The following is a 57671-nucleotide window of genomic DNA, read 5'->3' on the forward strand; positions in this document are numbered from 1 at the left end:
CCCCCATAAACGCATTACTCCCGTACAAAGCGGAACCCGGTCCCCGGATGATCTCAATACGCTCAGCTAGGTCCAGTGCAATATAGGGCATATACACTGAAGCCTTACCAAAAGAGATCTCATTGATGCGCTGCCCATCAATCATAAACAGCACATATCCATTATCCAGAAAGACGCCCCGGGCATGTTCTTTGGACACGGCACCAACCCAGTCTCCGCGAGTTACCTGAAAACCCGGAACATAGTTAAGCACATCGTAAAGGTTAGTAACCGCCAGGCGATCGAGCATCTGGCGGGTAAATACCGTAACGGTAGAGGGCGATACGTCAAGCGCTACAGCGGATTTAGAGGATAAGGTGACCTGCTGCTCAAGCAACTCATCAAAAGAGAGAGAAAAGGGGTTCACCACTTCCTTAGCAACACCCCCGGAAATACTGCCGACCCACAACCCCGTTAGAACACATAAACGACGTCGCCAGCTCCGAGATATGTTCATATCAATACTCAGCAATTTGGTGTCTGAAAGTCAGTGTCGAATATTTTTCGTGTAACTTCAACTTATGAAGAATTGGCTTCACTGTAGGGTCATAGCAAAGAGCATCGTCTCATCTCAATCTGTCACAACCCACTTAGTCGAATTTAACAAGACTGAGCTTCAGACTCACTCACTGTGCAGCGAGGTGCCTGAAGAACGTATCATCAGTGCCGCGTCCCCTGCACATAAAAAAATGCCAGTCAGTAAGAGTACTGCCTGGCATTGATGATTTACCTGATTAGAACGCGGTATGATTTACTTTTTCTTGGCCTTTGGATTTGGCATATCCGTGATGCTGCCTTCGTAAATCTCCGACGCCAGGCCAATTGACTCATTCAGTGTGGGGTGAGCATGAATGGTCAGTGCCACATCTTCAGCATCCGCGCCCATTTCAATGGCCAATCCAATTTCACCCAGCATTTCACCGGCATTGATCCCGATTATGGCGCCACCAACGACACGACCGGTGTCTTTCTCGAAGATCATTTTGGTCATACCTTCGGTACGGCTCGAGGCAATGGCTCTGCCAGAGGCTGCCCATGGGAAGGTGGCCGTTTCCACGCTCACACCTTTTTCTTTGGCTTCTTTTTCGGTCAGACCTACCCACGCAATTTCCGGATCGGTATAAGCAACAGAAGGAATGCCTCGGGGATCAAAATAATGCTTCTTACCAGCAATAACTTCTGCCGCCACGTGGCCTTCATGAACAGCCTTGTGAGCCAGCATCGGTTGTCCCACCAGATCGCCAATGGCATAAATATGCTCAACATTGGTTCTCATCTGCTTGTCGACGTTGATAAAGCCTTTGTCATCGACTTTAACACCGGCCTTGTCAGCATCCAGTAAGCTACCGTTGGGCTTACGGCCCACAGCAACCAATACTTTGTCGTATTTTACCGGCTCATCCGGGGCTTGCTTGCCTTCGAACGTCACATACAAACCATCTTTTTTGGCCTCGACATTGGTGACCTTGGTTTCCAGCATCACGTTAAACTTGTCTTTAACGTATTTCTGATAGATTTTAATCACATCTTTATCAGCAGCTGGCACTAACTGGTCCAGGAACTCAACAACATCAATTTGAGAGCCCAGTGCTTTATACACTGTACCCATTTCCAGACCAATGATACCGCCACCCAGCACCAGCATCTTTTCCGGAATATCTTTCATTTCCAGCGCGCCGGTAGAATCAATCACACGATCATCATCTTTAGGAATGAAGGGCAACGAAACAGGTTCTGAGCCAGCGGCAATAATGGCATTGTCGAACTTGATGGTGGTCTTGCCATCTTTCCCGTCCACTTCCAGGGTATTAGCGCCGGTAAACTTACCGTATCCCTGTACATGCTTGACTTTGCGCATCTTTGACATGCCGGACAGACCTTTGGTCAGTTGGCCAACGACACTGTCTTTCCAACTGCGAACCTTGTCCAGGTCAATCTTCGGTTCGCCAAAGCTGACACCGTGATCAGCCATTTCTCTGGCATCATCAATGACTTTGGCCACATGCAATAAGGCCTTGGAGGGAATGCAACCCACATTCAGACACACACCACCGAGGGTTTCACGGGCGTCTACGATGACAGTTTCAATGCCTAAATCTGCGGCACGGAATGCTGCAGAGTACCCACCTGGCCCGGCTCCCAGCACCACCAGTTGTGTTTTAATTTCGCTCATTTGTGACCTCTATCATTCAGGGGTAAAAATTCATTATTTTTGATTAGGATACAGACGGGCGAATTCTACCTAGCCCGTCTTGCAGAAGCAAAAAAACGGCCATTGCCTTTTTCTGCTCTACAGGTTGTGTACGCTTTTCCATGCCCCGATGACTGGCTTCTGGCTGACCTGTAGTAGCGTAACCGGCCAGAAGCAAGTGCAGCGCGGAGCAATACTACAGCAGCATTTCTCTGATATCCGCCATGACCCGACTCAGGTGCACCGCAAAACGCGCCGCTACCGCACCGTCAATAACACGGTGGTCGTAGGACAAGGATAAGGGCAACATTAGTCGAGGCTCGAAGTCTTTACCATTCCACTTTGGTTTCATCTCGCTCTTGGAGACTCCAAGTATGGCGACATCAGGGGCATTCACAATAGGCGTGAACGCCGTACCACCAATACCACCCAGACTGGAAATAGTGAAACAACTGCCCTGCATATCTGCGGCTTTCAGCTTGCCATCGCGGGCTTTCTGACTGATTTCCATCAGTTCTTCAGAGAGCTCATAAATGCCTTTCTTATCCACATCACGCACCACCGGCACCACCAGCCCTCCTGGCGTATCAACAGCAATCCCGATATGGAAATACTTCTTCTGAATCAGACTTTCACCGGATTCAGACAATGACGTATTGAATACCGGGTAAGCCTTAAGTGCATCGGCGGCGGCTTTCATAATAAACACCAGCGGCGTGATTTTGACACCGAGCTTTTTCTTCTCAGCCAGTTGATTCTGCTGCTTACGGAATGCTTCCAGTTCGGTAATATCAGCCTCTTCAAACTGGGTGACATGAGGAATAGTGACCCAGTTACGATGCAGGTTAGGCCCGGATATTTTCTGAATCCGGGTCAACGGCACTTCTTCTACTTCACCAAACTTGGCAAAATCCACTTTAGGTGGTGCCAGCACTTGTAAGCCGCCACTGCCGCTGCCAATGGATGAGCCCGGCGTCATCTTCGGACGAGAAAGCTCATATTTCACATAGGACTGCACGTCTTCTTTGAGGATGCGTCCTTTGCGCCCTGTTCCTTTGACCTGAGTCAGATCCACGCCAAACTCGCGTGCAACGCGCCTGACTGCAGGTGAGGCATGGATCTGACCACTCGGTGCTTTCTCACCGGCAGAAGGATGATGAGGAACCGGCGGCGGCTTCGGCGCACCCGATGCCTGACTTTGTGGTGCCGATTCTGTCTGCTCAGATTGCTGTGCCGCGCTATCTTCGGTAGTCGCTTCGTCAGAGGACGACGTGGTCTCAACGTCGTCACCGCCTTCCTGCGTTTCAATCAGTGCGATTAAGGTGCCCTGACTGACCTTATCGCCATTGGCCACTTTCAGCTCTTTTACCACTCCGGCAAAAGGCGCAGGCACGTCCATGGTCGCTTTGTCAGTTTCCAGCGTAATCAGGCCCGTCTCAGCCTCCACTTCATCACCGACGGCAACGAGTACGTCAATAACATCCACTTCGCCGTCATCACCGATATCAGGAACCTGCACTTCTTTGACGACTTTTTTGCCTCCACCGGATTGCGACTTGGCCTGTTCCTGCGACGCGTCGCTGGACGTTTCAGTTTTGCGGATGTCCTCGCTCTGCTGCTCAGCGTTATCATCCTCTGAAGCATTGGCCGATGCATCATCACTGGTGTCTTGTTCACCAGTGTCATCGCCATCACTGGCCTCAACTTTCATAATGAGCTTGTCCTGGGCCACTTTATCACCCACTTCCACCAGGATTTCAGTAACCTTACCAGCGAAAGGAGCGGGTATATCCATACTCGCCTTATCACTTTCCACAGTGATTAAGGATTGCTCTGCTTCAATCTGGTCGCCCACTTCGACGCACAGCTCAATGACTTCGACCTCTTCCCCGCCAACATCGGGGACCAGTACATCTTTAACATTTGACATTCTGATTCTCTCCTTGCCAATCAGGCGTATAGCGGGTTGAGCTTATCGACATCGATAGAAAACATTTCAATTGCCTCGACAACGCGCTTCTTATCAATAGCCCCGGATTTGGCGAGTTCGTAGAGGCTGGCCACGACGATATAAGCCGCATCCACCTCAAAATGGCGACGCAAATTGGCTCGGCTGTCTGAGCGGCCGAAACCGTCGGTACCCAGCACCCGGTAAGACCCAGGGACAAAACCTCTGATTTGATCTGCATAGGATTTAATGTAATCCGTTGCAGCAATGGTCGGCCCATCCACACCATCAGCCAGAACCTCGGAGACATAGGGCACTCGCTCCTGCTTGTCAGGATTGAGCATGTTGTGACGCTCACAATCCAGTCCGTCACGGGCCAGCTCGTTAAACGAGGTCACGCTGTATACTTCAGAGCTGATGCCAAATTTTTCTTTCAGCAATGTTGCCGCTTCCCGCACCTGCAACATGATGGTTCCCGAACCTAGCAGTTTTACACTTTGCTTGGTTTTGGTGGCCTTTACATGGTCCAGCTTGTAGATACCACGAATAATCCCTTCTTCAGAGCCTTTGGGCATCTGTGGCTGAACATAGTTTTCGTTCATTACCGTCAGGTAATAGAAAACGTTTTCCTGTTCTTCGAACATGCGGCGCATACCGTCCTGAACAATCACGGCTACTTCATACCCATAGGTCGGGTCATAACTGACACAATTGGGAATCAGGCCGGCCTGAGTATGGCTATGACCATCCTGATGCTGAAGGCCTTCGCCGTTAAGAGTGGTACGGCCAGCCGTTCCTCCTACCAGGAAACCACGGCACTGGCTGTCGCCTGCTGCCCAGGCCAGATCGCCAACCCGTTGGAAACCGAACATGGAGTAATAGATGTATACCGGTATCATCGGCAGGTCATTGGTCGAATAAGACGTGCCAGCGGCCAGCCATGAGGCCATGGCACCGAGCTCGTTAATGCCTTCCTGAAGAACCTGACCTTTCTTGTCTTCGCGGTAGTAAGCCACCTGGTCCGCATCCTGAGGTTCATATTTCTGCCCATAATGGGAATAAATCCCGACCTGGCGGAACAAGCCTTCCATACCGAATGTACGGGCTTCATCAGGAATGATCGGCACAACACGCTGACCCACCTGTTTATCTTTGAGCATCGCAGTCAGGACTCTGACAAAGGCCATGGTGGTTGAAATTTCACGCTCACCGGAGCCTTTGGTGACCGCTTCAAAGGCTTTCATCGCCGGGGCAGGAAGATTCTCCGTGGCAGTGGGCCGACGCACTGGCATATATCCTTTGAGCGCGTCACGACGCTCACGCAGATACTTCATCTCTGCACTGTCTTTGTCGAAGCGGAAATACGGCAAGTCTTCGAGCTTGTCGTCAGCAACCGGAATGTTAAACCTGTCGCGATATTGCTTGACCGCAGTCATGTCCATTTTCTTAACCTGGTGGGCAATGTTCTTGCCTTCACCAGCGGCACCCATTCCGTACCCTTTAACGGTTTTAGCCAGAATGACCTGAGGCCGCCCTTTAGTCTCTACGGCCCGTTTATAAGCGGCATAGACTTTTACCGGATCATGGCCACCACGATTCAGGCGCCAAATGTCTTCATCAGACATATTGGCCACCATCTCTTTCAGTTCGGGATATTTTCCAAAGAAGTTATCACGGGTGTATTTACCGCCTTTGGCTTTGTAGTTCTGGTACTCGCCGTCAACGGTTTCATTCATCAGATCGATCAGCTTGCCCTTGGTATCTCTGGCCAGCAGGGGATCCCAGTAACGCCCCCAGATGACCTTAAACACTTCCCAGCCAGCGCCACGGAAGGTGCCTTCCAGCTCCTGAATGATTTTTCCATTGCCCCGGACAGGACCGTCCAACCGCTGCAGGTTACAGTTAATCACGAAGGTCAGATTGTCCAGACCTTCACGGGCGGCCAGGCCAATGGCACCGAGGCTCTCTGGCTCATCACACTCACCATCACCGAGGAAACACCACACTCGTTGATCGGAACAATCTTTAATACCCCGGTCAGTCAGGTACTTCAAAAAGCGCGCCGTATAGATAGCCTGAATAGGCCCTAAACCCATGGATACGGTGGGGAATTGCCAGAACTCTGGCATCAGCTTGGGGTGAGGGTACGAAGACAAGCCTTTGCCATCCACTTCCTGACGGAAGCCATCCAACTGATTTTCGGACAAGCGCCCTTCGATGTAGGCACGAGAATAAATGCCCGGTGCGACGTGACCCTGAATAAACAGGAAGTCACCGCCATCTTTGTCGTTCGGCGCCTTAAAGAAATGATTAAAACCAACATCGTATAACATGGCAGATGAAGCGAAACTGGAGATATGGCCTCCCAGCTCCAGATTCTTTTTTGAAGCCCTTAGTACCATCATCAAAGCATTCCAGCGAATGGCGCTGCGGATCCGGGCTTCGATGCTCTGGTCGCCTGGCATAGTCGGCTCCTGACCAGCCGGGATCGTGTTCACGTATGCCGTTGTCGCGGTGTAAGGTAAGTGGGCACCGTTGCGACGAGCCTTTTCGATCAGGGATTCAAGCAGGAAATGAGCACGATCAGTACCTTCTGTTTCCAATACCGCCTCGAGAGACTCGAGCCATTCTTGTGTTTCCTGTGGATCCACGTCTGGCTTCATCTGTTCTGCCATAGCGCTTTCCTTTATCTGGTTAGTGAATTCTGTTTACGGACGCCGTTTTGGTCTTTGGCTCCGCAGCTGTTCTGTTTCATGGTTTTTCTGGCATTTCAATACGACGCAGCGAACGCTGCAAATTGCTGTTTTGCCGATTTATATTGAGCAAGGTTTCTTCAATAAACGCCAGGTGTTCATTGCTGGCCAGTCTGGCCTGCTCCGGGTCACTGGCGACAATTGCATCCAATATTCTTACCCGCTGCCTGTTCATCTGTTCACTGACATCCGGGTCAGCACATAAGACGTCGAGGTTTCGCCGAATGTTGTCTTCCAATAAAGGTAACAAACCTCGGAAAATATGCAGCATTACCATATTGTGGGAAGCCTGGATCATTTGCTGGTAAAAACTGCTCAGCGCTTTTGCCTGTCCAGCCAAATTGTCCGGCTCCTGCTGTTGCAAGGTTTGCACTGCCGTGTATGCGTGCTGGATGTCCTTTTTTTGCGCCTCGGTTCCCCGCAATGCGGCATAGTATGCCGCCATACCTTCAAGCGCGAGTCGGAATTCGAGCAAGTCAAACTGCGACTCCGGACGCGATGCAATCAGCTCCAGTAAGGGCGCGTTCTCAAGTAACGCCAGTTCCGACTGCACAAAGGTGCCGCCCCCTTGCTTGCGGTACACCAGTCCCTTGGCTTCGAGCTTTTGAATCGCCTCACGCAATGATGGACGCGAAACCGCAAATTTTTCGGCCAACTCCCGCTCCGCGGGTAGTCGTTGTCCGGCGGTCAAATTACCATCGAGGATCATGGACTCAATTTGTTCCATGATCACATCAGACAGTTTTTTCGCTCGAATTCGTTGCATGATTTGAGTCATTGCCAAAATGGTAATACCAATTAACCTATTAGCTTAGTGCAAAATAATTCAAAGGTAAAATAAAGATTCAGTATAGACGGGCGGGGGCTTTATTCGATATCGCAGCCAGACCAGACAATTCAGGCTTTTATTCAGCTGGTCAGACCAAATGCAGAAATAGTGGGTATTTATTCATTTGCGCCGCGACAAGGAGGTACGGCCTCCTTAGCAGGCTGCCCTCCACAGAACCGATGTGCCTATTAAGGACGCGTGCGCATAGAACTAATTAATAACTCCGCTAAGGGTCAGCAGTGCAACCAGCACCAACAGTGCCATCATGTTTCGTTTCACTAGTCGCACCATCGTACAGGGCTCTTGTGTACATTCGATGCCCTCAGGCTCTACATATTCTGCGGCCTTAGCCACTTCAGTGACCAGCTTGCGCGCCGTTACCTCGGTGCTGCCAAGATAATCCAGCCACACTGTCAATGCCCGGGAAAAGTGCCCCACCACCAGCAGTCCAAGTGTATGAACGCGCGCCGGTATCCAGTCAATCAGCGTTACCACTTTTTGCCAGCTATCCGACAACGGATGCTTTTGCTGGTGCAGGTAATGGCCCATCGATACCGTGAGTACGTAAAGCAAGGCCCCAGCGGCACCCAGCAAAACAAACCAGATGGCAACGGCAGCATAGTGACGATAGTTGATCCACACCAGGCATTGCCCGAAGCTATTTTGCGACTCGCACGGATAACCCAGTTGCTCGGCATACAATACCGCGGCTTCCGTATCTCCTCGCGACGCGGCTTGCAGATAGCCTCGATAACTTTCGCGCAACCGAGGACAGCCGACACATACCATCAGTACAGCAGTATTGACGAGAAAAGTCATAAACATGGCATCGAGTTGATACAGCACCAGCCAGATCAGTATGGCCGGCACCAGTACAACGGCCAGCAAGGTCTGTAGCGACACGCCCGCTGCAAGAATATCGCGGCGCTGTAACCATGCGAGGTAACGGTCAAAATAGAAGTCCGACCGCCAATAGGTGGTTTTACTGGTCGCTCTTTCGAGCGCCAGTACCAGCAGTAAACTGATCAGTGTCATAACATGTCCTTAGATACCTGATGAAGTCGATGGCCCACCGCTCGACGCCTGTGTAATCCTCGCCCGGTGCATCCCCTGTTAATGCTCGCCCGATAATTTACCGCATCCGACACAGCTGGCTTCTGAAACCAGACCAATCGAAAGCAGGACCGGGATCGGTTTTCCTGCCCGGAGCAATATCACAGTGACCGACAATGCGTCCCAGCGTGATACGCGGATAAGTGTGCATGATATCCCGGCTTAATGTCAGCAGAGATTTATACTGGTCTGCTGTGTAGGCCTGATGGTCGGTGCCTTCGAGCTCAATACCAATACTAAAATCATTGCAGGCCTGTCGCCCCTGAAAACAGGATTTTCCCGCATGCCACGCCCTTTGCGTTGTGGGTACGTACTGAATCATAGTGCCATCACGACGGATTAAAAAGTGACTGGACACCCTTAATCCCCTCAACCCCGCAAAATAAGGATGCTGACTTTCATCCAGGGTGCCGTTAAAAAGCTCATCGATGTAAGGGCCACCAAATTGTCCCGGGGGCAACGAGATGTTGTGAATGACCAACAGGCTGATGTCCTGATCGGAACGCGCATCACAATGGGGCGAAGGCTTTTTCGCAGCGGCAGCATGCCAGCCGGAGTCATCGAACATACAAAAAGTGAACTGTCAGTGTGATTTTAGATACTATATCAGCAGAGAATACTTTTTCAGACGGAAATTCATTGTCAGATCCGACTCAACAAAAATTAGGTCGCTGGATGTGGGTGTTAGCCTGGTTATTCGGTTTAGGTTTACTCACTCTTTTTTTCGACAAGCAGCTGGCACAGCAATTTAACCCGAATTCAGAGCCCCAGAGCTATCAGCAGGGTGCTAACGTTGAGGTGAAGCTAAAACGCAATCGCCAGGGTCATTATGTGGCCAGTGGCCTGATCAACCAACAACCGGTCGTATTCTTACTGGATACCGGGGCGACCCAGGTTTCTGTTCCCATTCATCTGGCGGAGCGACTCAATCTGCAACCCGGCGCCACACAGCGAGTTATGACCGCCAATGGCAGTATTAACGTGGCCAGGACGCATATTGACAGCCTGCAATTAGGTGATCTGACGCTTTATGATATCGACGCCCACCTCAATCCAGGCATGCAATCAGATGCCATATTGCTGGGCATGAGTGCACTGAAACAACTGGACTTCCGCCAGTCGGGCGAGTGGTTGTATCTGACCCCCAACAGTCGCTATCAAAATTAATCTGCATCCGTCCAGCTAACACAAGGACCTTATGACGCAGGCTTTGGGGTATAATCGGCACAATCACTCACTTAACTCTGTGAACTTCTGGATAATCGATGCTGCAACTGGAACAAGAAATCAAGCGGTCTGTGGCCGCAGCACTGGATGAAGACCTGGGCTATCAAACCGCTTTACAAGGGGATATTACCGCCAATCTAATTCCTGAGTCTCAACGTGTAACGGCAAAGGTAATTTGTCGACAGGATGCCGTCATAGCCGGTGCCGCCTGGGTCGATGAAGTGTTTAGGCAGTTAGGCGGACAGGTCACCGTACAGTGGCAAGTAAAGGATGGCGACCGTGTTCGAGCCGATACTGTGCTGTTTGAACTGACAGGCCCTGCTCGTACCCTGCTCACCGGGGAGCGAACAGCACTCAACTTTTTGCAGACGCTCAGCGCAACCGCAACAACCACAGCTTCTTATGCTGCCGTACTCAAAGGGACTCCAACCAAAATACTGGATACCCGCAAAACCTTACCTGGCATGCGCGCAGCACAAAAATATGCGGTGCGCTGTGGTGGTGGCGTTAATCATCGCATCGGCCTGTTTGACGCCTTTTTGATAAAAGAAAACCATATACTGGCTTGCGGCTCTATCACCAAAGCCGTTGCCACGGCCCGGCGGCAACATCCGGATACACCCGTAGAAGTCGAAGTGGAAAACCTCGACGAACTGGAACAAGGTCTTGCTGCGGGAGCCGATATACTGATGTTGGATAATTTCAGTCTCAGTGATATTCAACACGCTGTGCAGCGCAACAATGGCCAAGCCAAGCTGGAAGTCTCTGGCAATGTCACACTAGAGACCCTGCCTGCGCTGGCAAAAACCGGTGTCGATTATATTTCCTCCGGTGCCCTGACCAAAGACATTCGCGCGATAGATTTGTCATTACGTGTGACGGCTACGCAACAATAGAGGTCGGCGGGACCAAATTGGCAAACGCGAAGAATCAAGACTTAGGTATTAAAGCCAATACTTGTCCGAACGCAAAAGGAGCCTATACTGATTCTGGAGAAACAAATCAGGTCAGTACATTTTGTCATCTGGCTTGAATATGGTTCCTATCAGCAAACTTTACAGCATCAATAACGATGCACTGGAGATAAACGATGAAAACTCAGATGACTAACAACAAGGGTTTTACCCTGATTGAATTGATGATTGTAGTGGCCATTATCGGTATTTTGGCTGCCATCGCGTTGCCCGCGTACCAAACATACACCAAGAAAGCGAAATTTTCAGAAGTAATGCTGGCAACCAGCGCCTTCAAAACCGCATTCGAAGTATCAGCTCAGGGCGGACGTTTAGCTGCGTTGGCTGATGCAGATGCCGGTACTAATGGTATTCCTGCTGCTGTAGGTGCCTCTGGTGTGGTCAACTCTGTGACAATGGTAGATGGTGTCATTACCGCAACAGGTACAGCTGAAGTGGATAGTGTTACCTACACCTTGACTCCTGATGGCGTTACTGCGCCGATTCAATGGACTGAAGGTGGTACATGTATCGCCGCGGGACTCTGCTAAGCCGAGCTGAACCTTCCTCGAGCTTCTATAGCAAATCGTAAAGTGCAAGCCCGCAGTTAGCGGGCTTTATTTTTTAAGGCTGGAATATGGCTAAAGCAAAATCACTGGATATCTTTGTCTGGCAGGGTAAAAACCGAAAGGGGCAGCAGGTAAAAGGCGAAATCAGCGCCAAGTCGATAACCGAAGCGCGTAATTTGCTCAGACGCCAGGGAGTCTCCGCCACTAAGGTCAAAAAATTTGCCAAACCCTTGTTTGGTAAAGGTGCCTCCAAGGTTAATGCTCAAGATATTTGTCTTATTTCTCGCCAGATCGCCACCATGCTCGGCGCTGGCGTCACCCTGATTCAGACCATTGATATGATAGCCGAGGGCCATTCTAAGGCCAGTGTACGTAAGATGCTGACCGATATCGGCAATGAAGTAAAAGCCGGAAACCCGCTTTCTTCAGCATTGCGCAAGCATCCGGACCAATTTGAGGATCTGTACTGCGATCTGGTTGAGACCGGTGAACAGTCCGGTGCGCTGGAAACCATCTATGATCGTATTGCCACCTATAAAGAAAAAGCCGAAGCGCTAAAATCCAAGATAAAAAAGGCCATGTTCTACCCCATTGCCGTTGTTGTAGTGGCCTTTATCGTTACCACTATACTGCTGGTGTTTGTGGTGCCCCAGTTTGAAGAGATTTTCAGTAGTTTTGGAGCTGAGTTACCTGCTTTCACCCAATTGGTACTTGGCATATCGAGGTTCGTGCAGGATAACGGTCTTTACATAGCGGCAGCCATGTTTGTAGGCGCTATTCTCTTTGCTCGAGCCTACAAGAAATCCCGGGCTCTGCGAGATAAAATTGACAGAAAGATCCTCAAAGTTCCAGTTATTGGTGAAATACTCAAAAAAGCCTCCATCGCCCGTTTTACCAGAACCTTGTCTACCACCTTTGCCGCCGGTGTTCCTCTAATAGGAGCTCTGGAGTCGGCTGCCGGGGCTGCCGGCAATGCGGTATTCCGCGATGCTATCCTTTACGTTCGCAAGGAAGTCTCCGGAGGGATGCCGATGAATGTGGCCATGCGTGCTACCGCCGTGTTTCCGGATATGGTCACGCAAATGATCGCCATCGGAGAAGAATCCGGTGCAGTGGATGATATGCTCAGCAAAATTGCCACCATTTATGAGCGTGAGGTGGATGATATGGTAGATGGACTCACCAGCCTGCTCGAACCCATGATCATGGCGGTGCTGGGTGTCGTCATTGGTGGTCTGATTGTGGCCATGTACCTGCCTATCTTTCAGATGGGGCATGTGGTTTAATCCGGGGCACTTAAACCGGCTTGAGAATTCACGATGCGGGAAAATCTTTTTGTATTGCTTTTACTTGTCTTTGGCAGCCTGACAGTACAGGCCCAAATAGTGCGGCCAGCACCGCTGGTATCTATTGCCACCCATGATGCGTTTTTTGAAAAAATACAAGCTCACTGTGGCAACGCCTATGCGGGCAAAGTTGCTGTAGATTCGCCCCCCCAACCTGGATTTGAAGGTCCTCTGGTGATGCATATACGTCAATGCCAGCCACATCAATTGCACATTCCCTTTCATGTGGCCGATGATCATTCCCGGACATGGATCCTCACCAAAACCGGCTCTGGTATCAGCCTTAAACATGATCATCGCGATGAGGATGGCTCCTACGACTCTCTCACCATGTATGGTGGCCATACCACAGATGCCGGTTGGGATAATGTCCAATCCTTTCCTGCGGACCAGTATTCACGGGAACTCTTCGTTAAAGAGGGGCTGCCACAATCCAATACCAATGTCTGGAAAATATACATATACCCCGAACGTTTTACCTACCGACTTATCCGCGAAGGTCGCGAGTTTCGGGTTGACTTTGATCTGACCAAACCTGTCACGCCCCCGCTCCCTCCGTGGGGATATGAGTAGTAACAGGGCATAACGATGAACGATTTAAGCACTTTACTGCAAGACTCACCAATCCTTCTCATTGGCCTGTGCGTGACTTTAGGGCTTATGGTGGGAAGCTTTCTCAATGTGGTGATACACCGCCTGCCGATAATGATGGAGCGGAGCTGGAAACAGGAATATCAAAGCTACTTTCATGATGAACAGGTGAGTAAAGCGGAAACCTATAATCTGGTGAAGCCGGATTCAGCCTGTCCGGGTTGTGGTCATAAAATTCGCGCCTGGGAGAACATTCCTCTACTAAGTTGGCTGGTACTCAAAGGTAAATGCAGTCAATGCAATATCGCCATCTCGGCGCGTTACCCTATGGTTGAACTGCTGACGGGTATTCTCAGTGGCTGGGTGGCCTGGCATTTTGGCTATGGTCTGCCTCTGATAGCCGGACTGGTCCTCACGTGGCTACTGGTGGCCATGACGTTTATTGATCTGGACAAAATGTTACTTCCCGATCAATTGACACTGCCCTTACTCTGGCTCGGACTGTTGCTCAGTATCCAGCATACCTTTGTCTCGCCACAAGACGCCATTATCGGTGCCGCGGCCGGTTATCTCAGTTTGTGGTCTGTGTATTGGGGCTTTAAATTACTCACGGGTAAAGAAGGCATGGGCTATGGCGACTTCAAGCTACTTGCCGCTCTGGGTGCATGGGTAGGCTGGCAATACCTGCCTATGATTATTCTGCTGTCTTCCTTTGTCGGCGCTGTGCTTGGCCTCATTATGCTCTCTGTGCAGGGCAAGGACAAAGGCCAGGCTATCCCCTTTGGTCCTTACCTCGCCGTTGCTGGCTGGATAACCTTTATGTATGGCTCTCAGTTGAGTGACTTATACTGGTCCTGGATGCTGACATGAGCCAGTTGTTCGTGGGCCTGACAGGGGGCATTGGCAGCGGCAAAACTCAGGTATCAGACTTATTCACTGCCAAAGGCGTCAGCGTCATTGATGCCGACATTCTCGCCAGAGAGCTTGTCGCACCAGGTATGCCTGCACTGGCGTCTATTCGGGACAAGTTCGGCTCAGAAATCATCAATCAGGCGGGTCAACTGGACCGTCGCCGGCTAAGAGATAGGGTATTCTCCTGCCCCGAGGACAAAGACTGGCTGGACAACCTGCTCCATCCTCTCATTCGCAAAGAACTAATGCGTCAGGCGCAAGCGGCTAGCTCTGCGTATGCCGTTCTGGCTGTGCCATTATTGATTGAAAATGGACTGCATAGTCTGATGGACCGGGTTCTTGTCATTGATGTTGATCCTCACCTACAGCTTGCTCGGGTAGTGCAACGGGATCAGGTTAGTGAGCAACAGGTTCGCCGTATTATCGCCCATCAGGCCACCCGGGAAGCACGTTTAGCCCTTGCCGATGATGTTATTAACAACAATGGTGAACTCAGTGAATTGGCTCCACAAGTAGACAAATTGCACGAAAAGTATCTGAAACTGGCTAAAATCAATGTAAAAGCTTGAATTAAGAACGCTTTTACGTTGTAGTTCCAGAAGTAGACATGCGGCACCCGTCACCGGCAATGAGGTAATCGAATGAACCAGGCTGTTTTTGAATTTCCGCTCAACGAGAAGGTTCGCACCTATCTGCGTCTTGAGCAGCTATTCAAACAACTGGGGCAAGCAGATGGTGCTCAGGAAGACTGGCAATATGTCAAATTTATCGAGTCGCTGTTCACCTTACAGGATCTTGCCGAACGGGTGGACATACGCAATGATCTACTCAAAGACATTGACCTGCACGAGAAAAACCTCGACCACTGGGCACAGCACCCCAATATTGATCTGGCCGCACTGGAGCAGGCCAAAGTCACGGTGACTGAGCTAAGAGACGCGCTTAAAAGCGCGAAGAAATTTGGCTCGGCGCTCAAGGAAGAGAAGTTTCTGATGTCAATCCGCCAGCGTTTCTTTATTCCCGGGGGCGCCTGCAGCTTTGATTTGCCCAACCTGCATTACTGGTTACGGCAACCACAAACCTACAAACAAAAGATGTTACAGGGCTGGCTGAGTGAGTTTTCGCTGATGAAGCGGGCCATCGAATTAACCTTGTCATTCTTAAGAGAGCGTGGGCGTTTCGAACAGGTAGAGGCAGAAAAAGGCTTTTACCAAGGGGTTGCAGACGACAAAAACGAAATGATCCGCGTATACTGCCAGACCGATCAAGGCTACTTCCCCACGCTGAGTGGGAATAAGTACCGCTATGCCATACGATTCATGTTTTTCAATCCCGAAGAAGCGGGGCAAGTGGCCATGGAGTCACTGGTCAGCTTTAAGCTTGCCTGCTGCTGATTACTCGACCAACTACGAACCAAACCAATGAAAGTCAATTGTCCAACCTGTAATAAAGACGTGGAATGGGGTGAAGTCAGTCCCTATCGTCCATTTTGTAGTAAAAAGTGCCAGTTAATCGATTTGGGAGAATGGGCGAACGAAGAAAAAGCCATTCCGGTGAAAGATTCACAGCAAGGTGCCATGGGCACTGAGATGGATATTGAGGAAATTGAAGCCATGCTGAGTAAGCAGGAGCAGGACTTCTTTAAACCTTCCTGAAGGTACCACTGCCCTTAACGGCCCGTGCTGAGCTTAAACCTGCTTGGAGTGCTGGCTCAGTTTTCCGGCTGACAAGCTTTAAGCTCCCTAATCATTCAGGCTTTTTCTACAAACGTACGGATCTGCTCAAGGATGCCCGGGCCATCAATTTTTAGCTCTGCGTACATTTGTTGCTGCGTCCCCTGCATAATAAACTGATCCGGTAAACCTAGTTTCAGCATCTGACAACCAAGCTTTTGTGAATGCAAATACTCACTTACTGCACTGCCAGCGCCGCCCATCACTGCACCATCTTCAATAGTGACAATAACCTGATGTTGTTCGGCCAACTGATTCAGTAGCGCCTCATCCAGCGGTTTGACAAATTTCATATCCGCTACAGTGGCATCTATCTCTTCTGCCGCCTCAAGGGCACCAGGCAGCAGCGTACCAAAATTGAGAATGGCGATACTGCGGCCCTTACGCAACACCTCGCCTTTACCTAAAGGCAGAGACGTCATGGTGTCCTGCACCGGTGTACCGCATCCCTGACCTCGCGGGTAACGCACCGCGACCGGCTGATTCAGCTGATACCCGGTGTACAGCATTTGCCTGCATTGATTTTCATCACTAGGCGTCATGATAATCATGTTGGGAATACAGCGCATGAAGGGAATATCAAATGCCCCCTGATGGGTCGGACCATCTGCGCCCACAATACCCGCACGATCAATTGCCAGTAATACCGGTAGATTCTGCAGGGCAATGTCATGAATAAGCTGGTCATAGGCACGCTGCAAAAATGTGGAATAGATGGCTACAACGGGTTTAAGACCGTCTTTAGCCAGTCCGGCGGCGAACGTCAGGGCGTGCTGTTCGGCAATGGCCACATCAAAATATTGCTCTGGAAAACGTTGAGAAAAGGCCACCATACCAGAGCCTTCACGCATGGCAGGCGTGATGGCCATGAGTTTGTCATCCTGCTCAGCCATATCACACAACCAGTTGCCAAAAACCTGAGAAAAGGTTGGACCAGAGGCTTTAGATTTGGGCAACGAGCTTTGTGCCGGATCAAACTTTGGCACCGCATGATAATTAATAGGATCCTGCTCCGCCCGTTCGTAGCCCTTACCTTTTTTGGTAACAATATGCAGTAAATTGGGACCCGACAGCTTGCGCATATTTCGCAGGGTATCTACCAGACCATTAACATCATGGCCATCGATAGGGCCAATGTAATTGATGCCCAGCTCCTCAAATATGGTACCAGGCACCACCATACCCTTGATATGTTCCTCCGCCCTGCTGGCGAATTCCTTTATGGGTGGTACATTGCTCAAAAGCTTTTTTCCGCCATCGCGGATAGAATTAAAGAAACGCCCGGTCAGTAAGCGCGCAAGATGACTGTTCAGTGCGCCCACATTCTCTGAAATCGACATTTCATTATCATTTAGCACCAGCAGCAGATCTTTATCGATATCTCCTGCATGATTCATGGCTTCAAAGGCCATACCGGCAGTCAGCGCACCGTCTCCAATGACCGCAACGACTTTCCTGTCGCGTCCCTCTTTTTCTGCCGCTACAGCCATGCCCAATGCGGCACTGATTGAAGTCGAGGAGTGTCCAACCGCAAAGGTGTCGTATTCACTCTCCGGGGGCCATGGGAAAGGGTGCAACCCGTCTTTCTGGCGAATACTCGGCATCCTTTCACGACGGCCGGTGAGAATTTTATGGGGATACGCCTGATGCCCGACATCCCAAATCAGCCGGTCAAAAGGCGTGTTATAGACATAATGCAGCGCGACGGTGAGCTCAACGGTACCGAGTCCTGACGCAAAATGACCACTGCTTTGACTGACACTGGCAAGCAAATACTGGCGCAACTCATTGGCAAACTGACGTAATTTTTCCTGCGGCAACTTACGCAGCTGAGCAGGGTCATCTGCCAGCGACAACGTCGGGTAGTGGGCTAAATCCAGAGTCATGAGATCGTTTCTAGTGGTTCCGATGAATGATGTAGTCCGCAAAGGACGCCAGTGAAGAGGTATTGTAGGGCAAAGCGTTCAAGGCTTGAAGCGCTTCTTGATAAAGCTTTTCAGTGAGCGTCCGGGCACCGTCGAGTCCCAGCAGCGACGGATAGGTACTTTTATTCAACAACACGTCTGAGCCCTGCGGTTTGCCGAGTGTCTGCGTATCAGCGGTAATGTCGAGAATATCGTCCTGTACCTGAAACGCCAGACCAATGGCCGCCGCATAGGCAGATAGCTGTTCCAGCTCCGCCGTTTTGATGCCGGCCATGGTCGCTGGCATCAGCAACGCAGCCTGCAACAATGCGCCTGTTTTGCTGTTATGCAGCACTTCAAGTTCCGTCAGGGTGATGGCTTTATCTGTGGCGGCCAAATCCAGCGCCTGGCCACCGCACATACCGAGGTACCCGGATGATCTTGCCAGAATCGCCATCATCTCGGCGCGACAATCCCTTTGCCCATTGGCAAAGGTCATATTACTCAGCACCTCAAAGGCCATGGCCTGCAGCGCATCACCCGCCAGAATCGCCATTGCTTCACCGAAGACCACGTGACAGGTTGGCTTACCTCGACGTAACTCATCATTATCCATTGAAGGCAGATCATCGTGGATCAGCGAATAGCTGTGAATGCACTCCAGTGCTACTGCCGGCCCATCGAGCCGTTCAGACGGAATACCCAGCATGTCTCCACATGCATAGAGCAGTGCCGGGCGTACGCGTTTTCCGCCGTTGAGCACGGCATATCCCATCGCTTCTTTGAGCTTGGGTGCCACATCTGGCAATCTGGCAATGTACTGCTCAAGCGCCCCATTCACCCGCTGTTGATATAGGCCAAACTGCTCCAGCCAGGCTTCCTGGGTCACTGAGGTGGCTCTTCTTCAAAGGGCACCAACGTCGACTGCCCCTGCTGAGCAACCAGTTTCTGTACTTTTTGCTCAGCCTGCTGCAGCCGTGCCTGACTGACACGGGTTAACTCAACACCTCGTTCAAATTTCTGCAAAGCCTGCTCCAGTGGCAACTCTCCCTGCTCCATTTGTTCTACAATGTGCTCAAGTTCTTTGAGCGCGTCTTCGAAGCTTAAATTTTCATTTTTTTTGCGGCTTGTCATAGCTAGAAGTTAGTGTCGTTTATGTGTGAAGGAAACCGAACAGGCGAGACCTGACAGTGCTTGGCACCTTACCGGAGGGGCTATAATGGGTCAAACACTTTTGATAGCCCTTTAGAATTATGTCCGTGTGTCGATAAATTGGTGAAATATCTCAATCACTTATCTAATTCACAAGAAACCGGTAAGTGACCACCAGACTTGTTGCCGGGCTATGAAATAGGGCAATATGTTACCTGTAGCACGAGTCTTACAGGTGCTGGATGACTCAGTAACCAGGGTTTTTAGGGGAGAACAGTGTGGATTTAGCAACCCTGATCGGCATGTTAGGCGCCTTTGGCTTTATTATTATGGCCATGGTGCTCGGTGGCGACATTATGATGTTCGTCAATGTGCCGTCCATTCTGATCGTATTTGGCGGTTCCATTTTCGTGGTCATGACGTCATACACGCTAGGGCAGTTTTTTACCGCCGGGAAAATAGCGGCCAAAGCCTTTATGTTCAAAATTGAGTCTCCGGAAGAGCTGATTGAAAAAATCGTGGAAATGGCCGATGCGGCCCGCAAAGGCGGCTTTCTGGCCCTCGAAGAGGCGGAAATTAACAATGGGTTTATGCAAAAAGGCGTGGATATGCTGGTCGACGGCCACGACGTTGATGTGGTCAGAGGCACCCTGGCAAAAGACATTTCCATGACCTCAGAGCGGCATGAGTTTGGCGCCTCAATCTTTAAGACACTCGGTGATGTAGCGCCCGCTATGGGTATGATCGGTACACTGATCGGTCTGGTGGCAATGCTTTCCAACATGGACGATCCTAAAGCCATCGGTCCGGCGATGGCCGTTGCCTTGTTGACCACACTCTATGGCGCCTTCTTTGCCAACGTCATCGCCCTGCCAATTGCCAACAAACTCATTAACCGGGCCGAGCAGGAAAAGCTCAATCAGAGCGTGGTGCTCGATGGCATTCTGGGGATTGCAGACGGACAGAACCCCCGCGTCATAGAAGGACTGCTTAAGAACTACCTGGCAGCGAATAAACGCAATGCGGGCGAACCGGATGAATAACACCGATGGCTGATCATCAAGACGAATGTCCAAAGTGTCCCCCTCCCGGCCTGCCCGCCTGGATGGCGACATTTGCCGATCTGATGTCACTGTTGATGTGCTTTTTCGTGTTATTGCTGGCCTTTTCCGAAATGGATGTGCTGAAATTTAAACAAATTGCCGGCTCCATGAAATTTGCCTTCGGCGTGCAAAACAAAATTGAAGTGAAAGACATTCCTAAGGGCACCAGTGTCATTGCCATGGAGTTTCGTCCCGGTAAGCCCGACCCCACACCCATAGAAAACATTCAGCAGCAAACCATCGAAATGACACAGCAAATGCTGGAATTTGAGGCCGGGGAAGAAGACTCCGCCGGAGGACGGCAAAAGCAACGAGGTACACAGCGTGGCGGGAAATCCCAGCAAACCGCCCAGGCATCCCCGAGCGCCGCCAGTGCTCAGGCTGCCAGTGAACAAACCAGCGAGCAGATGAAAAAGATTGCTCAGGAGCTGGAACAACAGATTATGGACGGTGCCATCGAAATGGAATCGCTGGGTCAGCAGATTACTATCCGCATCAAAGAAAATGGCGCCTTCTCGGCGGGTTCGGCATTCTTACAGCCTCAGTTCATTCCGGTGCTGCGCAAAGTCGGAAGACTTCTGGTGGATATTCCCGGTACCATCGAAGTCTCAGGGCACAGCGACAACCAGCAAATATCCAATGAGTTGTATCGCTCCAACTGGGATCTCTCGGCGCAAAGAGCGGTGGCAGTGGCAGAGGCCATGCGCGGTGCTGAAGGGTTTGATGAATCCCGCATGTCTGTTGTTGGCATGGCAGATACCCGCCCTCTGGCTGACAATAACACCGCTGAGGGGCGGGGCCAGAACCGCCGGGTGGAAATCACTATCAATCAGGGAGAAGCCATGGAGGCCGGTCCCATCTCAATTGTCGAGCCCTGAGTACCCGGCTATTTGCTTACCCGAATTGGGGATCAGGGCAAGGTTTGCTATAATCCGCGCACTTTTTTGCCGGACCTGGTCCTGGCGACGACACCCTAATGACTCCACTGCGTTGTGGCACTCTTTGCAGCCATTGTAGCAAAGGGTCATGCAGACGCAGTCGGACTGCGGATATTGAATGCCAGATGGGCTTCTCTATCCACAATCCAGCGTGTTGTTCAGACCTGCCAGACCTGCACCAGACGCACTACTTGAGGAACTCAGATGTTCCATCGCAAGGCGTGTTTGCTCCGCGTTTAGGTACCCATTATGAAGTATATTCTCAAATTGCATCCTGAAATCACGATTAAGAGTGACTCAGTAAGACGCCGCTTTACCCGTATTCTGGAATCGAATATTCGCAACATCTTTAAAGCCTATGACTTTAAAATTGCACTGTGGAATCGCTGGGACAAGTTGGTGCTTGAGCCTAAAACCGAGGCCCCGGAAGATATCCGTCGCCTGCTTGATCAGTTAAAACGCATCCCAGGTATCGAACAGTGCCTGCAAGTCAAGCAAAGCACCTACACGGACTTACATGACATTTATGAACAGGTCAAAGCGGTATGGGGCGACAAGCTCGTGGGCAAGCGCTTTGCCGTTAAGGTGCGGCGCAGAGGCAAGCATGAATTCAGCTCCATCGATGTCGCCCGCTACGTGGGGGGTGGTCTCAATCAACACTGTCAGACCGCCGGGGTCGATTTGAAGCACCCTGAAGTGCTGATTGAACTGGAAGTGGACAAGGATCAGTTGCTACTGATCAACGACAGATTCAAATGTCTCGGTGGTATGCCATTGCCCACCCAGGAGGACGTTGTTTCACTGATTTCCGGTGGCTTTGATTCTGGCGTATCCAGCTACCAGATGATCCGTCGTGGTGCACGCACACATTATTGTTTCTTTAACCTTGGCGGAACGGAGCACGAAATTGCTGTGAAGCAGGTTGCCTGCTATTTGTGGCAACGCTACGGTGCCTCCCATAAAGTGAAGTTTGTCAGTGTCAATTTTGAACCTGTGGTGGCACAGATTCTTGAAAAAGTAGACAACGGTCTGATGGGTGTGGTGCTCAAGCGTCTGATGTTGCAGGCGGCCACGATTGTGGCCGATAACCTGGCGGTATCTACGCTGGTCACTGGTGAAGCCATGGGGCAGGTATCCAGTCAGACCCTGTCCAATCTTGCGGTGATCGACAGAGCCACCGACAAGCTGGTATTACGTCCGTTAATCTGCATGGACAAATCAGAGATTATCAGTCTCGCCAGAGAAATCGGCACCGAAGATCTGAGTAAGAGTATTCCGGAATATTGTGGTGTTATTTCCAACAAGCCCACGGTTAAAGCCGATTTAGCCCTGGTAGAAGCACAACAGGCTCTGATAGAACCCGGTCTGATTGAAGCAGTGGTCAGAGCCTCAAATGTATTGGATATGCGACGGATTGCCAAAGACGCACAAGAGGAAGTCCGCGAAGTAGAGACTTGTGAGTCTTTACCGGTAGAGGCGGTGATTATCGATATCCGCAGCCCGGAGGAGGAAGAACGGGCACCCCTTGAGGCCTCGGGCAAAGAGGTGATACATCTACCTTTTTATCGTCTCTCCACCCGCTTTGGCGATCTTGATCAGCAGCGCCAGTATTATCTGTACTGTGATCGTGGAGTGATGAGCAGAATGCAGGCCTTGTTGCTACATGAGCAGGGCTTTAGCAGTGTGAAAGTGTATCGCCCTAAGCAGTAGCCACAATTGCAACGGGGAGGACAGACAAAGCCGCGATCTGACAATAGGTGGCAGCCTTTGTCATGGCGAGTCATTAAGCTCATCACGCTGCAGTTTTTCAATAATTGCGACGTTGGCCTGAGGAAACTCGTAATCGGTCAGTACGCTTAATGGCACCCACCGGCCTGTTTGTCCTTCCCGCCCATGAGGCTCTCCTTGGTAATCCCGCACCAGAAACACCTCCAGTTCGACAACCTTGTCACCGTAGTCATGGCGTATGGTCATAAAGGGCTCTGCATCGGTCACGCGTATCCCGGTTTCTTCCTGGAGCTCTCTCCTCAGGGCTTGTTGTGCTGGCTCCCCGGGTTCACACTTGCCTCCGGGAAACTCCCATTTACCACCCTGATGCTGGTCCGCCTTGCGCAGCGTAATGAACGTAGACTGCGCCTTCAGGATCACTCCCACTGCAACGCTTATGTGTTTGACTGTCATGCAAATACCCAAAAAGCAAAGGCCGGAAAACCGGCCTTTAAATAACGTGTTGTCCGATAAACCCTATATCAGGAGAGCTTACCGTGACATTGCTTATACTTCTTACCGGACCCACAGGGGCACGGCTCATTACGACCGACTTTCTGCCCTTCACGGAACTGAGTCTGGGGTGTACCGGCAGCGCCTTGACCATCACCCGGGTGACGCTCCGTTTGATTTTCGTGACTCTTGCGTCGCTGCTCTTCCACCGCTTCCACATCAGATTCGGCTCTGACCTGAACTTTACTCAATACGCTAATCACTTCAATCTTAAGGTTTTCCAGCATCTCCGTGAATAATTCGAAGGACTCGCGCTTGTACTCTTGCTTGGGGTTCTTTTGTGCATAACCGCGCAGATGAATGCCCTGACGCAGATGGTCCATTGCTGCCAGATGCTCTTTCCAGTGACTGTCCAGACTCTGTAGCATGATGGCCTTTTCAAACTGGCGCAATACCGGTGCGCCGACCATCTCCTCTTTGGCCTTGTAGGCTTTGGCGATGGCATCCTGGATGCGCTCACGCAACACTTCCTCGTAGAGCTTTTCATCTTCATCCAGCCATTGCTGAATCGGCAGATCCACCTGGAAATCGGACTTTAAACGGTCTTCCAAATCCGGTACATCCCACAACTCAGACAAAGACTGCGGTGGAATATACTGACTGATCACCGTATCCACCACGTCATCGCGGATGGCTTCTATGGTCTGACTGATATCAGACTCGTTCAGCAGCTCATTACGTTGTTCATAGATGACCTTACGCTGGTCATTGGCAACATCGTCAAACTCCAGCAATTGCTTACGAATATCGAAGTTACGGGCTTCCACTTTACGTTGTGCATTTTCGATGGCTTTAGTGACCCAGGGGTGTTCAATGGCTTCACCGCGCTCCATGCCCAGTCTTTTCATCATATTGGCCATACGATCCGAGGCAAAGATCCTCATCAGAGAATCTTCCAGCGACAAATAGAAGCGCGACGAGCCGGGGTCTCCCTGACGGCCAGAGCGACCACGCAACTGGTTGTCAATACGACGGGATTCATGACGCTCAGTACCGATAATATGCAATCCACCTGCAGCAATAACTTTGTCATGCTCTTCCTGCCACTCGTTTTGGATACGCTCGACAGTGGAAGGCTTGGGGTCCTTGATCTTCTCCAGCTCTGCCTGCCAGTTACCCCCCAAAACAATATCGGTACCGCGGCCTGCCATATTGGTGGCAATGGTAACCGCGCCGGGGCGACCGGCCTGTGCAATAATATCCGCTTCCTGCTCGTGGAATTTCGCGTTCAGTACCTTATGGGGAATTTTGCCCTTTTTCAGCACCCTTGACAGCAACTCAGAATTCTCAATGGAGATGGTGCCCACCAACACAGGACGGCCCTTTTCCACACAGTCCTTAATGTCTTCGATGATGGCTTCGTACTTCTCTTCGGCGGTCAGATAAATCAAATCGGCACGGTCATCACGGATCATCGGCTTGTTAGTAGGAATAACCACCGTTTCCAGCCCATAAATAGACTGAAATTCAAAAGCTTCTGTGTCCGCGGTGCCGGTCATACCAGCCAGCTTGTCGTACAGACGGAAATAGTTCTGGAAAGTGATGGACGCCAAGGTCTGATTTTCGTGCTGAATATTCACCCCTTCTTTGGCCTCCACGGCCTGATGTAATCCTTCAGACCAGCGACGTCCTTCCATGGTACGGCCGGTATGTTCGTCAACAATGATAATTTCACCATCTTTGACGATGTAGTCGACGTCTCTCTGGAACAGTTTATGGGCGCGAAGGGCCGCATTCACGTGATGCATCAGGGAGATATTGGCAGCGGCATACAAAGACTCGCCCTCGGGAAGCAAGCCATTCTTATGCATGATCTCTTCAACCCGCACTTGTCCCCGCTCGGTAAGATGAATCTGTTTGGCTTTCTCGTCGATAGTAAAGTCACCATCGCCTTCCTTGCCTTCTTCATCTTCCTTTTCCTGCAGCTGTAACTCAGGAATAATGGCATTGACCCGTTGATACAGCTCTGAACTGTCATCGGCCTGACCGGATATAATCAGAGGCGTTCTCGCCTCATCGATGAGGATTGAATCCACCTCATCCACAACCGCGTAATGCAAGGGACGCTGCACCCTGTCATTGGGGCTGAAAGCCATGTTGTCACGCAGGTAATCGAAGCCGAACTCATTGTTTGTGCCGTAAGTAATGTCTGCTGCATAAGCCGCTTTTTTCTGCTCATGGGACATGCCAGGCACATTACAACCCACCGTCAGCCCGAGGAATTCAAACAAGGGTCTGTTCCAGTCAGCATCACGACGCGCCAGGTAGTCATTCACGGTAATAACATGCACACCCTTGCCGGTAACACCATTGAGGTAAGCAGACAGGGTGGCTGTCAGGGTTTTACCTTCACCCGTACGCATCTCAGCAATCTTGCCTTCGTGAAGCACCATACCGCCAATTAACTGCACATCGAAATGGCGCATTTTAAAGACCCGTTTACTGGCCTCACGCACCACCGCAAATGCTTCAGGAAGGATGTCTTCACTGCTTTGCCCCTGACTCAGACGCTCTTTAAATTCGGTCGTTTTCTGTTTTAGCTGTTCATCACTGAAGGCTTCATAATCGGCCTCCATTTGATTGATCACGTCGACCACTTTCCGTAGTTTCTTGATTGTTCTTTCGTTACGGCTACCAAATATCTTTGTAAAAATGCTCGAAATCATGGATGTACGACTTCCAATTATCTAAATTCAATTCTCAATTCTGTGTCAGGGGAATCGCAACGACACAAAATCCCTCATTTGTTCTACCCGCGCTAGCCCTTCTCAGGCCACTGGAGCCGCTCATTCCAGCTTCAGCTGGCCCGCTTAACGTGTTTGTCTCACGGATGAAACAAAAACAATCGGCCCGAAGCCGATTGTACAAATATTAAAACAGGAGTCAGGGATTTAGCCCTTTCGGTAAACGAACGGCAATGGATCGATCTGCTTTCCTCTGTTCAATACTTCATAGTGAACATGGGGTCCTGTAGAACGGCCTGTTGACCCCATCACTGCTATTACCTGTCCTTTGGTCACAACATCACCGACCTGAACCTGCAGATCCTTATTGTGACCATAGCGGGTTACCAGACCATTACCATGCTCAATTTCCACAAGATTGCCGTAGCCATATCGTTCCCCAGCCCAGGTGACCAACCCGGCGCCGGTGGCAACCACATCGTCACCCTCACTGCCGGCAAAATCCACACCTTTGTGCATTGCCGGCATACCCGAGAACGGATCTTTTCTCACACCGTAATAAGAAGACAGCCAACCGGAATTGATTGGACGCCCGGTAATAGCGCTTTCCTGCTCTATATGGTGATGACGCAGCACAGATTCAAGCACTTGCAGTTGCTTTGTTTTATTATCCAGTTGAGCCAACATCGCATCCATACGGCCAATCAGATTATCAGCCGAATCCAGATCCAGATCCGCCACTTCATGGGTGGGGCCACCACTGGCGGGCAATTCGGAGAAATTAAACTCCTTTGGATTGAGTGCAGACTCAGCAACTAACTTTTCCCCTAACGCATTCAGTCTCAGCAACTGCCCCTGCATTTCTCCCATTTTCACCAACATGCCGGTTAACTGCTGTTGGGTTGTTTGCTTCAGTTGCTCCACTTCGTGGCGCTGCTGAATTAATCCACTTTGCGTATAGGCAACGCGCTCAGCACTGTCTGACAACGGGTCTGTGCCGCGCGCAGCAATAAAGGTCAGGGCAAGGGTCAGCACGACCGCGGCAAGCAACTGCCGACGGTTCAGACTGAAGCGAAAGCTGGTCTTTTTCGTTTTTACTAACAGCGTTAAACTCATTGTTACCCTTGTAGGTTCCACTTTAAAGTGGCGTCATTAACCACAGACCGCGAGGTGACGGGGCCGGCTCATTCTATTGATTCTAAACTGAGTTGAGGTTAAAAAAAAGTTCATATCCTGTTTCAGGTTATAACCCGATACCTATGCGTATATAACCGCCAGTGGTACGCATAGAGCATGCCAGAAACAACAATGCCGCTGAACGCGGCATTGGTACTCTTTATTTTGCGATTATCCAGCCATAGCCGGTAAACCAAACCGGATCGGCAATTTTTCTTCAGACTCATAGCTGACGTATTCCCAGCAATCCTGGTGCGCCAACAACTGATTCAGAAGTTTATTGTTCAGTCCATGTCCGGACTTGTATGCACACAGCTCGCCGATTATCGCGTGGCCGCCAAGATAGAGATCGCCAATGGCATCCAGGATTTTGTGCTTGAGAAATTCATCCTCATAACGCAAACCTTCCTGGTTAAGTACCCGGTAATCGTCCAGCGCCACCGCATTTTCCATGCTACCACCCAGAGCCAGATCATGAGCATGCATATACTCAAGGTCTTTCATAAAGCCAAAGGTTCGCGCTCGGCTGACCTCATCAATATAAGAGGAGGTATCAAAGTCCATAACCATATGCTGGCGAGTCTGACTGATAACAGGGTGTTCAAAATCGATTCTGAAGTCCACACGAAAACCATTATGGGGTCTCAACTCTGCCCATTTGTCGCCATCTTCAACGCGCACAGGTTTGGTCACGCGAATAAACTTTTTCGCCGCATTTTGTTCTTCAATTCCTGCAGACTGCAGCAAAAAGATAAAGGGACTGGCACTGCCATCCATAATCGGCAATTCATTGGCATCAACTTCAACAATAATATTGTCCACGCCCATACCGGCCAGCGCCGATGCCAAATGTTCAACCGTAGAAATGTTGGCGCCCTGTTCATTGCTAAGACAAGTGCATAACATCGTATCTCCAACCGCATCGGCACGGGCAGGGATATCCACAAAAGGCTCAAGATCAACGCGTCGGAACACGATTCCTGTGTTCGCTGGCGCGGGTCGGAGAGTCATGGTGACCTTGTCACCTTTATGCAGACCTATTCCTGTGACCTGTACAGATTGTTTCAGAGTACGTTGTTTGATCATCTCGCTATAGCTCAATAATTAACCAGCTTGCAAAAGGGCGCGTATTTTAGTGGTTTGACCACAATTTGTCAAAATTACTACCATCGCTAAGTTACCGATATATCAGGACTTCTTCACCAATATGAAATATTTATGACAACAATTCACAAAATTGGTGCATTGCCCCCTGGCGATTTCCTTGCCCTTCCTGAATCAGGAAAGTGAAAACCGACAGCCCCCGGCTACCCCCGATGACCTGACAAATCAGTCAGCCTGCTTACGCAAAAATGCCGGAATATCCAGATATTCCAGATCACTGTTATGCTCGGACTTGTCTTCTGCAGAAGATGCTGAAGAAGATCTGTCCTGCGCCGTCGTTTTCTCTGTGCCACTTGCTGACTGCAACTGAAAATCGTTCGCCTGTTGGGTCGCGCGGCTTCCCGAGCGATTACTGACCAACGAGATTTCCGGCTTACGCTCGGCACCAATTCCCGTGGCAACAACGGTCACCCGCAGTTCATCTGACATATCCATGTCAATAACAGTTCCCACCACCACAGTGGCATTCTCAGAGGCGAAAGCCTTAACCGCATTACCAACGGTTTCGAACTCATCGATGGCAAAGTCAGGGCCGGCAGTGATATTCACCAGGATGCCTCGTGCACCTGAAAGATCAATGTCTTCAAGCAGCGGACAAGCAATGGCTGATTCTGCGGCCTCTTCGGCACGGTCTTCACCTCTGGCTGCCCCACTTCCCATCATCGCCATGCCCATTTCAGACATGACAGTGCGCACATCTGCAAAATCCACGTTGATCAAGCCCGGGCGGGTTATCAGTTCAGCAATGCCCTGTACGGCACCGCGCAGCACATCGTTAGCAGCGCTGAATGCCTGAAGCAATGGCGTACCACGTCCCATAACCTTGAGCAGTTTCTCGTTAGGAATGGTGATCAGAGAGTCTACGTACTTGGACAGCTCATCAATACCCTGCTCAGCAAACTCGATGCGTTTGCGACCTTCAAAAGGAAAAGGTTTGGTGACCACTGCGACCGTCAGAATACCCATTTCCTTGGCAATACGGGCCACTTCTGGCGCGGCGCCGGTACCTGTACCACCGCCCATACCTGCGGTAATGAACACCATATCGGCGCCCTGCAGGCATTCCTGGATGGTTTCACTGTCTTCCTCAGCAGCCTGACGGCCAATTGCTGGGTTCGCCCCAGCTCCTAAGCCTTTGGTTACCCCTGAGCCTATTTGTAAGGTGACATTGGCCTTTGAGCTTCGCAGCACCTGAGCGTCGGTGTTCACTGCGATAAACTCGACGCCTTCGATATTATGCGCCAGCATATGCTCGACGGCATTGCCGCCACCACCACCGACACCAATGACCTTGATGACGGCTTCTTCGTTATGATTGTCCATTAATTCAAACATACTTTCTCTCCGGTTTTTATTCTTAACAACATCTGACCCGATCCGGGGCCAAATCCCGCTAAACTGATTATTTAAAAGGTGCTAAAACTCACCCTTAAACCAACTCTGTATTCTGTGCCACATACCCTGCGACGCTTTCTGCTTTGCCAGTTGTCTGGTTCTCCAATGCTCTTTACCGTATTGCAATAAGCCAATGACGGTGGCGAATGTGGCATCTTCCACATACTCAGACAAGCCCTTGATATTCAGGGGCTGTCCGACCCGCACCGGCATCTGGAAAATTTCTTCTGCAAACTCTACCGCGCCCTCCATTTTGGCAGTGCCGCCGGTGAGCACGATGCCTGCCGCTATTTGCTCTTCAAGGCCGCTGGTGCGAATTTGCTCATGCACCAATTCAAACAATTCCTGATAGCGAGGCTCAATCACCTCCGCCAGGGTGTGTCTGGACATGGCGCGGGGCGGTCGCCCCCCCACACTGGGCACTTCAATGCTTTCTTCCATACTGACCATGTCCTTCAGAGCACAGGCATAGTTGATTTTGATCTCTTCAGCATGACTCAATGGAGTGCGAAAAATTTTGGCAATATCACTGGTAATCTGATTGCCCGCCACGGGGATGACTGCCGTGTGACGAATTGCCCCATCGGTATAAATCACAATATCAATGGTGCCACCACCAATATCAACGACACAGACACCGAGTTCTTTTTCATCATCGGTCAACACCGCATAGCTTGACGCCAATGCAGAGAATATCAGTTGGTCGTCATTGAGCTCACAGCGCTCAACACATTTCACCAAATTCTTAGCCATGTCATCTGCACAGGTAATGATATGGGCTTCAGCCTCCATTCTGACACCAGACATACCCACAGGGTTTTTAATGCCCTCCTGCACGTCAATGGTGAATTCCTGTGGCAGGACATGCAACAAGCGACGCTCTGCAGCAATGGGCACAGAACGGGCGGCATGGATCACGTTGTCGACATCTTCCTGTGTCACTTCCTTATTATTAATGGGAACCATGCCATTCTCATTCTGACATTGCACATGACGCCCGGAAATGGACATAAAAACGGAAGAGACGCGACAGTCCGCCATCAGCTCCATTTCATTAATGGCGCTTTGCACCGACTGTACCACCAGGTTCAGATCATTGACGCCGCCCTTATCCATTCCTCTGGCGGCATGCGTGCCGACACCAACCACACTGATGCCTCCGTCATCGAGAATTTCCCCAACCACGGCCTTGACCTGACTGGTTCCGATATCCAGCCCTACGATTAAATTGCGATCCGTTACCTTAGACACCCATCGGCTCCACTATTACTACTTCTGTTATTGGTTGGGTTAAACACCACATTCTTTTCAGCTCTGTTGTTTATCTGTTTGTTTCCAGCCTACAGCCAGTCCCGTGTCGTAACGCAAGTCCACATACTCTGGCTGGCGCTCACCCTGCATCAACAGCGGGTATATATCGACAAATCGCTGTAAGCGGTCGATAAATTCGCTGCGCCCCAAATTCAGTTCAAGTTCATTGTTAAGTCTGACATGCCAGGCAAATCGTTCTGTCAGTACGAGTTCTGAAATGGAGAAACCACTTTGTTGCAACAAAGCCAACATCGCCCGATACCCATCCAGCGCAGCCTGCTCACTTCCCTGCGGCCCAAACAGGTCGGGTAACACCAATCCCTGAGGGACTCTGGCGACAAAGCTCTCCGCCTTGTCATTTAACAACATGTCCTGGTTCCATCGGGCTACCGCCACTTGCTCCACCAGATGGACCTGCAAATTATTGGGCCAGTCTTTACGCACCGAGGCCCGATAGACCCAAGGCAATGCCTCAATGTCTGCCTTCGCCTGCCTGACATCAAGCTGAAAAAAACTGCCGGGCTGATTCTGACGAACCGCCCTGTCAACATCCTGTGCCGAGATGAACTGAAAATCACCACTCAAACGGATCGCTTTGACCGGCAGCCGCTGTTCATCTTCCAGCCAGTCATTGAGCTGATAAACGCCATATCCGAGCATCAGCAGCACCGCAGCCAGAAAACCCAACCCCAGCCATAAACCCAGTCGTGGTTTTTCTCTGACCATTAACTGCGTCATCTTGCCCCCAGACTGGTTTGCAGTACCGCCAGGGATAACTGAGCAAAGTCAATCCCGGTGGCTTTTGCAGCCATTGGCACGAGGCTCTTGGCCGTCATGCCCGGAACCGTATTCACCTCAAGTAAATAGAACTGGCCCTGTTCATCCTGCATAAAGTCAACGCGGCCCCAGCCCTTTCCGTCCACCGCATGGAACGCTCGCTGGGCCAGTGTGGCAAGCTGTGCTTCAACCTCATCGGTTAACCCCGCGGGACAGAAATACTGCGTATTAGAAGCCTGATACTTGGCCTCATAATCGTAGAAATCCCGGGGAGTCTGCATACGGATTGAAGGTAGCGCCCGACCATGAAGCAGGCTGACGGTAAATTCCCGCCCCTGAATAAAGCGCTCCAGTAATACATCCGAGTCATATTCAAAGGCCTTGGTAATGGCAATGTGTAACGCCTCAGCGGTCTTCACTTTCGCCATGCCGATACTTGAACCTTCTCGGGCTGGCTTAACCATGACCGTTCCGCCAAGCCGCTCAATTATATCTTCACAACAGGCAGCATCAAAGGTGGATTTTTCGGCCACCACAAAATCGCTGGTCGGTAAGCCAAGACTTTGCCATACCTGCTTGCTACGTACTTTATCCATGGCCAGCGCTGAGCCCAGGACGCCAGTCCCGGTATAGGGTAAACCCAGTAACTGCAACGCACCTTGCATGCTGCCATCTTCCCCACCCCGGCCATGAAGCATAATCACGACGCGGTCAAACTGGTCGTCCAGCAAATCAGACAAGGGCCTTTGGGCAGGGTCAAAAGCATGTGCATCCACACCGTATTCTTGCAGGGCTTGCAACACCGCAGTACCGGACTTCAGAGATACCTCACGCTCAGCGGAACTTCCACCGAACATCACGGCCACTTTTCCAAAGTCAGAAATGTGCATCAGTCGTGCTCCTGTGAAGATTGCATCGCAACCACGTCTAATTTCAGGGCCTGCAGTTTTTTAGCCAGTCCACCGATATTGCCTGCGCCCTGTGTCATGACCAGATCGTTGTCCTCCATCACGCCAGCCAGCACCCGGGGTAATTCGTTCACATCGGCCACATAAACCGGTTCTATTTCTCCGCGCTGACGAATGGAGCGGCATAAGGACTTACTGTCCACGCCTTCAATGGCAGGCTCACCAGCGGAGTAAATTTCCAGTAATAACAGCACATCGACCTGTGATAAGACGCGTACAAAGTCCTCATAAAGGTCTCGGGTTCGCGAGTACCGATGGGGCTGATAGGCCATCACCAGCCGTCTATCTGGCCAATTAGCCCGTGCTGTGGCGATGGTTGCCTCCACCTCGGTGGGATGATGACCGTAATCGTCCACCAGAATCGCTTTACCCTTACCGGTATCGTATTCCCCGAGGTACTCAAAGCGCCTGCCAATTCCCTCAAAAGATGATAAGGCATCCACAATGGCTTGCTCGTTAAGCCCCTCTTCCAGTGCCACGGCAATTGCTGCCAGGGCATTCAGTACATTGTGCCGGCCCGGCAGTCCGAGTTTCACTTCAAAGTCATGACCACTGCTGGTCTGTACCCGGAAACAACTGTGATTGAACCCATGACGCACCTCCACAGCACGCACATCGCGCTGTTCAGAAAAACCATAGGTGAGCGTCTGACGACCAATCCGCGGCAACAAATCCCGGACCACAGGGTCATCGCCGCAGACAACCGCCAGTCCATAAAAAGGGAGGTTATGGAGAAACTCTACATAGGTATCCAGCATTCGTTGGAAGTCGCCTTCATAAGTGCCCATATGATCCGCTTCGATATTGGTCACCACCGACACCATAGGCTGCAAATGTAAGAAGGACGCATCGCTTTCATCGGCCTCGGCAATCAGGTAGCGACTGCTTCCCAGACGGGCATTGGTGCCAGCACTATTAAGCAGTCCACCAATAACAAAAGTCGGATCTTTATCCGCATGGGCAAAAATGGTGGCCAACAGACTGGTGGTGGTCGTTTTGCCATGGGTTCCGGCAACCGCGATACCATGGCGAAAGCGCATCAGTTCAGCAAGCATTTCAGCACGGCGAATAACTGGCACCCGTGTTTCCCGGGCCGCCTGTATTTCCGGGTTATGTGGGTCAATCGCACTGGACACCACCACCACATCGACACCCTGTATGTTTTCCTGTTGATGACCAATAAAGACACGGGCGCCTTTTTCTTCGAGACGTCGGGTCATGGCGCCGGATTGCAGATCCGAGCCAGAGATTTGATACCCTTCATTAAGAAGCACCTCCGCAATGCCTCCCATACCGGCACCACCAATACCAATAAAGTGAATACGCTTAATTCTGCGCATTTCCGGTACCGCATAGGCCGTTTTTACTGTCATACATTTTGCTCCACTAGATACCGACAACATTCTGCAACCTGTGCGGTTGCATCCGGACGGGCAACGGTTCGGGCTGCCCGGCGCATGGACTCAAGTGAATGGGGATCACTGATTAACTGTTCCAGCCTCAGCCTGAAGGCCTCATCATTGAGGGTCTGCTGAGGTGCCAGAATGGCCGCCCCCGCCTCCACCAGTACCTGCGCATTCTTAGTCTGATGATCATCCACTGCGTGGGGCAAGGGAACGAAAACCGCAGGTAAACCCGCCAGGGCCACCTCGGAAACCGTTAACGCCCCTGCCCTGCAAATGATCATATCCGCCCACCCAAAGGCTCCCGCCATATCGGTAATAAAGTCATCCACCCGCACAGTCGTTTCCTCTTGCAACTGTTGTCGGTAGGCATTTTCCACCTGCTTTTGGTTGCCTTTACCACACTGGTGCCATACTTCTATCTTCTCCAACTTTCCCAGCACTGTCGGCATCGACTGATTCAGAGCCCTGGCCCCCAGACTGCCACCCACCACCAGCACCCTCACTCTGTCTGTGTCTTGCACCGACCTGCGCGTAATACCATCAAAGGCCTCTCGCACCGGATTGCCTACCCATTGATACTTCTCTTCATCGCGCTCACCAAAGGCTCCAGAGAAACCCATCAGCACTTTACTGGCCAGATGCTGCAACACCTTATTGGTCATGCCGGGAACCGCGTTTTGTTCATGGATAATCAGCGGTTTTCTGGTCAGCCAGGCGGCGATACCACCCGGTCCACTGGCGAATCCTCCCATCCCCAGCACCAGATCAGGCTGGCACTGGCGAATCACGTTACGAGCCTGCCAGATGGCCCGGACAAGCTGAAACGGCGCCGTGAGAAGCCGTAACAACCCATTCCCTCTGACGCCCTGTACCGACAAAAAGGAAATCGGATACCCGGCTTTGGGTACAATCTCTGCTTCCATGCGTGTCGCGGTACCCAGCCAGTGAATCTGCCAGCCGGATGTTTTCAGATAATCTGCCACTGCAAGCCCGGGGAAAATGTGACCACCGGTGCCGCCAGCCATGATTAACAGCGTTCGGGTCATGGCCGGCCCCCCCGCTTTTTATCATCACTGATCGCCTGCACACCATCCATACGCAATTCAAAGTCGATACGCACCAGGATGGCAACCGCCACGCTCATCAGAATAATGCTATTGCCACCATAACTGACCAAAGGTAACGTCAGCCCCTTGGTCGGCAGCATACCAGCGCTGGCACCCACATTGACGGTTGTCTGAAACGCAAACCAGATACCAATGGAATGAGCCAGATAACCTTCAAATGGTCGCTCCTGCTGCAATGCAAGATTGCCCAGTTTAAGCGCCTTGAGGACCAGCATCATTAACAAAGCCAAAACCGCACAAACACCAACAAAACCAAGTTCCTCTGCAAGGATCGCCATGATGAAATCGGTATGGGCCTCCGGCAGGTATTCTAACTTTTGCAGGCTATTTCCCAGCCCCTGCCCAAAGACATGCCCACGACCGTAGGCCATCAAGGACTGTGTCAGCTGATATCCGCTACCGAAAGGGTCCGCCCAGGGATCCAGAAAAGCGGTAATCCGTCTTAAGCGGTATTCTTCAAACATAATCAGTGCCACGACAGCGCACAGACCGCTGAGCAACAGGCCAAAGAACTGCCACAATTTCGCCCCGGCAAGGAAAAGCAGTCCAACCGTGGTGGCAAACATCACCACCACCGTGCCTAAATCCGGTTGCATCAACAGCAGCAGCGCTAACAGAAATAGCACGGCCAGAGGCTTAATAAAGCCTTTAAGGTTCTCTGTGACTTCCTCATACCGGCGCACCAGGTAACCGGCCAGATAGCAAAAGAAAAACAGCTTCGCCGGTTCGGCAGCCTGGATGGTTAAGGGTCCGATTGCCAGCCAGCGAGTAGCGCCGTTAACCGTGCGCCCGGCGACTAACACCGCGACCAACAGCAACAAAGAGAGCAGTAACAAATAGACGTTACTGGATTGCCACCAACGCATAGGTAGTTGCAGTGTGACCAGTGCCGCCACCATTGCCAGCAACAAATAAATGCCGTGACGGATAGCAAAATGAAAAGGATTGTCGAAAAGCCTGTCAGCAGCCGGCATAGAAGCTGACGTAACCACCATCAGGCCGATACTCATCAATGCCAGGGCAATGAGTAAAAAACCGATATCATAGGGGCGCTTACCCTGCGCATTATGGCGCAGCTGAAACAAACGCTGAAGATGATTAGCAGAGGTCGACACGCTCATGCGAGAGCCTCCACTGCATCGGTGAACACGTGCCCGCGGTGCTGATAATTGTCGAACATATCCAAACTGGCACAGGCTGGTGAGAGCAACACCATATCGCCATCGCCGGCCAGCGACGCTGCCGCAGCAACGGCAGCCTGCATGCTTGCCACTCTAAGCGCACCGGGCTTGAGCACAGCGATTTTTTCGGCATCTTTGCCAAGGCAAATGAGTTTATCCACAGATTTCAGAGCATGCTGTAACAGGGAAAAATCCGCGCCTTTCCCATCTCCGCCAGCAATTAACAACAGCTGCCCCTGCACCATAGGGCGCAATCCAGCTATGGCCGCCTCTGTCGCGCCGATGTTGGTGCCTTTAGAATCGTTTATCCATACCACACCCTTGTGTTCACGCACTTTTTCACAGCGGTGAGGCAGTCCCGTAAAGGCTCTCGCAGCGGCCACCACGCCCTGACTGGTCGCGCCCCCGGCAAATGCCAGTGCGGCCGCAGCCTGAATGTTTAACAAATTGTGCTGCCCAACTAACTGACAGGTTGAAAACTCAAGCAAATCTTCGTTCTGATAGCGGATCATTCCGGTAGCGGATTGATAACCTATATCCCTTGTCGACTCTCCGAGACCAAAGCTGATTTGAGGCTGGGTGTTGTCGGTGTCTGCATCAGGCAGGGTCTGTGGGTCGTCCCGATTGACCACCAGCAATCCGGCGTGACGATAGATACGTAGTTTGGCCTGCCGGTACGCCTCCATATCCGTATAACGATCCAAATGATCCGGACTCAGGTTTAGCACCGTCGCGGCAAGCATGGATAAGGAGCTCAGCGTCTCCAGTTGAAAGCTGGATAGCTCCAGGACCGCCACCTCATAATCACGCTCCAGCAAATCCAGCGCCGGTGTACCGATATTTCCGCCCGACACAGCGCGGATGCCGCTGTGCTCAAGCATTGCCGTTACCAACTGAGTGACGGTGCTTTTACCGTTGGAGCCGGTGACAGCCAGCACTGGCCTGTGATTAAAGCGGGCGAAGAGTTCGACGTCACCGATCACCTCAACCCCTGCTGCGAGAGCACGTTGGATAGCCGGTTCGCTGAGCGGCACGCCCGGACTCAGAATGATCAGTGATGTGGCTGACAACAATGCGCCGTCAAAGGGACCAAGGTTCACCTCAACCGACTCCGGCAAGGTCAGATTGAGGTCGCTACGACTGTCAAAAGCAGTAACCTTTGCACCCTGGGCTAGCAGAAATCGCACACAGGAGTGCCCGGTCAGTCCTAAACCGACCACAGCAACCTGTTGATTTTGTAGAGCCCGTTGCATCTATCGTTACCTGAGTTTCAATGTAGCCAGCCCGATCAGTACAAGGATCAGGGAAATAATCCAGAACCTCACAATCACGCGAGGCTCCGGCCAACCTTTGAGTTCGTAGTGGTGATGTATGGGTGCCATGCGGAAAATACGTTCTCCACGCAACTTATACGAGCCCACCTGCAAAATAACCGACAGGGCTTCGATGACAAAAACGCCCCCCATAATTAACAGCACCAGCTCCTGACGAACCAGCACGGCGAGAATGCCCAGCGCACCGCCCAGTGCCAGTGAGCCCACATCTCCCATAAACACCATGGCCGGGTATGTGTTAAACCACAGGAATCCCAGACCGGCACCAACAATGGCTGTACAGATGATGACCAGCTCACTGGTCAGGGGAATAAAGGGGATGTTCAGATACCCTGAAAAATTTACGTTCCCCGTTACATAAGCAAACACCGCAAAGGCACCGGCAACCAGGATAGTCGGGACAATCGCCAGGCCATCCAATCCATCTGTCAGGTTCACCGCATTACTGGTGCCCACCAGCACGAAATAGGTCAGCACGATGTAAAACATCCCTAACTGTGGCATGACATCTTTAAAGAAGGGGACGATAAGAGCGGTTTCCGGCGCTTGTTGGCTGCTGCTATACAGATAAAACGCCACCAGCAGGGCAACCGCGGAGAGCCAGAAGTATTTCCAGCGGGCGATGAGTCCCTTGGCGTCTTTACGCACAACTTTACGATAATCATCCACAAAGCCAATAAGGCCGTAACTGAGGATGACAAACAGCGACACCAGTACATAGCGATTACTCAAATCTGCCCACAGCAGAGTACTGGCCGTAATGGTCGCCACGATCAATACGCCACCCATGGTCGGAGTGCCCGATTTGGATAAATGGGACTGCGGCCCATCGTCGCGCACGGTCTGACCAATCTGCAACTTCTGCAGCCAGCGAATCATTACCGGGCCCAGCATCACAGACAGGATCAATGCCGTCAGGGTACTGAGAATGGCCCTGAACGTGAGATAGGAAAAGACATTGAAGCCTGTATTGAACTGTTGCAACCAGTCCGTCAGCCAGATCAGCATGCAATTCGCTCCCGCTGACGCTCAAGCTTTCCCAATGGTGAGGCCTCAATCAGCGCCACAACCTGTTCCATACGCGCGCTGCGCGAGCCTTTAATCAGAATACTGATATCACGCTTTTCACCCTCTACCTGCTGCTGCAGATAGTCCACCAACATCTCTTTGTCAGTGAAGTGCTTACCGGCCTGCGCAAACTGATCGCTGGCATGCTGGCTGAGAACCCCTACACTGAAGAGATTGTCAATGCCCTGCTCTTTGGCGTAGGTGCCCATTTCTTCATGATAAAAGCGGGCTTTCTCTCCAAGCTCAGCCATATCACCGAGGACCAACACCCGACGGCCGCTGAAACTGGCGAGCAAATCAATGGCGGCCCGGGTAGACGCCACATTGGCGTTATAACTGTCATCAATCAGCCTGACCTGGTTGGTCAACTGACGAATATTCAGCCGCCCTGTCACCTTCGCCATTTGTAACAGTCCCATTTTCACATCTTCAAGGGTCGCACCAACGGCCATCGACAACGCCGCTGCACATAGCGCATTGGTGACGTTGTGCATACCCGGCACCACCAGGGAAATATCTACGCTTCCCTGCGGCGTATTCATCTGGAACTGGGCACAACCATCCATGCCCAGAATTACATCTTCTGCATAAAAGTCACCCTGGTGCTCCGAAAATGTCTGAATACGTTTGTCATGCAATTTACCCTGCCAAAAAGACATAAACTGACTGTCGGCATTGAGTACCGCAAGGCCTTTTTCGGGTAAGCCCTTAAAGATTTCACTTTTGGCTCTGGCCACCCCCAACAGGCTGCCAAAGCCTTCCAGATGAGCCGCCGCGGCATTAACAATGGTGGCCGCATCAGGTCGGGTCAGCGATGTGGTGTAGGCGATTTCCCCCAAATGATTGGCCCCCATCTCCACCACGGCAAAATCGTGCTCTTCGGTCAGCTCTAACAGTGTCAGGGGCACGCCGATTTCATTGTTAAAGTTACCTTTCGTTGCCAGCACTTTGCCTTTGCGCGAAAGGATACAGGCCACCATCTCTTTGACCGTGGTCTTGCCACTACTGCCGGTAATACCAACCACTTTGACCTTTGCCAATTGTCGGATAGCGCCGGCTAATTGTCCCAGTGCCTGAGTGGTATCCTCAACCACAATGCAGGGCAACGTGGTGTCAACCGCCCGCGACACTATCAATGCACTGGCCTCTTTCTCAGCTGCCTGATGAACAAAACCATGGCCATCAAAATTAGGACCGGTCAGCGCTACAAACAAAGCACCGGCTTCGAGTTGTCGGGTATCGGTGCTCACTTTTTCAATCGTCAGATTCTCTCCCTCTAACCTGCCATTGACTTGTTGAGCAATCCATTCGAGTGTCACCGGAATCATGCGTTGTTCCCCCTGATCAATGTGGCTGCATACTCACGTTCGTTATAATTAATTTTATTGTCCCCTATCACCTGATAGGGCTCGTGACCTTTACCGGCTAACAGGATCAGATCACCGTCTTTGGCCTGAGCAAAGAGTTGACGGATAGCGGTCTTGCGATCCAGTTCCACCAGCGCGTTGTCTGGAGATTGCATACCGCCAAGAATCTCTCTGGCAATGACCATCGGGTCTTCAGAGCGACTGTTATCATTGGTAATCATCACCACATCCGCGCCCTGCTCTGCAATTTTTCCCATCAAGGGTCGTTTACCCTTGTCGCGATCACCACCGCAGCCAAACAGACAATACACTTTGCCCATGGCATGTTGACGCAGCGCCGCCAGTGCTTGTTGCAGGCCATCCGGTGTATGCGCGTAATCCACTATCAGTGCCCCATGTCCGCGCTGATAGAAAACCTCCAGTCGTCCCGGCACCGGTTTCAAAGACGGGATGGCCGCCAGCAAAGATTTGAGATCCGCACCAAGAACAAGCTGAGTGGAAACCGCCCCCAGCAGGTTGAGCACATTAAACTGCCCCATCAAAGGAGATAACACCTCAGCGCTTCCCCAACTGGTGTCTAACTGTATGCGCGCGCCGTGGGGCAGGTACTCTACCTGGGATGCCATCACATACTGGCACTGTGGATGCTTTGGCTGCCCCTCACCATAAAACACACTACGCAGGCGGTTGCCGCCAACTGCCAGCCAGTTTTCACTTTCTGAGTCCTGCTGATTCAGCACCATCGCCTGCAACCCCGGCTGATTCAGTAAGAGACGCTTGGCCGCCGCATACTGGTTCATGCTGCCATGGTAGTCGAGGTGATCGCGAGTGAGATTCGTGAATACCGCCACATCCGTTTTGATGCTGGCAATCCGGTGTTGCACCAATGCGTGTGACGATGCTTCCATCGCCACCAGGTTGGCTCCCTGCTGCTGCATTTCCCTGAGCAACCGTTGCATATTGATGGCATCGGGTGTGGTGTTCCCCAAGTCCTCCAGCGCCCCTTCCAGACCAGCTCCGAGTGTACCGATAGTGCCGGCTTTTTCACCAAGCAGGCGGGTCAGTTGTGCAATCAATTGTACCGTTGAGGTTTTACCATTTGTCCCTGTAACCGCCGCCACCTGTAACGCATTGGCAGGATGGTGATAGAATTCCGCTGCCAGGGCAGAAAGACACTCGCCAAGGCGATAAAACTGGACAATCAGCGATTGTTCGCGCATTTCCATCTGGCCGTGCTGCTCCGGCTGATCGGCCTGAGCCAGAATAGCCTTCGCACCCAGACTGACAGCCTGGGGAATAAAATCCCGTCCATCCAGCTGATGCCCCTTCAGTGCGACAAACAGGTTGTGGATAGCGACATCGCGGCTATCCAGTACAATGCGAGCCACCTCAATAGAGGGGGCTTCAATGCCAAAGGGCAACAACAAACGGCGCAAATCCATCGCGTTATCAGGAGTCATGCTGCGCTCCCCCACTCACCGCCGCCAGTGAAGACACCGCTTTATCATCAGGCGGAATATTCAGCATCTGCAAAGCGCCGGACATAATCCGGGAAAAGGTAGGAGCGGCCGTATCCCCGGCATAATAGAGATCGCCGCCGGGTTCATTAATCAATACGACTACCACTAACTCGGGGTTTGATACCGGTGCCAGCCCCGCAAAAATATTGACATATTCTTCACCGTAGCCACCCGCCACCGCTTTGCGGCTGGTACCCGTCTTGCCAGCAACCCGGTACCCATGAATCTGAGCCTTAGGCGCTGTGCCACCATCCATCACCACCGTTTCCAGCATGTGCACCATGGCGCGGGCATATTCCGGTGAGATCACAGACTCACCTTCAGGCTCCGCAGTGGCATTGGACTTAATCACTTTAAGGGGCAGTTTGTAGCCATCATTGGCAATGGTGCTGTACATTCTGGCAAGCTGCAGGGTGGTCACAGACAGGCCGTAGCCAAATGAGAGCGTGGCCAGCTCAAAGTCAGACCAACGGCGGCGCTCGTGAAAAATCCCTCCGCTTTCCCCTATGAGGCTGGTACCGGTGTCACCAACCAGACCAAATTGATAATAATTGTCAATAAAATGATTTTTGGGCACCGATAACGCCAGTTTTGAGGTACCCATGTTACTGGATTTGCGGATAACACCCGTCAGGTCCAGTTTGCCGTGATTCTTGCCATCCTGCACCATGCTGCCACCGATACGCATCCAACCCGGAGACGTATCCAGGGTATCCTCCAGCTCTACCGTGCCAAATTCCAGTGCCGCTAACACCGCCAGAGGCTTAGCCGTTGAGCCGGGTTCAAAGGTATCGGTAATGGCGCGATTGCGGATCCGATGTGCAGAAACATTGCTACGATTGTTCGGATTAAAAGAGGGGCTGTTCACCATTGCCAGCACATCCCCGGAATGCACATCTATTACTACCGCAGAGCCCGAAGCCGCCTTATAAGTTCCGACTGCCAGTTTCAATTCTCTGTATGCCAGAGCCTGAATACGCTGATCGATGGTCAGTTGCAAATCCTTGCCTGCATGGCCCTGGGTCTGCTCCAGTATTTCTACCTGTCGTCCTTTGGCATCACGACGAATCTGGCGGGTTCCCGGTGTACCGGTTAACCACTTGTCATAGAGCCGCTCGATACCTTCAATACCTTTGTCATCCACATCCGTAAAACCAATCAGCTGGGCAATCGTTTCTCCGGCAGGGTAATAGCGGCGTGATTCATCACGCAAATAGATTCCGGGCAGATCAAGCTCCTCAACATAGTCCGCCATGGCGGAGGAGACTTGTCGCTGAATGTAGACAAAACGCTTTTTAGGATCGCCCAGGCGACTGGTGATATGGGGTAATTCCTGCCCTAATACATCCGCTAAAGCCTGCCAGCGACGCTGATCTGAGAAACCGCCATTGGCATGAATCACTTTAGGGTCTGCGTAGATGGCTCGAACCGGTATACTGACCGCCAGCTCTTCACCGTTGCGGTCGCTGATAATACCGCGATGAGCGCGGGTGACACGCACGCGCTTGGTACGATTGTCGCCCTGCTGAATCAGCGAATCTGGCTCAATCACCTGAATATAGGCGGCACGCACCACTAAGGCGGAAAAGACCCCGACCACCACCGTTGCAACGAGAATAAAGCGCCACTCCAACAGCCGTGGGCGTGAATTCTGCTTGGCATGGGCTGAACGCTTGTTCATCGGATCCTCACCACCACTTCATCTGCCGGCTCGGGGCGGCGCATGTTCAGTTCTTTGGCTGCCATGGATTCGAGCCGGTTATGTTCAGTCAACGCACTTTGCTCCAGCACCAAATGACGCCATTCAACATCAAGCTGATCACGTTGCTGCATCTGTTGCTCATGACCGATGGCCAACTGGCGGTTGAGGTGGGCACTGAGGATCACCGCCAGTGCACTGAGCACCACCATTAAAAACAACAAAACCCGCCCGGGGTGGCGAGTCAGATCTGTCCAGATAAGACTGATAAGATTGAACTGGGGGCTGAGCGTCTTCATAGTTTCTCTGCCACCCTGAGCACAGAGCTGCGTGCCCGATTATTGATTTTGAGTTCTGCTTCTGAGGGCATCATGGCTTTGCCCACCAGTCGCATTGCCTTACCTTCATCGAGTTCTGCACTGGTTACCGGTAGCCTTGCCGGCACCTGCTTACCGCGACTTTGCTCGCGCATGAAACGTTTGACCAGCCTATCTTCCAAAGAGTGAAAGCTGATTACGGCCAGCCTGCCACCCGATTTCAGCGCGTGAAGAGCGCCTTTCAGTGCCTGCTTTACCTCATCCAGCTCACTGTTCACATAGATGCGAATCGCCTGAAAACTGCGTGTGGCCGGGTGCTTATGCTTGTCACGAAAGGGCACCGCTTCATCGATAAGGGCGGCCAGTTGGGCCGTGCGGGTGAGCGGCTGCGCTTCTCGCGTTGTGACGATGGCATGGGCGATGCGCCTTGCAAAACGTTCTTCACCGAACTCTTTTAACACCTGTACGATATCTTCCAACTCTGCGACGGCCAGCCACTGGGCAGCACTGATACCGGCTGTCGGGTCCATACGCATATCGAGTGGTCCATCACGCATAAAACTGAATCCCCGCTCAGCATCATCCAACTGAGGGGAAGACACACCAAGATCCATCAGCACCCCATCAAGTTGACCACTGAGATCCAGTTGTTCGACCACATCCTGTAACCGGGAAAAGGGGCTGTGTACAATGCTAAATCGTTGGTCGTCGGCTAAGGAGGTGGCCGCGTCGATGGCCGCAGGATCGCGGTCTAATGCGATCAGGCGTCCGTTGTCACCGAGCTGCTGTAGAATGGCACGGGAATGCCCGCCACGACCAAAGGTGGCGTCCAGATAGATACCGTCGGGCTTAATAGCCAGGGCTTGCAGAGATTCCTGCAACAACACTGACTGATGTGCTTGTTGTTCGGACATTACAAAGAAAAGTCCTGCAATCGCTCGGTTAGTTCAAAGCCGCCTTGCTGTTCAGTATCAATATCCTGATGAATCTGTTGCTGCCAGGTATCCGCATCCCACAACTCGAACTTATTCAGTTGTCCCACCAACATCAGCTGCTTTTCAAGGTGGGCATGCTGACGCAGCGGTGCTGACAAAAGAAATCGACCATTGCTGTCCATCGTGCCCTCAAGGGCGTAACCCAGCAAAAGGCGCTGTAAACGACGTTCATGAGGATTCATACTGGAGAGACGACTGAGTTTGAGTTCAATCTCTTCCCATTCGGAGAGTGGGTAAAGCAGCAAACAGGGTTGTTGTATATCAATGGTACACACCAACTGTCCCTGACAATCATCCAGCAGTGTCTGGCGATAACGAGTCGGAACTGTTACACGTCCTTTACTGTCGAGATTGATTGCATTAGCGCCGCGGAACATTCCCCTAGCCTTCTTATTAAAATTGTTTTTTCCACTTTTTGCCACTTTTACCCACAGATGACAGTTTAGGTACCACCATGGTCTAGTGTCAAGGAATAAAAAACGAATAGATCAGGGCCTGCAAGCCCTGATATATAAGGCCTTCACGGAACTGCTTGATAAGGTGGAAAAAAGTGGAAAAAGGTTAATAAAAAAATCTTCAGAGCAGAGCTAAATGCCTCAGGTAGAAGCCGTTTAACCATCACAACAAACAAAAAAGGCAGCCATCTGGCTGCCTTGTGCAAGTCATGTTCTGACTAGTTGGCTTTTGCCGGCTCCGCGGCTGGCTGAGCCTGTGGCGCGTCTTTTGGCAGAATCTGAATGGCGGCGATAGGCTGTTCACTTTTCTGAGACAACTGAACCAGTTTATTGAGCTGACCCATTGAGCTGAGCATGGCATACATGGCGCCCAGAAAACCATTGCGGTGCAGTTTCAATACCTGCTCATCATCTAGCTTCATCAGCTTCTCTTCGCTGATACTATACAGTCCAACCAATTGGCGTTGTTCACCACTGGCATAACGAATACCCAAGCGAAGCTCTTCTACTAAATCCAACTCTGTGATGGTCTTAACAAAATCCTGGGTCAGGTTTTCACTGTTAACCAGCTCTGCCATCAACTTCTGACGGCTTTCCATGTATTCAGACACAGAACCGTCTTCATTGAACAGAGCGATCCCCTCTTTTTCATTCACCAGGTCACTGTCTTTGTCGATGAAGATAGACAGTTGATCGCCATTGGGGCGAACGTCGAAAGGATAACGTTGCAAATTCAATGGGGCGAAATGACTCTGCCATCCTTCTGCTGAATAATAGAGGTTTACGCCTTCCACCAAACCATACAAACCGGTGCAGTGATAGCGGTTCGCCGCTTCATCTTTTACCAGAACCAGCGGTACACTGCTGGCAGCGCGAGCAAATTCGCGAATAGACACACCCACCAGATGCGACCCTTTACTGTGGGTAAGGCTGGGATCCTGCTTAATCTTGATGTTCTTATGCGCTTCTTTATCCAGTAATACGTAATTTCTTGCCATGTTAGGGTCTCTTTCAATAATGTGTTTTCACTATGTGGCGGCAAGTTTCCCCGATTTCAATACCAATGTCACCCCCGGACAATCACCGCAGTCACAATATCCTCTGTCAACCGGCTTATCTTGCTTTTGCGCCTGCAGAAGATTAGCTTTGCACTAAGATGATTTAGTCAGCGTCTGGGTTGCAATCTGTTAATAGTCGACAGGCATTCCATATGACTGTTGGAGCATCGAACTCTTTTCGGACGCACACATTTTGTCTGGCCAAACCATAAAGGGGTACATCTATGAGCAGGGCCTGGGCCAACAATGCCATTGAGACCATACAAGCTGACTTTCAACGCTCTTCAGACACACATCTGATTAAACTGCAGTTCGATGCCTTTGCAGATATTGATTTTTACCTTAAGGACGAGAGCACTCATCCAACCGGCAGCCTCAAACACAGACTCGCTCGCTCCTTGTATCTTTATGGGCTCACCAATGGCTGGATCCGTCAGGACACCCCCATTATTGAGTCGTCCTCGGGCAGTACTGCGGTCTCTGAAGCCTATTTTGCCAGGTTGCTGGGGCTGCCTTTTATTGCAGTGATGCCAAAAAACACGGCCGCCCGCAAAATTCAGCAAATAGAATTTTATGGCGGGCAATGCCATTTCGTTGATAAGAGCGACCAAATCTATGCCGAGTCTCAACGATTAGCCGAGAGTTTAAAGGGTCATTACATGGATCAGTTTACTTATGCTGAACGGGCAACGGACTGGCGGGGAAACAATAACATCGCCTGCAGCATGTTTGAGCAAATGCATTACGAACGTTTCCCGCAACCGGAATGGGTAGTTATGAGCGCGGGCACCGGAGGCACCAGTGCAACCATTGGACGTTATATTCGTTACAAGTGTTTTAACACACGGTTGTTGGTGGTCGACCCTGATAATTCCGTTTTCTATCCTTTTTATCACTCCGGCAATGATCGGCTGACTTCCATTGGCAGTAAGATAGAAGGTATAGGCAGACCCAGGGTAGAGCCCTCCTTTGTCCCATCCGTGGTGGATGAGATGTTACAGGTGCCGGATGGCGCCAGTATCGTCACCATGAACTGGTTGGAAAGGGTACTGGGACGAAAAGTCGGCCCCTCGACAGGAACCAATATGTGGGGGGCCTTGCAAAAGGCTCAACGGATGAAAGACGCGGGGCGTCCGGGTTCAATCATTACCCTGTTATGTGACAGTGGTGAGCGGTATCTGGACACCTATTACAATCCACAGTGGGTCAGCAACCATATTGGTGAAACAGAAAAATATGACGTGCAACTAAAAAGGATGGTCGGCGAAGAAAGCTAGCGTCCACTTTCCCTGTCTTTGTTAGTAACGTCATAGTAAGGACAGAGGAAAACAGCCATGTTAATCAAAATCGCCCGGCCCGGTGACTGTCGTGAAAATGAGGTCACAGATGAGGACATCTTTTTAAATCGTCGTCAGTTGCTCAAACAGATGGGATTCGTTGGCGCCGGCGCGCTGTTAGCCAACAGTCCGGGGGCCGCAGCCATTAATCTGTTTGGTGATGACAATGAGAAGAGGTTCCAGACCCGCGACCTGGAGTACACCCCCGGGTCTGAGAGTGCAGAGGTATTAACCCCAAAAGCCAAAGTCATCAGCCACAATAACTTTTACGAATTTGGCACTGATAAGCGGGATCCCAAAGAAAACGCACAGGAATTTAAAGTGAACCCGTGGCAGGTCAGGATAGACGGTTTAGTCGAAGAGCCCATGACCCTGGGATACGACGATCTCTTCACCCGCTTCGAATTACAAGAGCGCATTTATCGGCTCAGGTGTGTCGAGGCCTGGTCAATGGTGATCCCCTGGATTGGTTTTGAACTGAAATCTCTGCTGCAACAGGTAAAACCACTCAGCAGCGCCAAATATGTCGCCTTTGAAACCCTGTATGATCCTGAACAAATGCCGGGGCAGCGCAACCCCTTCGTGGGCGGCGGCATTGATTACCCCTATGTAGAGGGCCTGCGGCTGGATGAAGCCATGCACTCACTGACACTTTTGTCAGTGGGGCTGTACGGTAAAACCTTACCTCCTCAGAACGGCGCCCCGATAAGACTGGTGGTGCCATGGAAATATGGGTTTAAGAGCATTAAGTCCATCGTCAGAATTCGTCTGGTGGAGTCCAGCCCCCCGACAACCTGGAATTTGCTGGCACCCAATGAGTATGGCTTTTATGCCAATGTGAACCCACAAGTGGATCACCCGCGTTGGAGCCAGGCCAGAGAGCGGCGCATTACCAAAGGTGGACTGCTATCTAATAACCGTATCGATACTCAGCTGTTCAACGGATATGATGAGGTGGCGTCCTTGTATCAGGGCATGGATTTGAGACGTCAGTACTGATGGGCCTGAAGTTCCGGATACTACCCTGGCACGTGGTGCTGGCCAAAACACTCATCCACCTGATTTGCCTCAGCTGGGCGCTGCTGGTGTATTACCAGGCGACCACGGATCAACTGGGCGGCGATCCGGTAGAAGCGGTACTCCACTTTACGGGTATCGGCGCCTTTAATCTGCTGCTGATATCTCTGTGCATATCACCCCTGGCCAAGTTATTCCGTCAGGCTCAGTTTATGAGTTTCCGGCGTCTTCTGGGTCTGTACGCATTCTTCTATGGGTTTTTACATCTGGGCAGTTTCTTGTTGTTTGAGCTGCAACTCGAGTGGCGCCTGTTGCTGTCAGAAATTATCGAACGTCCCTATATTACCGTGGGTATGGCGGCCTGGCTGATATTATTGGCCATGACCATCACCTCCACAAAAGCCCTCCAACGTAAAATGGGAAGTCACTGGCAGACACTGCATAACGGCATTTACCTGGCTGCACCTCTGGTGGCACTGCATTATATCTGGTCAGTCAAATCCAATATCCTTGAGCCTTCGCTGTATATTCTGTTTGTCGCGGTTTTGTTGAGCCTTAGGAAGGATAAGTTGTTGCGCGCATTGCGACGTAGTCAACGCAGTGTCCGGCACCGGCGCGAACACTCAGGATGAACATGGCTCAAAATCGACGTGGTTCCCGACAGCCCCGGCATACCGTCCTTCCCTGGACATAAAAAAAGCCCCGCTTTTGCGGGGCTCTTAAGGGATTGGACAATTCACTCTCCTGAATTAAGAGGCGTCAAGACCTTCAGAAGAGTGATGTCCAATTCGGTGTTGCCGCGGGCAACTTATTGTTGGAATCCTGAAGATTTGATGACACAGGGTGTCTACCACTTAATTCGCCATTCTCTGAGACAGCCCTAGCAGGGCCAGCCCTTAATTAACTGATTCTGGACAGTAACTCTTTACCAATTTCAGTGGCGATATGGCCGTTGGCTTCTGCCCAGTCTTTAAGTGCCATACCATCTTTTTCGGCCACTGACAGGTCAGACTTACTCATGCGCTTAATCATGTACACGCCAGATTCAACAGAACCATTCTCCATCGCGTAGCGAATCAGGCTACTGCCACCACAGCTGATGCCGCCGTAATAATCGCCGAGACGCAATTTGTAATCGTCCTGCACAGACTTGAGCTTCTTACGCAGCTCAGACTTGTCATCGTTCTTAACGATAGTGCAGATGTTAGCCAGATCATCATTGATGTCTGCCTGACTGACAGGGGAAAACGCAACACAGGCCAAAGTAGTGAACAATGCAATAGCTGACTTTTTCATGGTGGAGCCTCTTAACAAATAAGGTGTAGTCGGTCTTGACGCAGACAAGAATACGCCAATATCAGCAGGGCTGGTATACGCCTGCCAGTACCTATGTATAGCAATTCATACCCATCTGTTTGTGGTGCCAGTCACGCAAGGCACTGCCACTGAGCGCCGCTCAGGAAGGCCATGATACTGTGGATCATGGTTAGAAAAAGGGGGGAGTTGGCCGATAAGCCGGGTTCTGTCGAGGACAATCATTCGTCTAGGCCAGCAATCGCTCACTGGCTCAAGCAACCTACCCGGTTCCGACGCGGGCCGCGCCAAGGAACCCTATTTGGTCTTGCTCCGGGTGGAGTTTACCTTGCCACAAGCTGTTACCAGTTGCGCGGTGCGCTCTTACCGCACCCTTTCACCCTTACCGCCCGGCAAGCCGGGGTTGGCGGTCTACTCTCTGCTGCACTTGTCGTCGGCTCGCGCCGCCCAGGCGTTACCTGGCACCCTGCCCTATGGAGCCCGGACTTTCCTCCCCTGTGTGGCCCTAAGGCAACATAGCGGCGATTGTCTGGCCAACTCCGGCGGCGATTCTAACGTCTTTACCTGACAAAGGCCATCAGAGCAGGTAGATTAAAAAAGAAGGTGAAAGATAACCAAGTTCCGCCGATACTAACAATACACTCATCAAGGAGTTGCTAAGACAATGAATCTGGTACAAAAACTCATCGCGGCATTCGGCTTCATCGTTCTGGTGATGATCATTCTCACCATTTCCGTTTCCGTCAGCCTATCCGGTATGCGCGAAGCGACAGACATGACCAACCATACACTACGGGTGGTCAATGATGCCGAAGACATCGTCAAACACCTACTTAGTATCGATAGCGGTCAGCGTGGTTATGTGATTACTAATGATAAAGCCTTCCTGCAACCTTATGATGACGGTAAAGCCGGGGTAGAGAAAAACCTTAAGACATTACGTCAACTGGTAGCCGATATCCCGGAGCAACAAAAACGCCTGGATGAAGTCAGGGCCATGTATGAAGAATGGCTGGAAAATGCCATCGACCCGGGCATTTCTCTCAGGGCCATAGGACTGGAACAAGCCTCCAGATTCGTTGCCCGTGGCGAAGGAAAGGACCGGATGGAAAAAATCCGCGCTAAGCTGGACGAGTTTATCGGTGTTGAGCAGCGACTCCTCGAACAGCGCTCTGAAGATGCCAACAGCGCGTCATTCACCACTCAGACCGCTGCCATTGTGGGCGGCATTCTGGTGATTCTGGTCGCGGCGGGGGCTGCCTGGTTATTCAGCCGCCAGCTTAAACAACGCCTGGATATTGCCATGCAGGTCACCACAGATGTTGCCGATGGCAAACTGGATACAAATATTGATGATAGCGGCAATGATGAAATTGCCGAGCTGCTTTCAGCCATGAATCACATGCAGACACAGCTGCGTCAGATGATGCAACAAATAGGGAAAGCCTCCACAGAACTTAACGATGCCAGTCAGTCAGTATCCAGCACCGCCGAGCAACTCTCGGTCTCTTCTGATGAGCAATCCAACTCCAGTGATTCTATTGCCGCTTCAATTCAGGAGCTGAGTGAAAGCATCCGTCATGTCTCCGAAAATGCCCAGGAAGCCAGCAGCATTGCCACCGAATCCGGCTCCAGTGCCGAGCAAAGTGCGCAGATCATGGAGAAAATGGTGGCGGCAATGAAACGCATCAATGATGTTGTGCGTGATGCTTCTGCGCAGGTGGTGGAATTGGGCAAGCAATCTGAGCAAATCAGTTCCATCGTCAATGTCATCAAGTCCATCGCTGATCAGACCAACCTGCTGGCGCTGAATGCCGCGATTGAAGCGGCCCGTGCCGGCGAGCAGGGTCGTGGCTTCTCGGTGGTGGCGGATGAAGTCCGCACATTGGCACAACGCACCAGCGAGTCAACCGATGAAATTGAAACCATGGTAGGACGCATCCAGCAAGGTACGCAGGGTACAGTGCAACAGATGGAACGTGGTGTAAAAGAGGTCGAAGAAGGGGTGGAACTGGCAGATCAGACTGGTATTGCGATCAGGGAAATCAGGGAAAGCTTTGATCGGGTGCTGAGTGTGGTACAGGATATCAGCAATGCCCTGAGCGAACAGAATCAGGCCAGCGACGAAGTCGCAAAACATGTTGAGCGCTTCTCATCCATGACCGAACAGAACAAAGAGGCCACGCAACATACCAGTGCGACAGCGCACCAGTTACAAACACTGGCCGGGCAGTTGGGTAAAGCGGTCAGTCGCTTCCGCTACTGATTAACACCCGGACAGATAACTGTACCTGTCTCAGGTATCTTTTTTTCAGCCTAAGCCTGCAGCCCGATAACGACAGACAGATCGGCGCTGCAGCGTTTCTCTGCTAAGCTATTGAATCTGTAAAATTAATTTATCGGAATAATTCGGCACTATGAGTGAGACCGTTGGCGAAAGCCGCTACACCAAAGAATTGCGTACTCTGATCAGTAAGATCCATGATGTCACGCCGATAAAAGACTCCTTGTATGAACAGGCTGCCGACTACTTCGCTGCACAGGCTGCCGAGGATGAAAAGTTGGTGCAGTTAAACAGTCAGTTAAAAGCGGCCACCGAGGCAGACAAGAAAGGCGCTGAGACACGTCAGCAAAAAGCACAACACAATCTCAAGGCCTTTCAGCAAAAACGCAAAGAAAACCGGATTGAACGACTACATAGCCTGCTGCAACTGTGCGAGCAGATCCTACATTTGGCAACGGGTAAAGATGAGCAGGAAACCCAACGCCATTGTGCCAGGTTACTGGGTACCTTGCTCCTGATCACACCCACAGAGAATCGCAAGGTTGGCCAGTTTAATCAGCGCAGCAAACATCTTTACAAGGCCGTGCTGAGCCTACTGTTACTGGAGCGCATGCTCACCGATAAGCAAATCAGCAACCAATATGTGCTCAAGCATGCTGAACATCGTATCGCGAATCCGAAAGACAAAGACGAACTTGCTACGTGCCCTTATCGTAACCATGTGCAGATTCCGTTATTAATGACGGCCCTGATGCAGGACGTCGGCCAGTATCATCCTGATGCACAGCGTATTCTTAAAGGCCCTAACGGCGATATGAATGAGTTCAGAGTGCTGGAAAAGGAACAGCGTCTTAGTCTGCTCAAGATTAGCTATCAACAGACCCTGACCTACATGAAAACAGGACTGGGTAAAAACGCCTACGTGGGAAATTCTAAAGAGGAACGGGATGAGTTCAATCAAAATGAAGACGAGAAGCTCAAGTTTATCTTTACCCTGTTAAAGTCCTCACTGGATCCCCAACAATCCATCGGCAACCTGCTCAAGGTGCCTCAGGTATATGCCTCTGTTGTATTGTCTACCAAAAGTGTTTACGAGTATGAGTCACTGCCAAAGGCCGCCATGGTGCTTGAAAAGGCGGCAGAAAAAGGGGCACTGAATAAAACCGCAGTCGACAGTTTTGTGCGTATTGTGGGGTACTTCCCACAAGGCTTTGGGGTAACCTATATCCCTAAAGATTCCGATCGACGGGATCTCGACCGCTATGAATATGCCATCGTCACCAGCTTGTATCCGAATAACCCTCAGGTGCCTCATTGTCGCACCGCCACCAAAAGTCTCACCTTTACACAATTCGGTCAGGGCATCCGGGTTGGAACAGAGAATAATCTTTACTACCCACAAGCCCGCAAAAAGCTGGAGCGCATGAGTAAAGAGCGACTACTGGAGATTCTGAGTAAGCTGGTATCCAATTTCGAAGAGCGTAAAGAGCTGGATCTGTTACCCAAGTGCTGGCATCCCTATACCTACTTCTCATACGCTAAGCACCAGAATCTGTGGAATAAAAAAGCCACGAAGACCAATTAGATCCTGCTCAGGGCGGCCACTTTCCTATTGAAGCTGCAACCCAAGTTGATACAGGGCATTTTTCTTCAAACCATAATGGCTTGCGGTAATGGCAGCAGCCTTTTTAAGTGGCAGTTCTTTCGTCAGGCTCATCAAGAGGTTAATCGCCTCATCCGGCATTTTACCGCTCTCTTCTTCACCTGGCCCTACCATCAGCACAAACTCACCTTTTTGGTGCACAGGGTCGGCCTGCAGCCACGTCGCCACTTCTGCAGCCGGGCCCTTTTTAAAGGTCTCAAAGGTCTTGGTCAGCTCCTTCGCCAGTACCAGAGTACGGTCTTCTCCGACCTCTTCAATTAATAATAAGACGGTGTCCAGTATCCGTCTTGGCGCCTCATAAAACACCGCTGTGCCCTTTGCATTTTTCAGACGGGATAACTGTTCGCGGCGAGCCATCTCTTTTACTGGCAAAAAACCATAGAAAGCAAACTGATCGGTGGGTAAACCACTGGCACACAGCGCCGCAATCAGAGCGCATGCTCCGGGAATCGGTACGACCCGGATGCCTTGTGAGCGGCAAAGGTTGACCAGATGGTAGCCTGGGTCGCTGATCAACGGCGTCCCGGCATCACTGATCAGGGCAATGTCCAGCCCTTGTTGAAGCTTAACCAGTAATTGCTGTGCTCTCTGGGCCTCATTGTGATCATGCAAAGATAACAAGCGAGCAGAAATACGATAGTGATCCAACAGCCCTTTGCTATGGCGTGTGTCCTCAGCCGCAATCACTGCGACCTGCTGGAGAATCTGCAGGCCCCTTTGACTGATATCTGCCAAATTGCCGATTGGCGTGGCGACTATGTATAACGTTCCGACATCCGGCGCAGATTCTGTGCTCACGTGTTAACCCTTTGATTGTGTTCCCGCAAGCCACATCATAAACTAGCAGCCATGATATTTCGCCAGGAAGTTGAAACACTGCCAATGCTAAATTTGCGTAATCTGACAGTATGCCTCACGATCACCTTGTTGAGTGCCTGTGCTTCGGCACCTGACACCCGGGTTAGGGATCGGGTAACAGAGCTACCACAATCCCCCCGACAGTCGGAAACAGTCAGTGCTGAAGAGCTCTATGCAAAGGCCAGGCAGGCACCCGCACCTCAACAGGCGGGACTGTTATTGCAGGCAGTTAAAGCCTGGCATCAGGAAGGGCGCTGTGAGACGGTGTTAAAGGTGCTAAGGCCCTTGCTGCCAGAACTGCGTGACAACCTCGAAGTTGATCAGGCCAGGTTATTAAGAAGTGAATGCTTACTTGAGTTGGAAAAACCGGAACTGGCGGCAGCCAGTCTGGAAAAAGTGAGCAGGCAGTTACAAATTCTGCCCGCCAGACTGAAACTCAGCGCGGCCCTGGCAACCTATCGCAGAGACTATCTGTCAGCGGCCAATGATTTAGCGGAATTGCTAAGCCTGGATCCTGCTGCGGCAGACACTCTTTATCCACAAATATGGTCGTTACTGGAAAAAGTAGATAGTCAGCCACTGCGCACCACAGTAACAACCTCAGATTATTTGTCTCCCTGGATGGAACTCAGTCACATCAGTCGCCAGGCACCGGTAAGTGACCTGCAATGGCAAGTGGAACAATGGCAGCAACGTTATCCTGACCTGCCCCTGCCGAGATCTTTACAACAACTCCAGCAACCCTATGCGCCACAAAGGGTTGCCGTTATCCTGCCCCTATCGGGGCGTCTTGGCAATCAGGGACAAGCCTTGAAAGAAGGCATGCTGGCGGCCTATTTTGTAAACTCCCAAACAGATAAGCCTCAACTGAGCTTTTATGATTCCGTCTTGCTCGACGAAACCCGGGTCCAGCAACTGGCATTAGAACATGACTTCGTCATTGGTCCGCTACTCAGAGAGAATATTCCGACAATCCTCAGCCAATTGCCCGAGTCCACCCCTGCCCTGATGCTCAACAGGGTAGAGACAGAGAATCCGGCTCCTCATCATTACTTCTATTCGCTGGCGCCGGAAGATGAGGCCGAGCAACTTGCCAGCTACTTGCACAGCGAAGGCTATGGGATGCCGGTATTAATAACGACAGGCAGGCCTCTATATGAACGCATGGCGGAACATTTCATCCAACAGTGGCAGAAACTGGAACGTCGGCGCCCCAAGCTGTTTACCTTCACAGACAATAAAAGTATGCGCGAAGCGGTGGATGCAGTACTCAGCATCGACCAGAGTGAACGACGCATCCGGGTGGTCGAGCGGTTGGTCAATAAGGAAGTGTATAGCTTTGCCCGTAATCGACGTGACGTGGATGCCATCGTGGTCTTTGCCAATCCGTCACAAACCGAATTACTTAACCCCATGATCGAATCCAGCATCAGTCCCTTTGCCAGTATTATCCCTGTGTTTGCCAGCAGTCGCAGCTTTAGCCAGGAACTCAGCAACAACAGCCTAAGGGATCTGCGCAACCTGGTTTTCGTGGACATGCCATGGATGTTGCCGGGCAAAAACAGTGAATTCAAAGCAACGGCAAACGCATTATGGCCGGATCGTAACGACAGTCAGAACCGGTTGTTTGCCATGGGCTACGATGCCTATAACCTTGTGCCTGACCTGATGCCACTGCGTCAGCTTAAGGGGCGTTTCGTGCAGGGGCTGACCGGGGAGTTGACTCTGGATCGGATGCATCGCGTGATCCGCCGTCTGCCTTTCGGTAAAATTGAACAGGACAGGGTTGTGGCCTTTGAGGGAAATTAAGCAACGCCTGTCGGCAATATTGGGACAAGATGCTGAGACCCGGGCCTGCAAATACCTTCAGACTCAGGGACTGCAACTGGTGATAAAAAACTATCGCTGTCGGTCGGGCGAAATCGATTTAATCATGCAGGATCACCATGAATGGGTATTTGTTGAAGTGAAATATCGTTCTCGCACCCACTTCGGACACCCTGCAGAATACTTTGATACAAAAAAACGCAGGAAATTTGAATCGGCCATGTTTCAATATATGCAGCAAAAAGGGCTGAATCCGGCACTCGTTCCTCACAGAATTGATCTCATTGCCATCACCGGCAAACACATCCAATGGATAAAACAATTATGATAGATGCGATCAGAGACAGCTTTACTGAGAGTATACAAACCAAGATCGCCGCCATCGAAGTGCTGCCTGAAGCCATAGAAAAAGCAACCTATATGATGGTTCAGGCCCTGATTTCCGGAAACAAAATCCTTTGTTGTGGATGTGGACGTTCCGCTATGGATGCGCAGCAATTTGCATCACTTTTGCTTACCCGCTTTGAAGGGGATCGCCCTAGCCTGCCTGCGCTGGCCTTATCGAGTGACGCTGCCACGTTAAGCTCTGCAGCTGAAACCCATAGCCATAATGAAATATATTCCCGTCAAATCCGGGCATTGGGTCAGGGTAGCGATATCTTGTTGGCCATCTCTGTAGACGGCAATTCACGCAATATTATTATGGCCATGGAGGCTGCACTGAATCGCGATATGAGCATTATCGCGCTAACAGGACAGGATGGTGGTGAGATGGCCGGTCTGCTCGG

At 51.3% G+C, this 57671-nt stretch carries 52 protein-coding genes and 1 other RNA gene (2 of these 53 only partly in view); 20 read left to right on the forward strand and 33 right to left on the reverse strand.

The annotated features are described in order from the left end of the window. The 7 genes from CCY32_RS07345 to ampD all read right to left on the reverse strand — a co-directional run. Positions 1-496, reverse strand: the start of a protein-coding gene (locus CCY32_RS07345; RefSeq protein WP_141096190.1) for a TonB-dependent receptor. The gene continues 1493 nt to the left of window position 1, outside the view; 496 of the gene's 1989 nt are visible here — the first part of the coding sequence; the start codon lies at positions 494-496; the stop codon falls past the left edge of the window. A 294-nt stretch (positions 497-790) separates the two neighbouring features. Next, entirely contained in the window at positions 791-2212 is a 1422-nt protein-coding gene (gene lpdA, locus CCY32_RS07350; protein ID WP_088329950.1) for a dihydrolipoyl dehydrogenase, read from the reverse strand. A gap of 214 nt (positions 2213-2426) precedes the next feature. Further along, complete coding sequence (aceF, locus tag CCY32_RS07355) at positions 2427-4160, reverse strand: dihydrolipoyllysine-residue acetyltransferase (protein ID WP_088329951.1); 1734 nt, start codon at positions 4158-4160, stop codon at positions 2427-2429. Positions 4161-4180: 20 nt separating this feature from the next. Then, positions 4181-6853, reverse strand: coding sequence for a pyruvate dehydrogenase (acetyl-transferring), homodimeric type (gene aceE, locus CCY32_RS07360; RefSeq protein ID WP_088329952.1), 2673 nt, complete (start codon positions 6851-6853; stop codon positions 4181-4183). 76 nt (positions 6854-6929) lie between these two features. Beyond that, entirely contained in the window at positions 6930-7697 is a 768-nt protein-coding gene (gene pdhR / locus CCY32_RS07365) for a pyruvate dehydrogenase complex transcriptional repressor PdhR (protein ID WP_088330143.1), read from the reverse strand. A gap of 273 nt (positions 7698-7970) precedes the next feature. Next, positions 7971-8795 (reverse strand): beta-lactamase regulator AmpE, encoded by an 825-nt coding sequence (gene ampE, locus CCY32_RS07370; RefSeq protein ID WP_088329953.1) that lies wholly within the window; start codon positions 8793-8795, stop codon positions 7971-7973. 97 nt (positions 8796-8892) lie between these two features. Continuing rightward, a complete protein-coding gene (gene ampD / locus CCY32_RS07375; protein ID WP_088329954.1) occupies positions 8893-9441 on the reverse strand; it encodes a 1,6-anhydro-N-acetylmuramyl-L-alanine amidase AmpD in 549 nt (182 codons plus the stop codon). Between the two features lie 107 nt (positions 9442-9548). Here ampD and CCY32_RS07380 point away from each other — a divergent pair, with 107 nt between their 5' ends. The 9 genes from CCY32_RS07380 to yacG all read left to right on the forward strand — a co-directional run bounded on the left by CCY32_RS07380 (position 9549) and on the right by yacG (position 16126). Continuing rightward, the gene (locus CCY32_RS07380; RefSeq protein WP_088329955.1) at positions 9549-10040 is read left to right on the forward strand and encodes a TIGR02281 family clan AA aspartic protease; all 492 of its coding nucleotides are present in this window, start codon (positions 9549-9551) and stop codon (positions 10038-10040) included. Positions 10041-10138: 98 nt separating this feature from the next. Beyond that, the gene (gene nadC, locus CCY32_RS07385; RefSeq protein ID WP_088329956.1) at positions 10139-10996 is read left to right on the forward strand and encodes a carboxylating nicotinate-nucleotide diphosphorylase; all 858 of its coding nucleotides are present in this window, start codon (positions 10139-10141) and stop codon (positions 10994-10996) included. Positions 10997-11190: 194 nt separating this feature from the next. Beyond that, a complete protein-coding gene (locus CCY32_RS07390) occupies positions 11191-11604 on the forward strand; it encodes a prepilin-type N-terminal cleavage/methylation domain-containing protein (RefSeq protein ID WP_088329957.1) in 414 nt (137 codons plus the stop codon). Between the two features lie 86 nt (positions 11605-11690). Continuing rightward, positions 11691-12908: a type II secretion system F family protein gene (locus CCY32_RS07395; protein WP_088329958.1), complete on the forward strand. Its 1218-nt coding sequence runs from the start codon at positions 11691-11693 to the stop codon at positions 12906-12908. Positions 12909-12941: 33 nt separating this feature from the next. After that, on the forward strand, positions 12942-13541 hold the full coding sequence (locus tag CCY32_RS07400) for a hypothetical protein (protein ID WP_088329959.1): 600 nt from the start codon (positions 12942-12944) through the stop codon (positions 13539-13541). Between the two features lie 15 nt (positions 13542-13556). Beyond that, positions 13557-14429, forward strand: coding sequence for an A24 family peptidase (locus CCY32_RS07405; RefSeq protein ID WP_088329960.1), 873 nt, complete (start codon positions 13557-13559; stop codon positions 14427-14429). Continuing rightward, complete coding sequence (gene coaE / locus CCY32_RS07410; protein ID WP_088329961.1) at positions 14426-15040, forward strand: dephospho-CoA kinase; 615 nt, start codon at positions 14426-14428, stop codon at positions 15038-15040. Before CCY32_RS07405 ends, coaE begins: the two co-directional genes overlap by 4 nt. A 72-nt stretch (positions 15041-15112) precedes the next feature. Beyond that, on the forward strand, positions 15113-15865 hold the full coding sequence (gene zapD, locus CCY32_RS07415; RefSeq protein WP_088329962.1) for a cell division protein ZapD: 753 nt from the start codon (positions 15113-15115) through the stop codon (positions 15863-15865). A 27-nt stretch (positions 15866-15892) separates the two neighbouring features. Then, on the forward strand, positions 15893-16126 hold the full coding sequence (gene yacG / locus CCY32_RS07420) for a DNA gyrase inhibitor YacG (RefSeq protein ID WP_088329963.1): 234 nt from the start codon (positions 15893-15895) through the stop codon (positions 16124-16126). 95 nt (positions 16127-16221) lie between these two features. Here yacG and dxs read toward each other — a convergent pair whose 3' ends face one another. The 3 genes from dxs to xseB are packed head-to-tail and all read right to left on the reverse strand — an operon-like array spanning position 16222 to position 19242. Further along, positions 16222-18090: a 1-deoxy-D-xylulose-5-phosphate synthase gene (gene dxs, locus CCY32_RS07425; protein ID WP_088329964.1), complete on the reverse strand. Its 1869-nt coding sequence runs from the start codon at positions 18088-18090 to the stop codon at positions 16222-16224. A 10-nt stretch (positions 18091-18100) separates the two neighbouring features. Then, positions 18101-18997, reverse strand: a complete 897-nt coding sequence (gene ispA / locus CCY32_RS07430; protein ID WP_168171447.1) for a (2E,6E)-farnesyl diphosphate synthase — start codon at positions 18995-18997, stop codon at positions 18101-18103. Then, positions 18994-19242, reverse strand: coding sequence for an exodeoxyribonuclease VII small subunit (xseB, locus tag CCY32_RS07435; RefSeq protein WP_088329965.1), 249 nt, complete (start codon positions 19240-19242; stop codon positions 18994-18996). The genes ispA and xseB overlap by 4 nt, the downstream gene beginning before the upstream one ends. Before the next feature lie 296 nt (positions 19243-19538). Between xseB and pomA the strand changes: the two genes are divergently transcribed. The 3 genes from pomA (at position 19539) to thiI (ending at position 23011) form a co-directional block, all read left to right on the forward strand. Then, the gene (pomA, locus tag CCY32_RS07440; RefSeq protein WP_088329966.1) at positions 19539-20303 is read left to right on the forward strand and encodes a flagellar motor protein PomA; all 765 of its coding nucleotides are present in this window, start codon (positions 19539-19541) and stop codon (positions 20301-20303) included. 5 nt (positions 20304-20308) lie between these two features. Further along, on the forward strand, positions 20309-21241 hold the full coding sequence (locus tag CCY32_RS07445) for a flagellar motor protein MotB (RefSeq protein ID WP_088329967.1): 933 nt from the start codon (positions 20309-20311) through the stop codon (positions 21239-21241). A gap of 309 nt (positions 21242-21550) precedes the next feature. Further along, positions 21551-23011, forward strand: a complete 1461-nt coding sequence (thiI, locus tag CCY32_RS07450) for a tRNA uracil 4-sulfurtransferase ThiI (protein ID WP_088329968.1) — start codon at positions 21551-21553, stop codon at positions 23009-23011. A gap of 60 nt (positions 23012-23071) precedes the next feature. On the opposite strand, the gene mutT is transcribed toward thiI, so the two are convergent. The 20 genes from mutT to CCY32_RS07550 form a co-directional block, all read right to left on the reverse strand. Continuing rightward, positions 23072-23482 (reverse strand): 8-oxo-dGTP diphosphatase MutT, encoded by a 411-nt coding sequence (mutT, locus tag CCY32_RS07455; RefSeq protein WP_088329969.1) that lies wholly within the window; start codon positions 23480-23482, stop codon positions 23072-23074. 68 nt (positions 23483-23550) lie between these two features. Continuing rightward, entirely contained in the window at positions 23551-26247 is a 2697-nt protein-coding gene (gene secA / locus CCY32_RS07460; protein WP_088329970.1) for a preprotein translocase subunit SecA, read from the reverse strand. A 225-nt stretch (positions 26248-26472) separates the two neighbouring features. Continuing rightward, complete coding sequence (locus CCY32_RS07465; RefSeq protein WP_088329971.1) at positions 26473-27381, reverse strand: M23 family metallopeptidase; 909 nt, start codon at positions 27379-27381, stop codon at positions 26473-26475. A gap of 231 nt (positions 27382-27612) precedes the next feature. Next, the gene (gene lpxC / locus CCY32_RS07470) at positions 27613-28527 is read right to left on the reverse strand and encodes a UDP-3-O-acyl-N-acetylglucosamine deacetylase (RefSeq protein ID WP_088329972.1); all 915 of its coding nucleotides are present in this window, start codon (positions 28525-28527) and stop codon (positions 27613-27615) included. Between the two features lie 243 nt (positions 28528-28770). Continuing rightward, positions 28771-29940 (reverse strand): cell division protein FtsZ, encoded by a 1170-nt coding sequence (ftsZ, locus tag CCY32_RS07475; protein WP_088329973.1) that lies wholly within the window; start codon positions 29938-29940, stop codon positions 28771-28773. Positions 29941-30021: 81 nt separating this feature from the next. Then, positions 30022-31251 (reverse strand): cell division protein FtsA, encoded by a 1230-nt coding sequence (ftsA, locus tag CCY32_RS07480; protein WP_088329974.1) that lies wholly within the window; start codon positions 31249-31251, stop codon positions 30022-30024. 57 nt (positions 31252-31308) lie between these two features. Continuing rightward, positions 31309-32049 (reverse strand): cell division protein FtsQ/DivIB, encoded by a 741-nt coding sequence (locus tag CCY32_RS07485; RefSeq protein WP_088329975.1) that lies wholly within the window; start codon positions 32047-32049, stop codon positions 31309-31311. Continuing rightward, positions 32046-32978, reverse strand: a complete 933-nt coding sequence (locus CCY32_RS07490; RefSeq protein ID WP_088329976.1) for a D-alanine--D-alanine ligase — start codon at positions 32976-32978, stop codon at positions 32046-32048. Before CCY32_RS07490 ends, CCY32_RS07485 begins: the two co-directional genes overlap by 4 nt. Further along, positions 32978-34429 carry a UDP-N-acetylmuramate--L-alanine ligase gene (murC, locus tag CCY32_RS07495; RefSeq protein ID WP_088329977.1) on the reverse strand — a complete coding sequence of 484 codons (1452 nt, stop codon included), beginning with the start codon at positions 34427-34429 and terminating at the stop codon, positions 32978-32980. Before murC ends, CCY32_RS07490 begins: the two co-directional genes overlap by 1 nt. Next, complete coding sequence (murG, locus tag CCY32_RS07500) at positions 34426-35508, reverse strand: undecaprenyldiphospho-muramoylpentapeptide beta-N-acetylglucosaminyltransferase (RefSeq protein WP_088329978.1); 1083 nt, start codon at positions 35506-35508, stop codon at positions 34426-34428. Before murG ends, murC begins: the two co-directional genes overlap by 4 nt. Then, entirely contained in the window at positions 35505-36710 is a 1206-nt protein-coding gene (gene ftsW, locus CCY32_RS07505) for a cell division protein FtsW (protein ID WP_088329979.1), read from the reverse strand. The genes murG and ftsW overlap by 4 nt, the downstream gene beginning before the upstream one ends. Further along, positions 36707-38023, reverse strand: coding sequence for a UDP-N-acetylmuramoyl-L-alanine--D-glutamate ligase (gene murD / locus CCY32_RS07510; RefSeq protein ID WP_088329980.1), 1317 nt, complete (start codon positions 38021-38023; stop codon positions 36707-36709). Before murD ends, ftsW begins: the two co-directional genes overlap by 4 nt. Positions 38024-38029: 6 nt before the next feature. Continuing rightward, on the reverse strand, positions 38030-39112 hold the full coding sequence (mraY, locus tag CCY32_RS07515) for a phospho-N-acetylmuramoyl-pentapeptide-transferase (protein ID WP_088329981.1): 1083 nt from the start codon (positions 39110-39112) through the stop codon (positions 38030-38032). Then, a complete protein-coding gene (murF, locus tag CCY32_RS07520) occupies positions 39106-40500 on the reverse strand; it encodes a UDP-N-acetylmuramoyl-tripeptide--D-alanyl-D-alanine ligase (protein WP_088329982.1) in 1395 nt (464 codons plus the stop codon). Before murF ends, mraY begins: the two co-directional genes overlap by 7 nt. Then, positions 40497-41999, reverse strand: coding sequence for a UDP-N-acetylmuramoyl-L-alanyl-D-glutamate--2,6-diaminopimelate ligase (murE, locus tag CCY32_RS07525; protein ID WP_088329983.1), 1503 nt, complete (start codon positions 41997-41999; stop codon positions 40497-40499). The genes murF and murE overlap by 4 nt, the downstream gene beginning before the upstream one ends. After that, positions 41989-43740: a penicillin-binding transpeptidase domain-containing protein gene (locus CCY32_RS07530; protein ID WP_088329984.1), complete on the reverse strand. Its 1752-nt coding sequence runs from the start codon at positions 43738-43740 to the stop codon at positions 41989-41991. Before CCY32_RS07530 ends, murE begins: the two co-directional genes overlap by 11 nt. Next, complete coding sequence (gene ftsL, locus CCY32_RS07535; RefSeq protein ID WP_088329985.1) at positions 43737-44057, reverse strand: cell division protein FtsL; 321 nt, start codon at positions 44055-44057, stop codon at positions 43737-43739. Before ftsL ends, CCY32_RS07530 begins: the two co-directional genes overlap by 4 nt. Beyond that, complete coding sequence (gene rsmH, locus CCY32_RS07540) at positions 44054-44989, reverse strand: 16S rRNA (cytosine(1402)-N(4))-methyltransferase RsmH (protein ID WP_088329986.1); 936 nt, start codon at positions 44987-44989, stop codon at positions 44054-44056. The genes ftsL and rsmH overlap by 4 nt, the downstream gene beginning before the upstream one ends. Next, positions 44989-45447, reverse strand: coding sequence for a division/cell wall cluster transcriptional repressor MraZ (mraZ, locus tag CCY32_RS07545; protein WP_088329987.1), 459 nt, complete (start codon positions 45445-45447; stop codon positions 44989-44991). The genes rsmH and mraZ overlap by 1 nt, the downstream gene beginning before the upstream one ends. A 296-nt stretch (positions 45448-45743) precedes the next feature. After that, complete coding sequence (locus CCY32_RS07550) at positions 45744-46523, reverse strand: SapC family protein (RefSeq protein ID WP_088329988.1); 780 nt, start codon at positions 46521-46523, stop codon at positions 45744-45746. A gap of 284 nt (positions 46524-46807) precedes the next feature. On the opposite strand from CCY32_RS07550, the gene CCY32_RS07555 reads away from it, so the two are divergent. The 3 genes from CCY32_RS07555 to msrQ are packed head-to-tail and all read left to right on the forward strand — an operon-like array spanning position 46808 to position 49569. Then, on the forward strand, positions 46808-47860 hold the full coding sequence (locus tag CCY32_RS07555) for a PLP-dependent cysteine synthase family protein (RefSeq protein ID WP_088329989.1): 1053 nt from the start codon (positions 46808-46810) through the stop codon (positions 47858-47860). A 57-nt stretch (positions 47861-47917) separates the two neighbouring features. Further along, positions 47918-48919: a protein-methionine-sulfoxide reductase catalytic subunit MsrP gene (msrP, locus tag CCY32_RS07560; protein ID WP_088329990.1), complete on the forward strand. Its 1002-nt coding sequence runs from the start codon at positions 47918-47920 to the stop codon at positions 48917-48919. Continuing rightward, positions 48919-49569, forward strand: coding sequence for a protein-methionine-sulfoxide reductase heme-binding subunit MsrQ (msrQ, locus tag CCY32_RS07565; RefSeq protein WP_088329991.1), 651 nt, complete (start codon positions 48919-48921; stop codon positions 49567-49569). The genes msrP and msrQ overlap by 1 nt, the downstream gene beginning before the upstream one ends. Positions 49570-49837: 268 nt before the next feature. Here the strand turns inward: msrQ and CCY32_RS07570 are convergent, their stop codons facing one another. Continuing rightward, on the reverse strand, positions 49838-50233 hold the full coding sequence (locus CCY32_RS07570) for a DUF3718 domain-containing protein (protein ID WP_246840556.1): 396 nt from the start codon (positions 50231-50233) through the stop codon (positions 49838-49840). Between the two features lie 199 nt (positions 50234-50432). Continuing rightward, positions 50433-50792: RNase P RNA component class A (gene rnpB / locus CCY32_RS07575), an RNA gene on the reverse strand. A gap of 123 nt (positions 50793-50915) precedes the next feature. Between rnpB and CCY32_RS07580 the strand changes: the two genes are divergently transcribed. Together CCY32_RS07580 and CCY32_RS07585 are read left to right on the forward strand one after the other, a co-directional pair. Next, the gene (locus CCY32_RS07580) at positions 50916-52517 is read left to right on the forward strand and encodes a methyl-accepting chemotaxis protein (protein WP_088329993.1); all 1602 of its coding nucleotides are present in this window, start codon (positions 50916-50918) and stop codon (positions 52515-52517) included. Between the two features lie 151 nt (positions 52518-52668). Beyond that, positions 52669-54120, forward strand: coding sequence for a hypothetical protein (locus CCY32_RS07585; protein ID WP_088329994.1), 1452 nt, complete (start codon positions 52669-52671; stop codon positions 54118-54120). 24 nt (positions 54121-54144) lie between these two features. Here the strand turns inward: CCY32_RS07585 and rsmI are convergent, their stop codons facing one another. After that, positions 54145-54996 (reverse strand): 16S rRNA (cytidine(1402)-2'-O)-methyltransferase, encoded by an 852-nt coding sequence (rsmI, locus tag CCY32_RS07590; RefSeq protein ID WP_088329995.1) that lies wholly within the window; start codon positions 54994-54996, stop codon positions 54145-54147. Positions 54997-55080: 84 nt separating this feature from the next. On the opposite strand from rsmI, the gene CCY32_RS07595 reads away from it, so the two are divergent. The 3 genes in view from CCY32_RS07595 to CCY32_RS07605 are tightly spaced (each overlapping or abutting the next) and all read left to right on the forward strand, a layout consistent with a single transcriptional unit that may run on beyond the window. Continuing rightward, on the forward strand, positions 55081-56865 hold the full coding sequence (locus CCY32_RS07595) for a penicillin-binding protein activator (RefSeq protein WP_168171448.1): 1785 nt from the start codon (positions 55081-55083) through the stop codon (positions 56863-56865). Next, positions 56852-57211 carry a YraN family protein gene (locus tag CCY32_RS07600; protein WP_088329997.1) on the forward strand — a complete coding sequence of 120 codons (360 nt, stop codon included), beginning with the start codon at positions 56852-56854 and terminating at the stop codon, positions 57209-57211. The genes CCY32_RS07595 and CCY32_RS07600 overlap by 14 nt, the downstream gene beginning before the upstream one ends. Further along, a protein-coding gene (locus CCY32_RS07605; protein ID WP_088329998.1) for an SIS domain-containing protein crosses the window boundary here: on the forward strand, positions 57208-57671 show its 5' portion. Its footprint extends 133 nt past the window's final position; only the first 464 of its 597 coding nucleotides appear in the window; the start codon lies at positions 57208-57210; its stop codon lies beyond the right edge, outside the window. Before CCY32_RS07600 ends, CCY32_RS07605 begins: the two co-directional genes overlap by 4 nt.

Source organism: Lacimicrobium sp. SS2-24, from assembly GCF_002201535.1.
Lineage (GTDB): Bacteria > Pseudomonadota > Gammaproteobacteria > Enterobacterales > Alteromonadaceae > Lacimicrobium.

What these genes read in the sequence shown, in the direction of transcription:
- aceF (WP_088329951.1), bottom strand. Translation starts at nt 4,160, where the DNA reads ATGTCAAATGTTAAAGATGTACTGGTCCCCGATGTTGGCGGGGAAGAG.
- dxs (WP_088329964.1), bottom strand. Translation starts at nt 18,090, where the DNA reads ATGACTCTGGATTTAGCCCACTACCCGACGTTGTCGCTGGCAGATGAC.
- mraY (WP_088329981.1), bottom strand. Translation starts at nt 39,112, where the DNA reads ATGCTGATCTGGCTGACGGACTGGTTGCAACAGTTCAATACAGGCTTC.
- rsmH (WP_088329986.1), bottom strand. Translation starts at nt 44,989, where the DNA reads ATGTCCGAACAACAAGCACATCAGTCAGTGTTGTTGCAGGAATCTCTG.
- CCY32_RS07490 (WP_088329976.1), bottom strand. Translation starts at nt 32,978, where the DNA reads ATGCACATTTCTGACTTTGGAAAAGTGGCCGTGATGTTCGGTGGAAGT.
- yacG (WP_088329963.1), top strand. Translation starts at nt 15,893, where the DNA reads ATGAAAGTCAATTGTCCAACCTGTAATAAAGACGTGGAATGGGGTGAA.
- CCY32_RS07395 (WP_088329958.1), top strand. Translation starts at nt 11,691, where the DNA reads ATGGCTAAAGCAAAATCACTGGATATCTTTGTCTGGCAGGGTAAAAAC.
- xseB (WP_088329965.1), bottom strand. Translation starts at nt 19,242, where the DNA reads ATGACAAGCCGCAAAAAAAATGAAAATTTAAGCTTCGAAGACGCGCTC.
- murE (WP_088329983.1), bottom strand. Translation starts at nt 41,999, where the DNA reads ATGACTCCTGATAACGCGATGGATTTGCGCCGTTTGTTGTTGCCCTTT.
- CCY32_RS07390 (WP_088329957.1), top strand. Translation starts at nt 11,191, where the DNA reads ATGAAAACTCAGATGACTAACAACAAGGGTTTTACCCTGATTGAATTG.
- ftsZ (WP_088329973.1), bottom strand. Translation starts at nt 29,940, where the DNA reads ATGTTTGAATTAATGGACAATCATAACGAAGAAGCCGTCATCAAGGTC.
- CCY32_RS07550 (WP_088329988.1), bottom strand. Translation starts at nt 46,523, where the DNA reads ATGGCAAGAAATTACGTATTACTGGATAAAGAAGCGCATAAGAACATC.
- ftsL (WP_088329985.1), bottom strand. Translation starts at nt 44,057, where the DNA reads ATGAAGACGCTCAGCCCCCAGTTCAATCTTATCAGTCTTATCTGGACA.
- CCY32_RS07595 (WP_168171448.1), top strand. Translation starts at nt 55,081, where the DNA reads ATGCTAAATTTGCGTAATCTGACAGTATGCCTCACGATCACCTTGTTG.
- ampD (WP_088329954.1), bottom strand. Translation starts at nt 9,441, where the DNA reads ATGTTCGATGACTCCGGCTGGCATGCTGCCGCTGCGAAAAAGCCTTCG.
- CCY32_RS07485 (WP_088329975.1), bottom strand. Translation starts at nt 32,049, where the DNA reads ATGACGCAGTTAATGGTCAGAGAAAAACCACGACTGGGTTTATGGCTG.
- msrQ (WP_088329991.1), top strand. Translation starts at nt 48,919, where the DNA reads ATGGGCCTGAAGTTCCGGATACTACCCTGGCACGTGGTGCTGGCCAAA.
- lpdA (WP_088329950.1), bottom strand. Translation starts at nt 2,212, where the DNA reads ATGAGCGAAATTAAAACACAACTGGTGGTGCTGGGAGCCGGGCCAGGT.
- murD (WP_088329980.1), bottom strand. Translation starts at nt 38,023, where the DNA reads ATGCAACGGGCTCTACAAAATCAACAGGTTGCTGTGGTCGGTTTAGGA.
- CCY32_RS07405 (WP_088329960.1), top strand. Translation starts at nt 13,557, where the DNA reads ATGAACGATTTAAGCACTTTACTGCAAGACTCACCAATCCTTCTCATT.
- CCY32_RS07585 (WP_088329994.1), top strand. Translation starts at nt 52,669, where the DNA reads ATGAGTGAGACCGTTGGCGAAAGCCGCTACACCAAAGAATTGCGTACT.
- CCY32_RS07380 (WP_088329955.1), top strand. Translation starts at nt 9,549, where the DNA reads ATGTGGGTGTTAGCCTGGTTATTCGGTTTAGGTTTACTCACTCTTTTT.
- murG (WP_088329978.1), bottom strand. Translation starts at nt 35,508, where the DNA reads ATGACCCGAACGCTGTTAATCATGGCTGGCGGCACCGGTGGTCACATT.
- pdhR (WP_088330143.1), bottom strand. Translation starts at nt 7,697, where the DNA reads ATGCAACGAATTCGAGCGAAAAAACTGTCTGATGTGATCATGGAACAA.
- ampE (WP_088329953.1), bottom strand. Translation starts at nt 8,795, where the DNA reads ATGACACTGATCAGTTTACTGCTGGTACTGGCGCTCGAAAGAGCGACC.
- coaE (WP_088329961.1), top strand. Translation starts at nt 14,426, where the DNA reads ATGAGCCAGTTGTTCGTGGGCCTGACAGGGGGCATTGGCAGCGGCAAA.
- aceE (WP_088329952.1), bottom strand. Translation starts at nt 6,853, where the DNA reads ATGGCAGAACAGATGAAGCCAGACGTGGATCCACAGGAAACACAAGAA.
- CCY32_RS07445 (WP_088329967.1), top strand. Translation starts at nt 20,309, where the DNA reads ATGGCTGATCATCAAGACGAATGTCCAAAGTGTCCCCCTCCCGGCCTG.
- murF (WP_088329982.1), bottom strand. Translation starts at nt 40,500, where the DNA reads ATGATTCCGGTGACACTCGAATGGATTGCTCAACAAGTCAATGGCAGG.
- murC (WP_088329977.1), bottom strand. Translation starts at nt 34,429, where the DNA reads ATGACAGTAAAAACGGCCTATGCGGTACCGGAAATGCGCAGAATTAAG.
- CCY32_RS07400 (WP_088329959.1), top strand. Translation starts at nt 12,942, where the DNA reads ATGCGGGAAAATCTTTTTGTATTGCTTTTACTTGTCTTTGGCAGCCTG.
- CCY32_RS07465 (WP_088329971.1), bottom strand. Translation starts at nt 27,381, where the DNA reads ATGAGTTTAACGCTGTTAGTAAAAACGAAAAAGACCAGCTTTCGCTTC.
- CCY32_RS07555 (WP_088329989.1), top strand. Translation starts at nt 46,808, where the DNA reads ATGAGCAGGGCCTGGGCCAACAATGCCATTGAGACCATACAAGCTGAC.
- CCY32_RS07580 (WP_088329993.1), top strand. Translation starts at nt 50,916, where the DNA reads ATGAATCTGGTACAAAAACTCATCGCGGCATTCGGCTTCATCGTTCTG.
- nadC (WP_088329956.1), top strand. Translation starts at nt 10,139, where the DNA reads ATGCTGCAACTGGAACAAGAAATCAAGCGGTCTGTGGCCGCAGCACTG.
- CCY32_RS07570 (WP_246840556.1), bottom strand. Translation starts at nt 50,233, where the DNA reads ATGAAAAAGTCAGCTATTGCATTGTTCACTACTTTGGCCTGTGTTGCG.
- ftsW (WP_088329979.1), bottom strand. Translation starts at nt 36,710, where the DNA reads ATGAGCGTGTCGACCTCTGCTAATCATCTTCAGCGTTTGTTTCAGCTG.
- thiI (WP_088329968.1), top strand. Translation starts at nt 21,551, where the DNA reads ATGAAGTATATTCTCAAATTGCATCCTGAAATCACGATTAAGAGTGAC.
- lpxC (WP_088329972.1), bottom strand. Translation starts at nt 28,527, where the DNA reads ATGATCAAACAACGTACTCTGAAACAATCTGTACAGGTCACAGGAATA.
- msrP (WP_088329990.1), top strand. Translation starts at nt 47,918, where the DNA reads ATGTTAATCAAAATCGCCCGGCCCGGTGACTGTCGTGAAAATGAGGTC.
- zapD (WP_088329962.1), top strand. Translation starts at nt 15,113, where the DNA reads ATGAACCAGGCTGTTTTTGAATTTCCGCTCAACGAGAAGGTTCGCACC.
- mutT (WP_088329969.1), bottom strand. Translation starts at nt 23,482, where the DNA reads ATGACAGTCAAACACATAAGCGTTGCAGTGGGAGTGATCCTGAAGGCG.
- CCY32_RS07530 (WP_088329984.1), bottom strand. Translation starts at nt 43,740, where the DNA reads ATGAACAAGCGTTCAGCCCATGCCAAGCAGAATTCACGCCCACGGCTG.
- mraZ (WP_088329987.1), bottom strand. Translation starts at nt 45,447, where the DNA reads ATGTTCCGCGGCGCTAATGCAATCAATCTCGACAGTAAAGGACGTGTA.
- secA (WP_088329970.1), bottom strand. Translation starts at nt 26,247, where the DNA reads ATGATTTCGAGCATTTTTACAAAGATATTTGGTAGCCGTAACGAAAGA.